Source organism: Oceanobacter mangrovi (genome assembly GCF_019740315.1).
In the GTDB taxonomy this organism is placed as follows: domain Bacteria; phylum Pseudomonadota; class Gammaproteobacteria; order Pseudomonadales; family Oceanobacteraceae; genus Oceanobacter; species Oceanobacter mangrovi.
In genome coordinates, this window is the sequence record NZ_JAHXZR010000016.1 from 1 (window position 1) to 41313 (window position 41313).

Genomic DNA, 41313 nt, shown 5'->3' on the forward strand with positions numbered 1-41313 from the left:
GCAGGATGTCGCGGCTTACATGAAGTACTACAACCTGGATCGACTGCACTCTACGAACGGTGATTTATCACCGGTGGAGTACGAGAAATTAGCAAATTAATGTGTCCGGTTTTGTTGACCAGAACAGAGAATATGAAGCCTGTAACTGAGGCCCTCCAGCCATTATGTAATTCCTATAGGAATTCCCGCCGTCATTACCCACCTAGTATTTGCACCAAGTTGACCTGCTGTAGTCCATTGAGTAACGACTTGTGACTAAGCTGTGAAAGGTCGAAGAAGAACGCCGCCAACGAGAATTGTTGATGTTGTGAGCTGCCCTGCAACTGTAGATAACCCATACTCGGAAGAAGATTTATCCACAACACCGTTTGTCCCCATCCAATCCCTGATACTAATGGCTCTGTCTATTCAGAATCTATTTATGATTTTTTTCATCCTCGAGCTTCAGAAAAAGATTTTTGGCAAAATTGTCAAAATCTAATATCCCTACATAAAAGTTTATCAGAGAATTGCCATTTTTATATCTGATGTGAGCCAGAGTCTGTTGGTTCCATATTATAATGTTTTCTTCGTTTGATAGGAATTCCATTTTACCTGACATGAAAGGCGACCAGATTACCATCTCCCATATAAAATCATACTTCCAGTTCTCTGACGCTATTAAGCATGAAAGATTGTCTCTTTCGCCTCTTTTGATTGCTGTTTCTAGTTCTTTTATAAAGTTTTTTCTGTTTTCCTGAGTGTTTATTAGATAGTGTATTGGTATTTTTGTTATGACGACATGTGTATCATCTTTTATATAAGTGTGTGTGGTTGTGTTAGCTTTAAAATCACCATTTTCCATTCCTTCTGTCAAGTATAGTTCTGAGTTTTCAGGGGTTTTTATTTTGTATATTTATTGAGTTTTCTCTTTTAATGAGAGGTTGTAATTGGTGGCTACGGTTTTGTGTAGGTTTGATGGTGCGGCTTTATATTCTTCGCATGTTATCCAAAGAGTTTTGTTTGATAATGTTGCGAACATTATTATGATTGCTAAATTCATTTTAGAGTGACCGCGTAGTGACGGGGAAATGAAAAAGACTGCCAATAATAAATACCTTCTACAGCGCACCATTGTCGCGTAGCAGCTCGGCGATGCCTTCGGCCAATTTTTGGTATCCTGCTTCGTTAAAGTGTACCGCATCCGATTTCATCGACGGTGATCGGATCAGTCCGGCAACTAGGTCTTCTTCAAGCACCAGTTCATATTGTTCTGCCAGTTCCTTGTAGAATGGGGCCGAGTCCGATAACAGGCGTTTGCGTGGTATGCCAAGCAAGACAACCGGAATGTCGCGCGCCTGAATGATTTCGATCATCTGTGCCAGATTAGCGCGAGTTTCGGAAACCGGGTAATTACGCAGAATATCGTTGCCGCCTTCCATCAAAATCACCAGTTTTGGTTGCCAGCGATCCAGGGTTTCCGGTAGCCGCAGTAAACCTTCTGCGGTGGTTTCTCCGCTGACGCCTTCTCCTGCCACTGGTATATCAATGATGTGTTGCAGCACAGCGGGGTAACTGGATGACGGATGGACGCCTTTGCCTTCCGTGAGGCTGTCACCAAAGGCGAGGATACGATCGGTTGCTGTCAGCTTCGGCAGTGCTGGTTCGCTGCATCCTGTTAACAGTAGAACGGCAGTGAGTAATACGGCGTGCATTAACCGGCCAGGCTGCAGAGTGGGCGCCAGGATCTGGAAAATTCGACGGTTTTTCAAACGAGTGATAGAGAAGAATAGGGGCATTGTGGTTCCGGCGGCAGATTCAGGGTTCAGAGAATAACGGATGCATCGCTGTTAAACAGGATGGGGATCAAAAATTCTGTGTCTCTGCTATCTGACTTGGCTGGCCAGGCCAGTAAACCGGTTTCGCGATGAGATCTATTAACCGCTAAAAGTTCATGCGATCCAGCACGCGCAGATCGGGAATATGAAGCTGCGCGCTGGGCTGTTAAATATGCTGGTAGTGCAACAAACAGGATGCAACAAACAGGACATCCACGTTTAGATCCACGTTTAGATCAGTATACTCATGTAATATACCCGCCGCGGAATTTGCTCGATTGTTAACATTAGTCGGGCCGCTGTGTTTATGCCTAGGTAGAAGGCTGCATGGCGGCTTTGAGCTGATATTGTCGCTGCGGGGGAGGCAGAAAAACAGGACATCCACTTTTGGATCTGGGTGGGTGTCCATGATATCCCAAGTCAGTATATGTTGGGCGGTGTGGACGGAGAGTATTTGACTTGACTTTTGCCGGAGAAGCTATCAATGGGGCTGATGGTTATGTTGCTGGAATTACGGTCTCTGCAGGCCTTGATGTAAGTGGAGCAGGTATAATTTCTTCCTCGGTTGGGTACACTTCTACAAAGACTTTTTCTTGGTTTAACTTTGCAACGGAAGACAGATGATAGTTCTTTTATTTTTTGCTTTGATGTTTGTATTCATCTGTCTTAGATCAAGGAAGGTAGGTTTGAATAAAGAACTGAAACTGACTTCTGTGGTTGGAATTGTTTTTCTTTTTGTACTTTTGATAGATGTTGTAAAATTTGAAGGTGTTAAAAATAAAGAGGTTCTATTGGCTGAGGGTGTGGTAAATAAGTTTTACACATCCAGTACGTATGACGATATAACGTTGGATACTGGGCGGTATTTTTTTTACCGAAGTCGATATGGCTGTGTCAAAGGTCGTGAATCTATCGATACTGGAAATTATGTGAAGCTTGAGTTCGTTGATACTGGAGAGCAATTCGTTACTTTTCATAAGCGTTGGCCTGTGTATTGTTTATTGAGTATTGAATGATTCGGTATTTTCAACATAGTTGTCCGATAAATCATTAATCAGGCCCCATCTCAACGGCCTGTATTTCTTCGTTTGGTAGGTCCTCCTACCATACCCCATCGATTAGAGAGTAAGTTAGGAGTTGTACGAACCGGTGCTCATGATGTAACAGTGACATAGGTAGTTCTATTACTAAGAGTTCAAAAGGCGCTGCTTTCCTAAAAAAGAGATGTCGCTTGAATATCGGGCTACTGAATAAAAAATAGGTATCCAGACGTTTGAATCGACGTCTTTAAACCCAGAATCGGCGATTACTGGAAATAGTCAATCCTGATTTTCAGAGGCTACTTTGTGAGGTCTATACTAATGGCTCTGTCTATTCAGAATCTATTTTTGAATTTTTTCATCCTCAAGTTCCAGGAAAAGATTTTGTGCAAAAGTATCGAAATCTAATGACCCATTGTAGTAGTTTATTAGAATATTTCCAAATTTGTATGTTATATGGTATAGAGTCTGCTTATTCCATAGTATGATGTTTTCTGTGTTGGATAATATGTTTAAGTTTCCAGCTATTAATTGACTCCATATTTGAATCTCCCATATGAAAGAGTATTTCCAGAAGTCTGATTTCTCTGAGCATAGGGCTGTTTTCTGAATGTTTTTTTGTAATGGCTTTTGTTAATTTTTCAATGAAAATTTTACTTTCGACCGGCTTTTCGAAAATGTAATAGGTTGGGGTTTCGGTTATAACTATAGATGCTCCGTTTCTTCTATATATAGATGAGTTTTTGAGTTTTTCAAATTCACCATTTTTCATGTCTGTTGGGATGTAGAAGATTAAACCGTCGGGAGTACTTTGCTTTTCAATTTTTTTTAATTTTCCTGGTGGTGGAAAAAGCTGAGGTATTACTCTGGTTTTATGTGAGTACATCGGCATGGCGTTGTACTCTTCGCATGTTATAGAAAAAGAGTTGCTCGATAAAATCATGAGGAAAATAATAGTTGATAACTTCATATTTTAGTAGCCTTGTAGTGTGGGGAACTATTTTAAAGACGCTGCGAATTCTATCCCTAGTGATTTTATGAAATACCGATGAGATTGCGTTCCGAATAAATGTCCGTGGCAGGTGATCTCAATATCTTTTTGGGGTACTTTTACTGAACATGGTAAAAATACAGCGATCGAATCATTTCCAATGTCAATATAATCTTTTGACTCCTTGATGAATACAAGGTTTGTGTTTAGCCAGTTTCCATTTTTATCCTTGTATAAAAATCTTTTATTCGTCTGTTTTGATACAGGAGTTTTTCTGAATTCCTTTTGATGGCAAGAGTAATTCGACTCTAATGTTATCCAGATCTGTTTTCTTTGAAACTTAAAAATTATCAGATTGAAAGTCAGAATTGATGCTATGGTTCCCATAAGTATAAATGTCATTTGGGTATGCTCCACCTATAGGGATTATTTAGGTGGGTATAATAACAATATAGACTAAGAAAGAAAGCCGAAGACTAATCGTTTTGCTGATAAATGTGGCCTTGACAGACCTCGTCTGCTGAATAGGAAGTTGCCGGCTACTTCAGGAGTAGCTCAACGAATCCTGAGAAAAGTCCCGGGTTTGTAGGTAAATAGTTGTTGATGCAGCAGGCTGGGTCGGCTGGAGGGCAGGCTTGATTTTGTTTTGTCGGGCTAAATTTCAAATCAGGGTGATTATGTTAGCTATAGAAAATACAAAAAATGTTGCATAAAAAGTAATAATGGAGATTCGTAATCTTATGAAGTTTTTTGATTCACGAAGCGGTGCCAGGGAGTCTAGCGTTTGGGGGGATACGAAAGAGTGTTGAACTTTTAGCCAGGTTATATAGAAATTGTTTTTACATTTTTCTTCGTTGGCTAAATTTATTGAAAAATACAGACCTGATAAAATATAGACCAAGCAAATTGTCGTAAGAATTATAGGCATTTTATTACCAGTATTAGAATCCAGTTTCCCTTCAGGGCTTGATAATATGTCCTCAGACTAACATGCAACGCCTCCGAGCACTAACACAGACTAGGTTGCTGAGTTGTCATGATACATGGCACATCGTTTGTACTGAGAGTGCTCTGAATCGGGGATGATCTTGCCATAGTCATCAAATTTCTGCTCTGGATTAGCCAGACCAGCATCCTGACCTATGCTGAAGTAAGCCAATCAAAACAGGGTGAATAACAATGAGCATGGCCACCATTTTTGCGGAATCCCGCCAACTTCCCCATATCCCCAAAGTCGTGCAGGAACTGATCGAAAGCTTCCGCGATGAAGATGTCGACGTTGATGAAATCAGCCGTAAGGTTGCGCTGGATCAGTCGTTGACGGCCAAGGTTTTGCGTATGGCAAACTCAGCCCATTATGGCGTTTCGCGGACCATCTCGAACCCGCATGACGCCATTATGATGCTTGGTTTTAGCAACCTGCGCACTATGGTGTTGGCATCTGGTGTTACCGGTGCCTTCAAGGTGCCGGCGGGTTTTGATCAGAAAAAATTCTGGCGTGATGCCTTTGCCATCGGTGCTCTTGCTGGCTGGGTTGCGAAATATGTACCTGGCTGCGACAAGGAAACTGCCTTTACCTGTGGCATGTTGCATTCGATTGGCAGCTTGCTGATTCGTGTTGTTCTGCCAGACGATACCCGACGGGTTGATGAGGCGGAGAGTATTGGTAGCAAACGTCATCTACTGGAGTACGGTCAGCTTGGGTATTCCTATGCTGATGTTGGTTCTGAACTGGCTAAACGCTGGAAATTCCCCGCGGAGATGCAGCAGGCGATTCTGGAACAAAATAACGCTGGCGACGGTAAGAGCTATTCGAAGCTGGCGGGAGTGCTGTATCTGGCGAAGTATCTAAAACAGGCGGAAGACGAACATCAGGATGAAAAACAGATCAAGGATGGGTTTCCGATTGACGTTGCCAACGCCCTTGGCATGAATCTGATCAAGGCTGCCGACGACCTTAAATCACTCAATCAGCTGCAATCGGGACTTGACGGACTGCTCGAGTAAGCTGCTTTCCGCAGCCTGTTTCACTATGCAGGCTGCGGTACATCTCTTTGTTTATACACATCAATACAGGAGGGTTAACCAGGCTGGCTGCAAGGATGTATGTGCCATTCCTTGATCCCGTTGTACACGATTGGTGTTGGAATTTTCATGCTGGCTGAGTGGAAAGTGACCAAGCCCTAAACTATTGTTTTGGGAGTACCGGTTGTTCTTGTCCCTGTTCAGGTAAGTTCTATGCCCAACCCGCTGTTCTCAAAAAAGTCGGCTCCTCAAGCACCTGCGTCTCATGTGTTTGAAGGTCGCTTGTCGGAAGCTTTGGCACCCTGGAAAGTCGCCCTGATTGATGACGAAGACGATGTTATTTCTATCTCTGAAATGGTGTTGAAACGTGTTCAGGTTGATAGCCGTCCGTTGGTGTTTCTAAAAGCGAAATCGGCTGAGGAGGCAAAAGCGCTGTTTGAAGAGCACTCAGATATCGCGCTGGCGTTGGTCGATGTGGTGATGGAAGACGATCACGCCGGTCTTGATCTGGTGAAGTGGATCCGGGAAAGCCACAAAAACACGGCCACGCGGCTGGTGTTACGCACCGGACAGCCGGGCGAGGCGCCGGAAGAAGATGTGATACGCAACTACGACATCAACGACTACAAGAACAAGGCTGAACTGAATTCTACACGTCTTAAAACCACGATTTATTCGGCTATACGCTCTTATCGCGATATTCGGGAAGTCGAACAAGGGCATAAAGGGCTTGAAGATGTTGTAACGGCAACATCCAGAGTGCTGCAGGCGTCGAATAGTCAATTGTTTTGTACGCAGGTTTTAGCCGAAGTTAAAAGCCTGTTGTTACAGGATACGATTTCATTTTATCTCCATTATCAGACTGTCAATGCGCTTGGAAGTCAGGAGCAGGTGTTGCTTTCAGATGATGGTCATGGTTATTGCAGCAGTAACAGTCTCGAGAGCGATATCTTTCCCGATAATATTCGTCAATTGGTCGACCAGACGTTTAGCGATAAAAAGAATATCGAACAGGAAGGTTTGTTCTGCAATTTTACTCCTCTATCCCAGAGCAGTGAGATTGTTACCATAGTGAGCTATGCGGCACCGGTTTCGCAGCTTGCTCTTCGCCTGTTGAATGTCATGCTGACCAAGATTTCGATTATTTTTGAAAGCCTGACGCGCCGGGAGGATATTGAACGCACTCAGCAAGAGTTGATGTATATCCTGGGAGAGGCGATAGAGAAACGCAGTAAAGAGACAGGCTCTCATGTCCGCCGGGTGTCGTTGATCAGTGAGTTTCTGTCACGGCAACTGGGTCTGGATGAGCATTTTGTACAGCTTATCAAGCACGCAACGCCGATGCATGATATCGGTAAGATTGCGATCCCGGAGAGCATTCTTCACAAGCCCGGAAAACTGGATCCGGACGAATGGACGGAAATGCAAACACACGCACAGATGGGGTACGACCTGCTGTGTAATTCCCGACGAGCATTGCCACAAATAGGAGCGAGAATCGCGCTCTATCACCACGAAAAATGGGATGGTTCCGGTTATCCAGCAGGGTTGAAGGGAGAAGAGATACCGGTCGAAGGTCGCATCATGGCGATTGCCGACGTGATCGATGCGTTGGCAGCACGTCGCTGCTACAAGGAACCGTGGCCGCCAGAACGGATTTTGCAGCTGCTACAAGAGGAGCGTGGCTGCCACTTCGACCCACAAATCTGTGACCTGGCCATCGAGCATTTCGATGTGATTATGGCGCTGAGGGATCAATTCCCGGATTAGAAAATCAGTTGCGGGTGGGCCCCTATTCGCTCGCCCGTGATCTTGACCCGCTTTTACAGCAAGCTTGCCCCAGTTATTCACGAAAGGCGTTCTTTCACTTTGAAAGTGATTACAAATTCAACGCCTTGTCCTTCCTCGCTGTGACAGTAAATTGAACCTCCAAGGGTATTTTGCACGATGTTGTAGGTTACATTCAGCCCTAGCCCCGTGCCGCCATTTGCACGGTTGGTGGTAAAAAACGGGTCAAATATCCTTGGCAAATTGGTTTGGCTGATCCCTTTGCCGTCATCCTTGTAGGTTAACAAAAAGGTATTGGATCCTTGATCTTCAATGCTGATATCAATATTACCGAAGTTACTGTCACAGAAACCGTGATTGATTGAATTCATAATCAAATTGGTGATCACCTGAGAAATGCGCCCGGGGTTTGTCACAACGTTAAAGCCAGGCTGACAATTAATACTGACTTTTGCATTTGCCTTGCGTATCACGGATCCCAGTGAAAATACAATTTCTTCAAGATAGCCCTTAAGATTAATCATTCGGTCTTCTTCACTGGTTTGGTCAACCGCAATTTGTTTGAAGCCCCTGATCAGATGCGCAGTTCGATCCAGATTTTTGTTAATGATTAAAGCAAGTTCATCAGCGCTGTTGAGATATTCCTCAAACAAGGCTTCATCCAGTTCACCGTTCTGGTAACGTTTTCGTATGGCGTTCGTTTCTTCAATAAACTGGGTTATACCGACCAATCCTACGCCAACCGGGGTATTAATTTCGTGAGCGATACCTGCGACCAGGGAGCCGAGACTGGCCATTTTTTCTGACTCGACCAGCTTCTCCTGGGTTTGTTTCAGGTGATCGATCATTTGCTCCAGATTGTTATTGGATTCATCCAGTTTGGTGTTTCGTTCATGCAACTGAAATTCGAATTCTTTTTTCTCTGAAATATCCCGAATCACTGCGTAAATGGAGTCGACTCCATTAAGGGTGACCTTGGCAATAATGACTTCAGTCCAGAACAGGCTGCCATCAACTCTTTTATGTAGCCATTCGAATCGGACACTACCGTCGGTAAACGATTGTTTTATCAGCTGCTGGGCAATTTCTTTTGAAGGACGACCATCTGCCTGAAATTCAGGAGAGATATCTCGGGGATGAATACCAATAACCTGGTCCTTGCTGGTATAGCCGAACATTTTCAGAAAGGCTTTATTGCAATCGATGTATTTTTCACCATCGAATAAAGATAGCCCGTCCATCGATTCGTTGAACAGGGTTTCAAAGGTTTCCTTTTGCTCAGCGAGTTTTATCTCAAGGTCTTTTTTCTCACTAATGTCGCGCCAGTTGGAGTGAACGACCACCTCACCAGACAGAATCATTTTGGTGATAATGACTTCAGCCCAGAACTCTTCCCCGGTTGATGTGACAAAAATCCATTCAAATCGAACACTGCCTTCTTCATAGCATTGATTGATGTATTCCATGCCTTTTTCAGCAGAAGTACTGCCATCAAACTGATATTCGGGAGAGAAATCAAATGGTGTCTGGCCGATAAATTGTTCTTTTCTTTGCAATTTGACCAGATCCAGCATGGATTGGTTGCAGTCAACAAATATACCGTCCTTGAAGATTGCCAGGCCGTCTTTGGAATCCCGGAAAACAGTCTCAAAGCCTTGCTCCAGTTCATTAAATTTAATCATTTTCAACCACGCTTGATCTTGATGCTGATAGCTTGAGCCGGGAGCTTTGCTGTTTCCGAATTTCAGGTTTATGGCTGTCGGAGTAGCGGAATTGGCTCTATGTATCTAACAACTCTAGACTAAATTGGCGGTTCTGCGGCTAGGCCTGGATGTTGGTCACGACATCACTGCAATAGTGACTGAGTGATCCAATCCGGGAGGGGTGGCTGTGGTTAGCATGACAGGGTCAGGCCAAAGCTGGCCATTCAAAGCAAGAGGGGCCGTCGCTCGCTGACAACCCCTATATCCGTATTGATTCTTCAGGCCTCAGCCATTTCTGCCATGGATATTTGTTCAGCAACACTATCCAGACAGCTATCGATCATAGCGAGATAGGGCGCAATTGCTCCAATGCAGGAGTTATATAAATCAAAAGCCGCTTCGGGGTCTTTTTTCTGCAAGTCTTTTACTTCCACTAGTATCTGCGCCAGAAATTTGAAGACAGTATCCATGCTCATGGCCAGCCAGATATCGTTATCAATCCATTTATCGATCAGGTCATGCAGGCGTTCAAACGCTGCCTTGATTGGTGGGTAGCTGGTTTTGGTTTCCTTGCGTTTGCGGAATTGCAGGTATTTTTCAAAGGTAAATTCGGCGTTCACTCGGGATATGCTGTGGGTGGCCTGATAATTTTCTTCGAATTGCTGACTGGCGGCCGCGAACTGTTCATTAAAGGTGGCAAGCTGCAGGCACTGGGTCAGCGGTGTCATCAGGTCGAGGAAGGCCTGGTAGCTGTTGAATATGTCGCCAAGCAAGCTGTCGTATTCCGCCCGGAAATCGGCTGACGGAATTTCGTGACAGATGATGCGGTTGACAGCAACCAGCTCCGCCAGGGTTGAGCTGATGGTTGCTGTTTCCTTGATGACCTTGAATTCCTTGCCCATGACAATTTCCTCGGTAGTGACTGCTAACTGCAATGGTAATTGCAAGAGTCAGTCCAGATTCCCTGAAGGGCCCGGGTTTGGCTGTTATGGGCAAGGAGACGGAAAATCAGTCGTCGAGGTCTTCCTGGCGAGTAATCTGGCCGTCCGGGCTGAACCACAGTTTTTTGATTTCGTCGTCGGCGTTTTTGATTTCGGCGGTGAGCAGATTGTCGTTTTCGTCATATTCATATTGATGTGACAGCTCAATGCTGCCGTATACCAGCTGCTGCACCAGAGTCAGACGGCCCTTATTGTCGAAATTGGCACCAAAATAGGTATTACGATTGTCGATTTCGTCGTTACCTAATGGATTTACCATTTTTAACGGCAGTTTGGGGCTGCTGTAACTCAGAAAATAACGGTCATATGGCGTCATACGGGGTGTTCCTTTGTCTGTGCTCGTTGTTTTTTGGTGTTGTTTCTTCAATGTCGTACAGCCAGTGTCGGCTTGTTTACAAATATTCAGCCCGTTACTTATAAAATCCCCATAGATGGGGGTATTTATTTAATCCTGCACGGCTCTGCGCGAGTGTTGCCGGTGCTCAGAGCAAGGCGGCGAATGCAGCGAAATGACCAGTCCTTTTCAAATTCGCCAACACCGCTCTGGGCAGTGGCAACCCGCGCCCTGCGGGGGCTGCCAGATGGTCCAGACTCGGTGTCGCCGGTTTTTGACGTAACCCCTGTCTTTTTCGGAGAGGGCCCGCAAACCGGCTTCGGGATTCGAGACCACCTAGCAGCCCAGAGCGAGCACCGGATTAGATAGATGCCCCCAACCAGTGGCTTGATGGCTGGCTCAGCCTTTGCAGTTTCCATATCACCACTCATAAAAAGGGGATAGGCATATGGCAGCAGTATTCAAGGTGTCACCGGACGAACAGGGTCTCTTTCAATTTGAATATTTCAATGGCAAGGGCGAACGTCTGATGGTCAGTCAGGTGTTTGCCGATCAGGCTGCAACAGACCAGGCGATTCAGGAAGTCCGTGTTGGTTCCATGATGAGCCAGTTCATTTCCAAGGGCCAAACCCCGGAAGGCAGCTTCTTTTTTACCATCGCCAACCAGAGCGGCCAGACTCTGGTCAAAAGCATTCCGTTCGAGAACGAAATGCAGTTCAACAACGCTTTGCACCAGGTTCGCGACGGTGCCTGTATTGCTTCCATCGCTTACGACTGATCGTAGTGACCGCTGCACTTCAGCCAACAGTCGCCGGCAGGGTTCTGGCCTTGCCGGGCAGGCCGCTGGACAGTTGCCGGTTATTACACTGGTTTCCAGGGTTACTGACGGCCACCGAGGCTGAGCAGTGTTTCCAGCAGTTGTTGCATCAGCACGACTGGCCCGCCAGCGACTACGAAGTCTTTGGCCGATGTTTTCGCTTGCCGCGTCAGCAGACCTGGCATGCTGATCCGGGCATTGTTTACAGCTATCACAACAACCTGTTGGTGACCCGGCCTTGGTCGCCGCTGTTGCTGGGTTTGCGTCACCAGGTTGAAGCGGCAACCGGTCTGGTTTTCAACTCGGTGCTGGTCAACCTCTATCGCACTGGCCAGGAATACGTTGGCTGGCACAGTGATGATGATCCTGAAATGGGCGCGGACCCGGTTATTGCGTCGTTGTCGCTGGGGGCGGCGCGGCCTTTTTCATTTCGTCCTCTGGTTGCCGGGACTACCGGGAGTGTCGACACCGATGCTGAGGTGCCTGCTGACAGCCTGTTGCTGGAAGCCGGTGACCTGTTGTTGATGGCACCGGATTTTCAGCATCACTGGCAGCACGCGGTGTTGCCTTGTGAGCACTCCAGCGAGCGGATCAATCTGACCTTTCGGTATGTCTATCCACCTCAGGTCTAGATCGTTTGCAGCCGCTGATTCAGGCTTCGACGGCCAGTTTTTCCATTAACAGGGGTTTTACCTGAGCGGCCCAGGCGGCAAGACGTTCGTCGGTGTACATGCCCTGGGTGCGCTGGTCGATCACCAGACCAACAAAACGGCCGTCCTGTACAGACGCTGAGTGCTCAAAGGTGTAGCCATCCAGTGGCCAGTCGCCAATCATTTCAGCCCCCAGACCTTCAAAAACCTTGTAGAGCGCAATCAGTGAGCTGGCAAAACGTTCGGAATAGCGCTCCTGGGCACCCAGTCCAAACATGGCGATACGCTTGCCAGACAGATCCGGGGAGCCAAACTGGACCAGAAACTCTTCCCAGTTGCGCTCCAGACAGCCGGCACTGAGGCCTGGTATGTCGCCTTCGCCATAGCTTGGGGTACCGAGCACCAGAGCGTCATATTGCAGCAACTCTTCTGGCTGGATGCGATTGACGTTGACCGGCTTGTCGGCAATATCAGCTCCCAGCAGTTTGTGCAGCTTCTTGGCGACCAGCCGGGTGGTGCCGGTTTCCGTACCGAAAAACATTCCGATCTTGTTCATCTAGTCCCCTTTAAATCGCTGCTCTGTCGCCAGGATCTCTGTCGCCGATACGACAAAGCCTTGCCCGAATAATCGGCTTGTCGTGGTTAATCCGACAAAATCACCGTTTTGAGTGGCTTAAAGCCATGCTCTTAATGCGGTTATTGCAATGGCTGTTCCAGCAACGGATCGGATAGGGAGGGTGGAGGCCAGGGTCTGCAGACTGTGTTGATCTATTGCAAGCAACAGACTGTTTGGCCCGCGATTAAAATTCCGTATGATCAGGCAACAATCGCCGGGTGTGTCTATATTTCCGGCATCAATCCGGGATGCAGGGAAATTATCGAATGCCAGTAAAAAAGCGCCGTTTGTTTTATGTCCATGGTTTTGATCCTCGTGGCGCTGCCCATTACACCTCTTTATTCCGTGGTCAGGCACAAAAGCAGCTGGCAGCGGAGTCTGTGAATTATCAGCTGGAAGCCAGTGATCCGATCGATGGCCAGTTTGATATTCGCTTTACTGAAAATGGCCAGACCACGGAAACCCGTTATCAGTATCTCGACTGGACCGGGGTCGTGAAGGAGTATCTGGGCATTTCGTTGTTTGGCTTTCTGAAGGAAACCCTGCAATCCGCTCGCTGGTACTGGCGGGAGGAATTCCGTAAACCGTGCAAAAAAATTGCTCCAACCACCTATATGGCTTTTTGGTTGGGATACCTGGGCGTATTTATACCGGCGCTGGTGATGCTGTTGACGTTGCTGTTGGGGGCGTTGCAGTTGATCGATTGGCCGGTTGTCGCGGTTGTGGCCGTGTTGGTTGTGTTGGGTTATGGCTATTTGATCAAGCGTTTCAACCTGACCTGGCTGGTACGGTCGTTCAATCTGAATTATGACATTGGCGAGCATCCCGAAAAGTTTATGCCGTATATCCGCAAGATGGCGGATGAGGTTGAAGCTGCGCTGGTTAACGATGATTCTGACGAGGTACTGATCGTCTGCCACTGTTTTGGCACTTCGATGGTCAATATGCTGCTGGCGGAACTGGCTAACCGCGGCCGTCTGCAACGACCTCTATCGGTATTAACGCTGGCGCAGGTTTGCCCGGCACTGGTCTGGACCACTCCCTGGTACCAGCAGTGCGTTAAGGACAGCCAGAAGCTGCAGTTAACCCACCTGGACTTTTCATCACCAGCCGATGGTATGTGTATCCCGTTTTATCAGCTCTACTCTGATGCAGATCATGTGGTCAGCGAAGCTCGTACGCCACGATTCCACAAAATGTTCAGTGATCGCAAATATCGCAGGATTATCAGCAAGAACAAGCTGCGGGTGCATTTCCAGTATTTGCTGGCCAGTGACAACCCGGTGTATTTCGACTTTTTCCGTATTACGGCTGGGCCTAACAGCTTGTTGGAAGTTATTCAGGACAAAAAATAATTATGACTGCCCCTGAGCAAAAGGATAGTTACACGCCGCCATTCCCGGACCCGCGGGTTAATCGACCAAATTTGTTGCAACGTTTCTGGGCCAGCCGCAAGTCCTGGCTGAATGTGTTTTTCACCAAAAGTTATCGTATGAAGAGTGGCCGGTTTCGGGTGCCGGGTAAAACCTATTTTGTGGTGAATGAGGCGCAGGACGTCAGGGCGATTTTGAATGACAAGGCATCGGCCTATCCGAAGGGACGGGTGTTACAACAGATGCTGAAGCTGCTGTTGAATGACGGTTTTTTTGTCAGTAACGGTGACACCTGGAAGCGTCAGCGCAGCATGATGGAACAGGCTCTGACGCAGGCACATATCCGCAAGGCTTTTCCGCAAATGGTGTCGGCGGTTGAGCAGCTGTTACAACGTCTGGATAAGCGATCTGCGGGGAATGCAGCGGTCAATATCAGTGAAGAAATGGCCCATGTGACGGCGGATATCATCTTCCGAACCATTTTCAGCAAACCTTTGACGGCCGAACAATCGTCTGAGGTATTTAATGCCTTTGCCAAATATCAGGGGCGTATTGCCCGTCTGGTGCCACTGTTTTATGTGGGTGCCAAACCGGAGTGGTTCTATTGGTTGGTGGGTAAACCAGCCAATGCCATTCGCTCTGTGATTCAGCAAAGTTGCCAGCAGCGTTTTGACCATTTTCACGCTACGGGTGAAGATCCTTACGACGATATTCTCAATGGCATCATTACCGCCCAGGATGAAAGCGGTACCCATTTCACCATGGAAGAAATTATCGACCAGATCGGCGTGTTGTTTCTGGCAGGCCACGAAACCTCGGCAACAACATTGTCTTGGGTGTTTTTTATTCTTTCCCGCTGTCCGCATTTTCAGCAGCAGATCCGCGCTGAAATGCGCGATGTCATGGCGGAAACGGGTGCAGACAAGCTGGATTTCAGCCATATTCGTAAGCTCAAACAGTGTAGTAATGTCTTCCGGGAAACCCTGAGACTGTATCCGCCGGTGGGTGGATTTATTCGTGAGTCCAAATGCCCGGTGAAATTCCGTGACAAGCAGATCAAACCTGGCGATTCGGTGTTTGTGATTCCCTGGTTGTTGCATCGACGCGAAGACAAGTGGCCGCAAACCCATGAATTTCACCCGGAGCGTTTCTCTTGCCCGGAGCAGCAGGAAGTGATTCGGGATTATTATTATCCTTTCAGTGCCGGTGAGCGAGTCTGCATCGGTGCTGGTTTTGCCAATCAGGAAGCCATTCTGATTCTGGCATCCGTAGTCAGCCGATTCGAAATCCTGCCTGCGGATGGCCCGGAACCACAACCGGTTGGCCATCTCACCATCAAACCGGACCGCAATGTTGTGCTGCACTTGCGTAATCTGACTGAATCCTGACCCCGGCTCGTCTGCTGGTTGTCCTGAACTGGTTGTCCTGAACTGGTTGTCCTGAACTGGTTGTCCTGAACTGGTTGTCCTGAACTGGTTGTCCTGAACTGGTTGTTCTCAACGGGTTGTTCTCAACGGGTTGTTCTCAACGGGTTGCTCTCAACAGGTAGGGCAACCAGCCCTGACCCATCCGGCCACAGATTTGCCATTTGGCGCAGATAAATCGGGCGGATGAACAAAATGTCAGGAACAAATCTGCCATCTTCTGGTTGCCTGGCTGTTTTCGTGAACTTTCAAACAGTTTCATGACCGGGCATGAGGTAAAAGCTCATCCCATTGATAGTTCTCTGCTCGTCGTAGCAGATTTGCCAGAAATCCTTGTCCCCAGAGAGGCCGCCAGCTTATGTCGTTTTTTAGTCACGGCGGTGACGTTGCTACTGCCGCCCAGCTAACAGGAATCCCGCTTGAACAGTGGCTCGACCTGTCGCGTGCAACCAATCCGGAACCTTATCCTTTTGCGATGCCGGAGCTGTCCAGTTTTACGGCGGTCAGTCGACCACAAGCGGAAGTGCTGGCGGTGGCGCGTGAATATTACGGCCAGGCGGATGTGCGTTTGATCACGGGCACCAACTCACTCTATCGGCAGCTGCCCTTGTATCTGCCGGATGGCCCCTTGCTGGTGCCGTCACAAGGCTACGGCTCAGGGGCCCGATTCTGGCAGCAGGGTGGACGCGAGGTGCGTTATTACCCGTCGCTGGAGCCGGGTGCCATGGTGCGTTTTATCGAAGACACGCTGGCCGACAACCCTTGTCAGCATTTGCTGGTGCTGAATCCTAACGACGTAACCGGTGTGCAAATGACGGCTTCAGTGCTAAGGGACTGGGCCGGGCGGCTGGCTGATGGTTATCAGCTGATCGTTGATGAAGTCATGCTGGAGCATGCGCCGGAAACCTCGATTCTGGAGGCCGGGCTGTTGCCAGATAATCTGGTGGTACTGCGTTCATTGAGTGCTTTTTTTGGCTTGCCCGGGCTGCGGGTCGCGGTGGCGCTGTTCGGCCAGCAAAGCGGCAGGATTCTGGCAAATGCCATCGACGAATATGCCGTGAATATTCCGGCCCAGCGCATTGCCTGTGAAGCCTGGGCAGATTCCCATTGGCAAGTCACGACCCGTACGCACTTGTGGCAATTGATCAGCAAGTTACATCGCTGTTTGTCGCCACTGATGCAGGATGGTCGGCTGCTGTCGCGCAATGGCCTGTTTATCAGTTATTTATTGCCTCTGGAACGGGCTGAACAGGTGTATCAGGCGCTGGCTGCCCAAGGCATCATGTTGATGCCCACTCCAATCGATAACAGCCAGGCCATTTTGCGGGCAGGCCTGCTGGCAGCTACCGACGCAGCCAACTGGGAGCGTTTGCAGAAAGCCGTGGATCAGGTGATAGCCATCGCCTGATTCCAATCCCATTAAAAACAGGCTCAAATCGTAATACTGTTCATTTAGCAAATCCACGTCATCCCGGACGCGAAGCAGATCCGGGATCCATAGGGCGGTGAATGATCCCATCGCCGCATGGATTCCAGCCTGCGCGGCCCGGAGTTCGCAAGCTCGTCTGGAAAGACGTTATTTTCAGCGTTTTTTGTTAACGGACTGGCATTACCTCTTTTCTCCTGTTTTTGCCATGTATTAACGGCCTCGAACGCAAAAACCAACAGCCTGTCAGAGCGCGGATATCAGGACATGCCGTTGCCGAATTCGGCTTGAGCGGCAACCAGTTTGCTGCGAATGGGTTTCAGCGCTGTGGCGTAGTCGAGCAGCTGTTCGACGGCAAAACGGGTGCGTTTGCTGAGGTATTCTTCACCACTGGCACTGCCTTCTTCTTTCCACAAATCGCCCACACCACGCAGGATCAGGTGCTCAGGCGTAAATACCAGCCGGGTATTCTTGTAGCCACTGCTGCGGACTTCAGCAATCACAAAAGCACCACCAACAGCGGCCGAAATACCAACCAGGAGTACCGGTTTGTGGGCCATCTGTTGCTGGGCTCCACACCACAGCAGCAGGTTTTTCAGACCGGCCGGAGCCATGCCGTGCCACTCAGGAATCACAAAAATCAGTGCGTCGGCCTGATCGATGGTTTGCAGCGTTTTGCTGACGTTGTCTGTTGCTGCGGTGACGCCATCCCACATCGGCAGGGCGTCGGCGTACAGGTCGATAATATCGGCGTTACCTTGCAGGAACTCGTCTTTCAGCACCTGTGATACTCGCAGGCTTTGGGAGTCAGGGCGGTGAGCGGTAGAAACAATGGCGGTGCGAATATCAGACATGGGCTTTTCCATTTCAGCGAGGGGAGAGCAGCCGCTATTTTAAGCTTCTGGCGCTGGCTGTCTGGATGGCTGGCTGCAACGCAGCGTTCGGATAATCACCGGAACCAGCGGTCGTAACGGTAGTCGGGCAGTGGATCTGCTGGTGCGACAAGCTGGCTGGTTGTACTGGCAGGTCTATGTCTTGCAAAATGCTGCCATTAAATGGCCGTAGTTTGGTCTGCTTGCCTGGCTGTCTGGTTTGCCGCAGTTGAGGTGTTTATTCAATATTTTGTTTTGGGCTGGAGAGTTTATGAACCCGACCATCGAATTGCTGAAGTCCCACCGTTCCATTCGCAAGTTTACTGACCAGCCCATTGATCCGGCTTTGTTGGAAGAGCTGATCGTGGCCGGGCAGGCGGCTTCCAGTGGCAATAACGTTCAGGCCTATACCGTTATCCGTATCGACGACCCTGAACTGCGCGCGCAAATTCAACCATTGGCGGGTAACCAGCCTTATATCACCAGCTGTGCCGAGTTTCTGGTGTTTTGTGCCGATATGAAACGCAATACCGAAGCCACTGCTCGCGCTGGTGCCGAACCTGTGATGGGGATGATGGAACAGCTGCTGGTGGCGTCGATTGATACTGCCTTGATGGCGCAGAATTTTGCGGTGGCGGCAGAGTCCGTTGGTTTAGGCGTGTGTTACATCGGTGGTATCCGTAACAACCCCGCAGCTGTGACTGAGTTGCTGAAACTGCCGCAACATGTCTATCCGGTATTTGGTATGTGCGTGGGTTACCCGGATCAGAATTCGGAAGTGAAGCCACGTCTGCCGGTGGCGGCGGTATTGCAAACCAATGTTTATGATGACTCCCGTGACGTTGAACTGGTTGGCCAGTATGACGATGCCATGCGTGCGTATTATCTGGCGCGCACCGGTGGTAACAAGGAATCCACCTGGTCAGAAGAGCTGAAACCGATGTTTGCGGGCAAGCTGCGTCCGCACATGAAGGACTTCCTGTTCAAGCAGGGCTTTGAGGCCAAATAATCATCAAATCCCGGTCCCGGCATGCCGGGACCTTGCGCCAACTTCGATCCTGTTCCGACGTGCGTAGGGGCAAGGCATGCCTTGCCATTGCGGGCGCAGGTCAGCCCGCAAAGCTTTGCGGCGGCTGACCAAACACCTTGCGAAACGCGGCGATAAAGGCACTGCTGCTGGAATATCCCAGCGACAGCGCAATCGCCGCGCTGCTTTCTCCATCCCCCAGCCGTTGCACGGCTTCCAATAATTTCAGTCGACTTCGCCACTGGCGGAAGCTCATGCCGGTTTCGTTCTGAAACAACCGTTCGAGCGTGCGTGGGCTGGCGCCGACTTCAGACGCCAGTTCGGGCAGGTTGCGCATGTCCGATGGGTCCCGGCTGATCAGTGCCATTACGGCTTGCAATCTTCGGTCTTGCCCGGCGGGCAAGTGCATCGGACTGGTGTCCAGGCTGCCCAGTTCATCCAGTACCACGTCAATCAGACGCCGATCCTTACAGTCGGGTTTTAACAAATCCCGGCTGGTGAGGCGGATAATCATTTCCCGCAGCAAGGGAGTGACGGCCATAACCTGGCACTGGTCCGGTAGCCGGTCGGCGACTGACGGGTCAATAAACAGGTAACGAATGGAAGCCGGGCTGACCACCAGAATTTCATGTTCAACATGGCAGGCGATCCATACCGCATGGCTGGAGGGCACGATCCAGCTACCGGTTTCGGTGATCACTTTCAGCACGCCGCTGGCAGCCCAGGCCAGCTGCCCTCTGGGATGATGGTGGCGGCTGCGTACCGAGCCAGACTCCAGTTGTTCGGCCAGATACAGCAGTGGGCAGTCCGTATCAATACGGTTGCCCATCATGCGTCCCATGCCGCCTTCCGGGCGTAACTCCGGGTGCAGCAGTGAGCCGTCCGGCAAGGTAGTGTGCTGATGCCAGTGCAAACCTGGCGGAATCTCTATATCCATTGTCAGCCTGTCGCGAGATGACCTGCTTCCAGCCTGCCACAATAGCCACTATTACAAAAGTGTTGGTTGTCTCTGAGAAAAAGGGGTGGATCTCTGTGGCCTTGGTTAAAAATCCCAAGTATCTGTTTCTGGTTGTCATGCTGGCTTGCTGTGCATCGGTACTGGCCTTTCCGCTGGCGGACTTATCAGCTTCGCAGAACCATGCGCTGGCGCTGGTGCTGTTGATTGTGCCCTTGTGGTCGACCGGGGCGATCCCGGAGTTTCTGACCGCACTGATCTTTTTCCTGATTGCGATTCTGTCTGGCCTGACCAGTCCGGCGGAAGCCTTTTCGGGGTTCTCCTCCACCGCGTTGTGGCTGATTTTTGCCGGTTCTGTGATGGGCATGGGCATCAAGGGCACTGGTCTGGGAGACCGGCTGGCCGTGGTGCTGCAAAAAGTGCTGGCGGGCAGTTATCAGAGGCTGATTGTGGGCCTGGTGATCGGTGGCCTGTTGTTGGGTTTCCTGATGCCATCGTCGATGGGGCGATTGGTGATGATGTTGCCGATTGTACTGGCACTGGCTGAGCGACTCGGTTTTCAGCCAGGCTCGGCAGGCCGCTCGGGTATCGTGATGGCGATCTCTATTGGCTGTCATATCCCGACGGTTTCAATTCTGCCTGCCAATATCCCGAACATGGTTTTGAGTGGTGCCGCAGATGCCCAGTATGGCATCCAGCTTGGTTTTACTGATTATCTGATTCTGCACTTTCCGGTACTGGGATTGCTGAAAGCCTTGCTGCTGATTGCGATTATCCTGTGGGCTTATCCGGCCCGGGAATCCAACCATATTCTGGCGCAGGCGGTGCGCCCTGAGGGCAAACTGATGCCATCGCTTAGCCGTCCGCAGCTACATATGAGTTTGGTGTTGCTGGTTGCACTGGCACTCTGGTTGACCGACGGCTGGCATGGTGTGAATCCGGCCTGGGTGGGGCTGGCAGCGGCCGTCTTTATGATGATGCCAGGGGTGAATCTGGTGAATCCGCACAAGTTTTCGATGGATGTCACCATGCTGCTGTTTATCGCCGGGATTCTGGGGGTGGGTGCCATGGTCAACAGCTCGGGGCTGGGTTCCTGGCTGGCGCAGCAGTTGGAGCAGGCGTTTCCGATGTCGGAGGGCAACAACTTTGGTAACTATATGTCGTTGTCGGCGATTGCCTTTCTGGCAACCTTGCCAACCACCCAGGCGGGTGCTCCGGCGATGCTGGCCCCCATGGCCCAGCATTTTGCTGAAACGTCAGGCTTTCCCTTGTTAACAGTGTTGATGACCCAGGTGCTGGGCTACTCCAGCATTATGTTTCCGTACCAGTCTGGTCCGCTGCTGATGGCGATGCATCTGAGTGGTGAGTCAGCTGGTCGGGTGCTGAAAGTATTGTTCCCTTTATCATTTATTACCCTGCTGGTGCTGGTGCCGCTGGATTATCTCTGGTGGGACCTGTTAGGAATGTTTGAATGACAGTTGAAGCAGGACTTACATTGCAAAAATATTGCTTTGAAGTTTCACTTTAATGTCATGAATGTTACCTTGCGCGCGCTTGTTGGCCGACGATCAGCGCGCGTTCTTTTGATTATATGTTCCTGAATTCGTGTTGATGGTCTGGCAGCTGATTAATTAATGGCTGCTGACTGGTTCCGGTATGAGCCGGAATGGTGGGCAGTGTTTGGCTCGACCTTTTGACCTGTGGATTCAGCTAATGAACACTTCAATCAAGAAACTGTCTTTTTGCGTCGCTGCTATGGGAATGGCGTACAATGCCCAAGCGTTAAATGCTGACGACGTAACCCTGACTATCTACGGCAAGATGCATGCTTCCGTGAGCTACATGGATTCCGACATCAGCTCTGCTCAGGCAGATAACGACAGCGCCCTGTCTGATGGCGATATCAGCGTTTCTTCCAACTCTTCCCGTCTGGGTTTCAAGGGTGAAGCCAAAACCGGTCGTGATGATCTGGTCGCTATTTACCAGATCGAACAAGCGATCAACCTGGATGGCAACCAGGACGGCGATACCTTTACCAACCGTAACAGCTTCCTGGGTCTGAAAGGTCTGCAAGATGGCAAGACCCTCTGGACTGTGAAACTGGGTTACTACGATACGCTGGGCAAATCTGCCGCCGGTCTGACCATGCTGGGTGACACCGTTGGCGACAAGCGCGCCATCATTGGCTCCGGCGCGCTGTCTGGTAACAAGGCAGACAAGCGTGTTGCCAACATGCTGCTGGGCGAATACTTCATCGCCACTGATGCTGGCAAACTGACACTGGCAGGCCAGTACTCTGCCCAGGCTGGCAACAGCAAGGGTACTGTTGACGACAACGCTGAAGAATTCTCCGCTGTTGGTGTTAATTTCGCTGGTAAAGGCTATGAAGTTCGTGCCGCTCACGATTTCTGGAAAAACGGCTCTGCTGCCAACCTGCACGTGACCCGTGTTTCCGGTCTGGTCAAGCAAGGTGACTGGTCTGGTGTGGTGCTGGCCGAAAACATGCGTGGCAGCGGCGACCTGAACCGCAAGGCATGGGGCGCTCAGCTGGGTTACCAGCTCAACGACGTTAAACTGATTGGTTCCGTATTCCAGGCGGGTGACTACAAAAACAGCAGCAACACTGGCGCGGTACAGACTGCTGTTGGCGCTGAGTACAAGCTGACTGGATCACTGATGGCCTATGCGGTTTACACCCAGACTGATAACGATGCCAATGCCAAATACCAAGGTGTCGATGCTGGCATGGGTGACGAGCTGAAAACTGTCACCGGTGGCTCTCCACGTGCACTGTCGTCCGGTATGGTGCTGAAGTTCTGATTTATTCAGGATTTGTCTGAAAGCAAAAGCCCGGTTTGATACCGGGCTTTTTGTTGCTCGACCATCCACAATGTGTACAGGATGAGCTTGAACGAATGGTATGTATGCTGAGCCGTACTGCCCAGCGATTTCCATTTATGCCAAGGCATGTCTTGCATTACGTGTGTCATGAAAATGAACGAGGCTGGTGGATGGTCCCGACAGGTCGGGACCACAGGCGGACGGGTTATTTGTGCTCGTCTTCCATGCGCCGTAAAAACTCCGCCATCACTTCATGGTACAGCGCCGGGCCAAGGGTCAGGTCTTCCACTTCAGAATCGACGCTGGGGTTGTCGTTTACTTCAATCACCACCACACGATCGCCAATCTGCTTCAGATCGACACCGTAGAAACCGTCACCAATCAGCCGGGTCGCCTTCAGGGCAACTTCCAGTACCGGGCCAGGTACCTGCCAGATTGGCATGGTATCGAAGTCGCCGGAATTCACTTGCTCACCACCATGCTGGTAGATCTGCCAGTGGTCTTTCACCATAAAATAGCGGCAGGCGAACAGCGGTTTGTTGTTCAGTACGCCAATACGCCAGTCGAAGTCGGTTGGCAGAAATTCCTGCACCAGCACCAGCGATGAGGTTTTGCGCAGTTTGCGCAGACCATTCTCCAGTTCACTGCGATTCTTGACCTTGCTGACCCCGCGCGAAAAAGATCCATCCGGCGTTTTTAATACCATCGGGTACCCTAACGCCTGTTCCAGATCATCCATAACTGCTTTGGATGCCTGACTGACAATGCGGGTTTCCGGCGTACCAATCTTGTGGTTCTTCAACAGCTCGGCCAGGTACACCTTGTTGGTGCAGCGCAGGATCGAGGTTGGGTCGTCCATCACGATCAGGCCTTCCGCTTCGGCCTTTTTGGCAAAGCGATAGGTGTGGTGATCAATTGCCGTCGTCGCGCGGATAAACAGGCCGTCGTATTCGGCGATACGGGCGTAGTCGCGTTTGGTCACTCGCTCGGCGTGAATCCCCAGGGTTTCAGCAGCATTGATAAAATAATCAATCGCTACGCTGTCACTCGGTGGCATGTCTTCTTTGGGGTCAACCAGAATCGCCAGCTCGTAACGATAGCGCTTGCGCACCTTGGGTTTACGCCACAGCTGGTTGGAGTAGGCATTGACCGCTTCGGCAAAACGCGACTGCGAGGCTTCGCCTTCAACATCTGCCAGTGACAGCACCTTGATCTTGTCGACCTTCCAGCTGCTGCCGCGATGCAGGCTGACTTCCATAATCGGAGCCGGGAAACGCTCGAACAGCTGGTTGCCGAGGGCCGCCAGTTCATTGATGTCACATTGGCCAAAAAACACCCGAAAACTGACTTCATCGCCACTGTCGGTCAGATCGCTGGCCAGACGGTCGAGCGTCACCTCCAGACCTTCCAGTTGCAGTGCCATTAACGATTTACGACGCACGTCGTTAAACACCGTGATTGATGGAATCACGTGGTGGCCGCGAGCTTCTGCCAGCAGCGAGCAATAATAGCCTCGCCCCAGCGCCGAGCTGTTACGACAACAGTTGATGATACGTACCTTGCTGTCGGCATCGTCATTGCCGAGCTGGAGGTACTGTTCAAACGTGATCACATCCTTACTGGGGTAATAGGGTGCCCAGTCGTTCAGGTCATCAACAACGACGTAAAAAGCAGGCATGAGCTAGGTTCCTTGACGAAGCAGATTCAGAAAAAGTTTAGAGCAAAATCGGGGAAGAAAGATCCGGAACGGATCACGCATCTGAAAGAACATCAGACTGGCGCCAATATGCACTGGTGCCGGAGTTGCTGATAGCAAAATTTTCTTGTCATGAAGGCGAAAAAATTATGCTTTGATGGTGCTGCGGAGCTACTAGAATTGGCAGGATTATCCATAATTACGTCTTGTCTAATCGCCTGCCAAGGCGCTGCCAGGAAAACCTCATTCGTTATGTCACTGTTGCTGAGATCCGCTTGTCGGGCCGATCTGGCGTCCTTGTTGGCGCTGGAAAAACTCTGCTTTGATTCTGATCGCTTATCGCGCCGCAGCTTTATCCATTTTATGGATCATGGTCATGCGGAAGTGCTGGTGGCAGAAGAGGCTGGCGAGTTGCTGGGGTATGCGATTGTGATGTTTCGCCGCGGAACCTGGCTGGCGCGAGTCTATTCGCTGGCCGTCAACCCCAATGCCCGTGGCAAAGGCGTTGCGAAAGCCTTGATGGAGGCATCGGAGCAGGCCGCGCGTGATCAGCAATGCCGCTTTATTCGACTGGAAGTCAGCACTCGTAACGAAGCTGCGCTGGGCTTGTACAAGGCCATGGGCTATCGCCATCGGCTGACACTGCCGGAATATTATGAAAACGGCGACGACGGCTGGCGGATGGAAAAAATTCTTCATCGAAATCTGGCCAGCTTGCCGAAACCGACTGCCTATTATGAGCAGACCACCGATTTTACCTGTGGCCCGGCCTGTTTGATGATGGCGCTGAAAACCCTCAACCCCAACTCGCTGATGAACCAGCGTGAGGAGCTGCAAATCTGGCGCGAAGCGACCACGATTTTCATGACCTCCGGTCATGGTGGCTGTTCGCCGTACGGCCTGGCCTTGAGTGCCTTCGAGCGTGGCGCTCAAGTCGCCTTGTATGCCGAACACAATGGCATTCCGTTTGTTGACAGCGTGCGTGACCAGCGCAAGAAGGTTGTGATCGAACGGGTGCATCAGGATTTTCTCGGCCGGCTGCAAGACTCCGACGTGGTAATGCACCATCAGGCCATATCCCGCGAGCAGATCTTGCAGGCGTTAGGGCAGGGCAAGGTATTGCTGATGTTGATCAGCACCTGGCGACTGAACCGCAACAAGGCACCGCACTGGGTGGTGGTAACGGCGGCTGACGACCGCTACGTTTATTTGACGGACCCGGATTTCGACAAGGAACAGGGCCAAAGCCCGACAGACTACGTTGATGTACCGATTGGTCACGATGATTTTATGGCCATGACCCGTTTTGGCCGCCAGCAATTACGGGCAGCCCTGGTGATCGGCAAGGACAAGTAGGTATCCGCGCGTCTGGCATTACCACGCGGTATTTGTTCGGGTAAAACGAAGCGCAATTCGTAGGTTGGATAAACGAGCGCAGCGAGTGCCATCCAACACGGCGTTGTCAGATGGCAGCCGCTTCGCGTCTTTATCTGACCTACAACGCTGCTATTCAACATACCAGGGTCGGGACATGTCCCGACAGCCGCTGTGATGTCATCAAAGCTGTTGTCCAGGCATGCCTGGACCCTACGAAAGCATGATCAACCAGGCAGTTTGGGCCGTGCCCAACGGAGAGGGATTATCAGGCGCTCTCGCACCAGGCTTTGCCAAATACCAGATCGCTGCGAATCTCACTGATATCTGCTTGTTGGCCGAGCAATTCAAAGTACCAGCCGGAATCCATCACATCGCCGACACACAAGACGCCAACGATGCGGTTGTCGCGAATCACCAGCTTTTTATAAACGCCAATGGCGAGATCTTGCAGGTCGATGACGTCGTCGCCGTCTTCCGCTTCAAAACGTCCCATGCTGTGCATGTCGACGCCGGAAACCTTGAGTTTGGTGAGGTGATCTTGTTCGGCGTAGTGCAGCGGCTGGTGTTCGAGTTTGCTGTTGCCATAACGGCGCAACTCTCGCGCCAGGGTTTTCGCCTGTTCCCAGATCGGCGCCACCAGACCATAAGTCGCGCCTTCAAATTCGCAGCATTCGCCAAGGCTGAAGACATCCGGCGCGGAGGTCTGCATCAGGCTATTGACGCAAATCCCCCGGTTGCTGTGAATGCCCGCGGCTCTGGCCAGTTCGGCGTTGGGAATAATGCCGGTGGCGAACACCACCAGGTCGGTTTTCAGCGTTTCGGTAGTGCCGGTTTTACGGACTTCAAATTCGATGGCATTGGCGATGTTATCTTTCTGGCCATTTTCGCGGCTGTTTTCACTGCTATTGCAGAGCTGGGCGTTGATTTTCAGCGGACTGATGCCTGTTCGAACATCAATGCCACGTTGTTCCAGCTCGCGCTGCAAAATGCCGGACGCCACAGCATCCAGCTGGCGGTTCATCAACACTGGATTGCGGTGCATCAGCGTCACCTTGATGCCCTGGGCTTGCAGGCCAACGGCGGCTTCTACTCCCAGCAGGCCAGCGCCAATCACCGTAGCGTGCTGAATATGATCGACCGAAGCCAGCATTGCATCGACGTCTGTCATGGTGCGGAAGCCAAGCACATTGACGGGCAAGGTATCACCATCTGTCCCCGGCATTGATGGAATTGCCGAACGTGAACCGGTTGCCAGCAGCAGGGCATCATAGTCGAACACCTGTCCGGTCTGGCAAATCACCTGACGGTTTTCCGTGTTGATCGACGCGACGGGTGTACTCAGATGTACCTGGATACGACGCTGTTGATACCACAACGAGTTGTGCGGTGTAATCGCTGCGAGGGTGGTTTCACGGGCGAGTAGTGGTGAGAGCATGATGCGGTTGTAATGAGGGATCGCCTCGTCACTGAGCACATGAATGGTCTCGAACGGGTGATCGATACCCAGTTGTTCGAGTACCCGATTAGATGCCATACCATTTCCAATAACGACCAGTGTGTTGGTTGTCATTTCTCTCACTCGCTTGAAATATGTAAAAAGGGCCACTGCATCCTGGATACGGGGAGTGGCCAGAAACCAATCACGACCTTGCGATTGGGAGCATCTCAGCTATTTCGTTATTCAAATCAGACCTCAGAATTTCTTCTGCGCCCAGAGCCACATCTTATCGGTATCGGTACCTGTATCTCCCTTCGAGTACATGGCGCTTTTGATGCCGACAGCTGCGGTTTTACCGATATTTTTGGAGACCAGCAAATCCAGTTCGGAACCCAGATCGGCACCGCCTTCGTCAGCACCAAATTCATGATACATACCCAGCAGCTTGATGCCCTTGATGGTACCGACCGCTTTCAGATATGTATCGGTGAGGCCAGAGGTCGGAGTGGTCAGGAATTTGTCGGCCCAACCATTAAAGGCGTGTTTGGTCGCCAATGAGGTCTGGAAGCCATAGTTGCCGTCGTCACTACCCAATACTTCATGGCCAACGAACACTTTGGCGGCCCCCATTGTGGTACCCAGCTCCAGCGCCAGGTAGCTGGCATCGAACTTGTCGGTCGATTGTTGGGCGTAGCTGGCAGAATACATCAGGCCGCTGACCTTGCCATTCACACTGGCACCGAGGGTGTCGTCTTTAGCATCGGTATCATCGTTTTTAAGCAGATAGCCAAAGCCTGTGAGGGTGAATGCATCGGAAGCTTTCCAGGCAACGTTCAGCAGGTGATCAGTCACATCAACTTCCTGAAACAGGATGCCGTTTACCTGATCCAGATAGGCGTAGGTCAGGCTGACGTTATTGATGCGGTAGTTGAGTTTGATAGCATCGTAGGTCTGTTCGTTTTGACGCCAGCCAACGTTACCAACAAAGCGGGCGTTATCCAGAATAATGCGCTGACGGCCAACAACGGCATCCAGGTCGTCGCTGTTATAGCTGATCTGGGCGCGGTTGATTTCGTTACCCACCGGATCGGCAACCGGGTCATAGCGATTATCCAGAGCCTGATAATCGTCGATAAAGGCATGCACCATTTCGTTTTCGAGCAGCAGCTTGAAGCCCTGGTAATTATCGCTTTCGTAGCCAATACGGGAACGCAAGGTCAATGCTGTCGCGGCGTCAGTACCACCTTCGGTGTCGTTGGTTTCATAACGCAGACGGACGTCGAGCAGCATCTTGCCGCCTTCAATGGCATCCATAATCGAAGCGCTCACAACACCAGGCTGACTTGAGGCCAGAGCGACAGCAGTGAGTAGTAATGACTTGCGAAACATGTACATCTCCTTCATCGATGGTTGTAAAACAAGCTGGCGGGTCTTTTCAGGCCGCACGAAACCCGTCCTGCGACCTCTGTGGTCGCTGGACTGGCAGGGCAGCTGGCCCGTTTTTTTAGTGGTAGTAGTGTTGGACGACGTGACCGTTCAAGAGAATGAAACGATCAGGCGACTTTGGTTTTGGCGTCGCCTTTTGCTTTTCTGGCGTCGGCGATGTGTTCAACTTTTTTTTGCTTTTCATAGAGGAATTGCAACACCTGGCTGCGGTAGTGGTTGTAGCGTGGATCGTCGGCCAGTTCGAGGCGGTTGCGTGGACGTTCCAGTTCAATATCAAGAATTTCACCGATGGTGGCCGCCGGGCCGTTGGTCATCATAACGATGCGGTCGGACAGCAGTACGGCTTCGTCAACATCGTGAGTAATCATAATGACGGTGTTGTTGAGCTCCTTCTGGATCTCCATCAGCGAGTCCTGCAGGTGCGCACGGGTGAGGGCGTCGAGTGCGCCGAATGGCTCATCCATCAGCAAGACGTCGGGTTCCATTGCCAGCGCACGGGCGATACCAACGCGTTGCTTCATGCCGCCGGAAATTTCATCCGGGCGTTTGTGCATGGCGTGATCCATGTGCACCAGATGCAGGTTGTGCTCGATCCATTCTTTCATTTCGGCTTTCGACTTCTTGCCCTGAAACACGGTTTTGACCGCCAGTTCGACGTTCTGATAGGCCGTCAGCCATGGCAGCAGTGAGTGGTTCTGGAATACCACGGCGCGCTCAGGGCCAGGCTCGTTAACTTCCTTACCGTTCAGCACCACGCCGCCTTCGGTGGCTTGCAGCAAGCCAGCCACAATGTTCAGCACGGTGGATTTGCCGCAGCCGGAGTGGCCGATCAGGGAGATGTATTCGCCTTTCTTGATCTTCAGGTTCACATCGCGGAGGGCGCGGAAAGAGCCTTTGGGAGTCTGGAATTCGATACCGCAGCTGGTGATGTCGAGAATTACGCTCATGTTTTTCTCCATTGAGCGGCTCGGCCGCTCAGCTGATTAATTTATAGTCTGGCGTCTTAGCGGATATCTGCTTTCTTGTCCCAGCTCACCGCCTTCTGGATGCTCAGCATCACGCGGTCGAGCAGGAAGCCGATAAAACCAATGGTCAGTACTGCCACCATGATGCGGCCAAGCGAATCGGAAGAACCGTTCTGGAATTCATCCCAGACGAATTTGCCGAGGCCGGGGTTCTGCGCCAGCATTTCTGCCGCGATCAGCACCATCCAGGCGATGCTCAGTGACAACCGCAGACCGGTGAAGATCATCGGAATGGAGGATGGCAACACGATCTTGATGACGTGAGTCATAAAGCTCAGACGCAGCACTTTGGAAACGTTTTGCAGATCCGGTGAAATCGACGCCACGCCTACTGAGGTGTTGATCAGGGTTGGCCACAGCGAGCACAGCATGACGGTGATCATGGAGTTGATGAATGACTTCGGCACGGTTGGGTCGTCAGACACATACAGGGCAGACACCACCATGGTAACCAGTGGCAGCCAGGCCAGTGGCGATACCGGTTTGAAAATCTGGATGACCGGGTTAAACGCGGCGTTCAGGGTTGGGCTCAGGCCGGTCAGAATGCCCAGTGGAATGGCAATCAGGGAAGCCAGCACAAAGCCGGACAGTACAGTGATCAGGCTGGTGCCGATCTGGTCGAAGTAAGTTGGCTTGCCGGTGTAAGGGCGAATTTTCGCTTCGTAGTTCGGGTCCTGCGCCAGTCGTGCGGCGTTGCGTTCTTCCTGACGCTGGTAGAAGGCGTCGGCCTTGTCGCGTTCTTCGTAGTGTTCGGCGATCAGGCCTTTGGCTTGTTCGTAAACGTCGGATGGGCCAGGAAAGTTGCCCAGTGAGGTTTCAATGTTGCTGGCCGCGGCGTGCCAGATCATCAGGAACACCAGAATTCCAGCCAGCGGTACGCCGATGGCTTTGATGATGACCTGAATGTTGTGGGCAACGTCGTCGCCTTTGGCGATTTTTACCATGGGCTCGATCCAGCTGATGTTGGCCAATGCAATGTTCATATTTCTCTCCTGCAGCGGGAAAGTCCCGCCGGGCAGTGTGGTGGCAGAGCGGTGAGGCCGCTCACATCGCCCGGTTTTGGGGTTAGGGTTTTGGGTTGATCCATTCGCGGGAATGGATCGGTTCAGTCCTGGTGTTTTCTATGCCATATAGATCCCGGGGCAAGCCCGGGATGACCTGCGGATCAAATCTTGTCTGCACCTTTCAGACCGATCTTGAACTTGTTGAGGTACTCGTTGGGCTTGCTGCCGTCGTAGGTTACACCGTCGATAAACTGGGTCTGTGGTGCCTTGAAGCCGGTTTCGGTGGCGAAATCCGGGAAGTCTTTTGCCTGTACCTTGCCTTCAGCAATCAGCTCTTTGGCAGCGCTGGCATAGATGTCCGGGCGATACACTTTTTTGGCGGTGTCCATGTACCAGCTGTCTGGCTTCTGTTCGGCGATCTGGCCCCAGCGACGCATTTGGGTCAGGTACCAGATGGCGTCGGAGTAGTAGGGGTAAGTGGCGTTGTGACGGAAGAAAACGTTGAAGTCAGGTACTTCGCGCTTGTCGCCTTTTTCATACTCGAAGGTGCCGGTCATGGAGTTGGCGATGACGTCGTAATCCGCGCCCACATAAGCTGGCTTGGACAGAATCTTCACGGCTTCCGGGCGGTTGCCGTTGTTGTTGGCATCCAGCCACTGGGCCGCACGAATCAGCGCCTTGACCACTTTCTTGTGGGTGATCGGGTATTTGTCAGCCCAGGCTTTCGATACACCAAAAACTTTTTCCGGGTTGTCTTTCCAGATTTCGTAGTCGGTGATGACGGGCACGCCAATGCCCTTGAATACGGCTTGCTGGTTCCAGGGTTCACCAACGCAATAACCATAAATGGTGCCGGCCTCCAGCGTGGCTGGCATTTGTGGTGGCGGTGTTACTGACAGCAGCGCGTCGGCACTGATCTGGCCGGAGGTGTCGCCTTTGGCTGGGGCGTAATAACCCGGGTTGATGCCACCGGCAGCAAGCCAATAACGCAGCTCATAGTTGTGGGTGGAAACCGGGAACACCATGCCCATGTTGAACGGCTTGCCTTCTTTCTTGTACTTGTCGACCACGGGCTTGAGGTAGTCAGCCTTGATAGGGTGTACTGGTTTGCCGTTGGCGTCTTTCGGAATGTGCGGTTTCATCTGTTCCCAAATGTCGTTGGAAACCGTGATGCCGTTGCCGTTCAGGTCCATGGAGAAGGCAGTAATGATGTGGGCCTGGGTACCAAAACCAATGGTTGCGCCGAGCGGCTGACCTGCCAGCATATGAGCGCCGTCGAGCTGGCCATCGATCACGCGGTCGAGCAGCACTTTCCAGTTGGCCTGGGCTTCCAGGGTGACGTATAGACCTTCGTCCTCGAAGTAGCCTTTTTCATAGGCAATCGCGAGAGGGGCCATGTCGGTCAGTTTGATAAAGCCGAATTTCAGTTCTTCCTTCTCGGCGTATTCCACGGCGCTGGCCAGTGGGGCAGACAGGGTGGCCAGACCGGTTGCTACGACTGCTACGCTTTTCAACAGGCTGCGGCGCAGCTGGTTAATTCCTCGCATGGTGCGTCCTCTCTCGGTAAAAAAATTCAGGCCAAAAAAAAGGCGCCTGCAACGAAAACGTTGCAGGCGCCTTTGCCTGATTCGGATTGTGTGGTGAACGCAATCGACTGTGATGCGCTCTACCGGAAAATTGTGTCGCCCGCCATTGGGCTGTTAATTCCCCTAATACAAGTCATGTGCCAATAATCCGGCTAGCCGCCCTGCTTGTCGGCTGGTGTTGCTGAGCTGGTCGGCCTTTGTGATTCATGATCTGGCTTGGGGTGAATGGGCTTTGAGGCATTAATTTCCTTTAAAAATAATATCTTATAAGCCAGGATGAGCTGTTTTTGGGTTGTTTCTGAGCTGTTGTTTGGTCGGGCTTTGAGTCTTTGTAGCGGCTGACAATTTCGACAAAGATTGCGACCGGGCAGCAAAATTCCGTTTGCTGTTGTTGGTAACTATCTGTGCGTCGGTCGCTTTTGGCATTAGTCCGGCATGGCTTTGGTGCGTGCAAAATGAGCGCTTGCACAGCCAGTGTGCAATTTTTATCGACCAATCTGCGATTGAATGATGGAAATTCCGAGTTTTTTGCTTGGTTATTCTTTAGTCGGACGCCGGTTTTTGGGACAATAGGCCGCTTTCACTGTGGCGATCTGGCCGCAGTCATCTCCGTGATACCAAGAGCCTGTTTTCCATGTCTCCACAATTGCCAATTCAGAAGCCGGTGACTGACGAAGTCCCGCACCTGTTTTCTCATCATCCGTACTGGGCTGAATGCTTTGGTACCGCGCCGTTCCTGCCGATGTCGCGCGAGGAAATGGATCAGCTGGGTTGGGACAGTTGCGATGTGATTCTGGTCAACGGCGATGCCTACGTCGACCATCCGAGCTTCGGCGTAGCGGTGATTGGCCGGTTGCTGGAAAGCCAGGGCTTCCGGGTCGGGGTGATCTGCCAGCCAGACTGGAACAACCCGCAGGAGTTTATGAAGCTCGGCAAGCCGAACCTCTATTTTGGCGTGTCGGCAGGCAACATGGACTCGCTGATCAACAAATACACCGCCGACCTCAAGGTGCGCTCGGAAGATGCCTATACCCCCCACGGCACGCCGGACAAGCGCCCGGACCGCGCGGTGATTGTGTATTCGCAGAAAATTCGTGAAGTCTATAAAGACGTGCCGATTGTGGTGGGCGGTATTGAAGCCAGCCTGCGCCGGATCGCCCAGTACGATTACTGGAGTGATCAGGTGCGTCGTTCGGTTCTGATCGACTCCGGTGCCGACCTGCTGCTGTACGGCAACGCCGAGCGGGCGCTGGTGGACGTGACTCATCAGCTGGCCGAAGGCCGCAAGATCGAAGATATTATCGACGTTCGCGGCACTGCCTTTGTGCGCGACCTGCCGCCAGCAGGCTGGACTGAAATTGACTCCACTCGTATCGATTGGCCCGGCCATATCGACCTGCTGCCAAATCCGTATGAGATGAAAGAAGCCAATACTGATTCTTGTGCGTCTGATCAGCAGTCGAAAGAAGAGGGCGTCGACCCGGACGTGATGCCGGTGAAAATCGTGCCGATGCCGTTGCAACGCAAGGTCGAGCACGACAACGCCACCACCTACATTCGCTTGCCGTCGTTCGAGAAAGTTCGTAATGACAGCGCGTTATACGCTCATGCCTCACGGGTGCTGCACCAGGAATCCAACCCCTATAACGCCCGTCCGTTAATCCAGAAACACGCCAGCAAGGAAGTGTGGATCAATCCACCTCCAATCCCGCTGGAAACCGACGAAATGGATTCCGTCTTTGCGTTGCCATATCAGCGCATTGCGCACCCAAGCTATGGCGAAGCTCGTATTCCGGCCTACGAGATGATCCGCTTCTCGGTCAACATCATGCGTGGCTGCTTTGGTGGCTGTACCTTCTGTTCGATTACCGAACACGAAGGTCGCATTATCCAGAGCCGTTCCGAAGACAGTATTATTCGTGAGATCGAAGAAATCCGCGACAAGGTACCCGGCTTTACCGGCACCATCTCTGACCTGGGCGGCCCAACCGCCAACATGTACATGCTGACCTGCAAGAGTCCGACCATTCTGAAGAACTGTCGGCGCTTGTCGTGCGTGTTCCCGGGTATCTGTAAAAACCTCGAAACCAGCCACAAACACACCACCGCGCTGTATCGCCGCGCCCGTGACCTGCCGGGCGTTAAACGGATTGCCATTGCTTCCGGCCTGCGTTACGACCTGGCGGTGGAAGATCCGGAATACGTCCGTGAACTGGTGACCCACCACGTCGGTGGTTTGCTGAAAATCGCTCCGGAACACACTGAACAAAACGTGCTGAACAAAATGATGAAGCCGGGCATGGGCACCTATGACCGCTTCAAGAAAATGTTCGACAAGTTCTCCAAAGAAGCGGGCAAGGAACAGTATCTGATTCCGTACTTTATCGCCGCCCACCCGGGTAGCGACAGCACCGAAATGATGAACCTGGCGCTGTGGCTGAAGCGCAACAAGATGCGGGTAGACCAGGTGCAAACCTTCTATCCGTCACCGATGTCGCTGGCAACGGCCATGTACCACTCCGAGCGGAACCCGCTCAGCCGCATGAGCTACAAGTCGCCGAAGATGCACATCGCCCGCGACATCAATGAGCGACGGGTGCAAAAAGCCTTCCTGCGTTACCACGACGAACGTAACTGGCCAGTGCTGCGGGAAGAGCTGCGCAAGCTTGGTCGCCACGACCTGATCGGCAAGGGTGCCAACGCCCTGATTCCGGATGAAGATTCTTCGGCGGGTCATAACCCGCGCCCGGGTTTCAAGGCCAAAGGTCGCGGTAACAGCAATGGCAATGGAAACAGCAGCGGAAACAGCAAGAGTCATGGCAGTGGCCAGCAGAAATCTGGCGGCCAGACAAACGGCCTGAAGGGCGGCCGAGGTACACCGGGCAAAACCCACAAGGGCGGCGTCAAGAAAGACACTCCCGTCAACGCCCAGAACCCGGCTGGCCAGAGCAACAAGCCCGCGGCATCCAGACCTGGCACAGCCAAACCCGCCAAGCGCGTACGCAAACTGAAATAAACCAGCGGCAGTGGGGCAGCGATCCTGCTGCCCGCCCATTTGGGCACAGAATCGTTTTAGGTAAAAACATGTCTGTCACTGCAATTCAAACCGGCCACTGGGCCGACATCATGGAAATCCAGCAGCACTGCTACCGTGAAGTTGAGCCCGAATCCTTGCAGGCGCTGCAAAGCAAATGGCATCACTCGCCACACTGTTGTTTTACCTTGCTGCAAAACGACAAGCCGCAAGCCTACTTGTTAGCCCATGAGTGGTCTGGCGAACAACCTCCCAAACTGAACAAGCCGCTGGCCGCCAAGGCTGCTGATCCTGCAGCCAACGCCCAAAAGCGCAAAACCCAGTGGTACTTGCACGACCTGGCGATTTCCCCCAGCGCCGCTGGCAAAGGCATTGGCCGCCGTATGGTCGAACACTTCCTGCAACAAGCCGAAAAGCATCGTTGCGATCAGGTGTTATTGGTTTCAGTGCAGGATTCCGCCGGCTTCTGGCAGAAATTCGGCTTTGAAGAACAGCCCGATAATCCTCCCTGTGACAGTTATGGTGAACAGGCGGTGACGATGAAGCTGGAGATGTGAGTCCAGCTAGCACTGCTAGGATACGCTGATTGCTCGGGAGTGCGGGCGACCCGCCCGCATCCCGGCGGTTATGCAGGTAAATGGGTTAAGTAAGCTATCTCCGTACCCGCAAAATACTGGCCGATCAAATGGGTATAAATCTGCGTGGTCGAAACGTCTGAATCTCTATGGCACTGGCCATGGCGGCTTCAATATTCCCCTGAAGTGAAGGAGAAAGGATCGTTACCCGATCTTTGTCGCCTTTACCGCTGTGTACGGTCAGGGCTCGACGCGAAAAATCGAAATCCTTGATTCTCAGGCGTAAACATTCCGAAATCCGCAAACCTGACCCAAACAGGAGAGAGGATATCAGCCGATCCCGGTTGTTCTTCACTGCCAGAATTCGCCCGACCTCCTGCGATGAAATCACTACCGGCAACTTGGCGGGCTTGTTGGCATGCTGAAACCCCAGATCACCCAGAGGCGACTCCAGATAAGTGTTATAGAGAAAAGCCAGTGCATTTAGAGCCAGCTTCTGGGTATTCACCGAGACATGGCGGTCATTCGCCAGAAATCCCAGAAACTGCACCACCTCAGCAGCGCCCATATCTTTGGGATGCCTGAGTTTCTGGTAGCGAATAAAAAACCGAATCCAGTAAACATAGGTTTTCTCGGTGCTGAGGCTATACCCACGAGTGCGCATGAAGCGACGAATGTCATTGAGAAAGGGGCTGGAAGTCATTGATCGCTCCTTGATCAAAGCTGTATGTATGTACAGCTTTGATCAAGGTGTGAGAAAATCAATGCGCACTTTTCCAACGGGCTTGCGCGCTTTCCCGGGCACTGTTACGGTTAAGGTCTTGATACATGGACGGTTATTGCGCAGGTTTACAGATTAGTGCGCAATGCGAACCGGAGTTAATGCGCAGCCTGCCCGGCCAGACTTGCTTTCTCAGAATGGATTGATCTGGAAATGGACTTTACACCCCGTCTTTCAAAGAGTTACTGCACCTTTCCAGAAACTGGATTACCCAGAAAGCGCGCATGCGCACTAATAAACTGTTATAAGCCATGAAGAGAAAGTGCCAAGAATGCGGTGATCAATCAGTGAAGCTTGATTTAATAGGTTTCAAGAACAGGTTGGTTTGCGAAAGTTGTTTTGCACAGTACGAGATGACGAGTGGCCAAAAATGGCTGGTTTCATTTGGTAGCGCATTTTTTGCGTCTGCTGCAATCTATGCAGGCTTTCTTGCACAAAGCTGGTTTGTATTCTTTTTTATAGGTTTAGGCTTCCCGTTGGCTCTGCATATTTTCGTCGAAAAGTACGCAAAGTTAAAACTAGTGGGTATTAAAGGTATGTTGCGTGCCAAAGGCTTATAACAAGCCGCTCAAATTCGTTCCGGCCACAAAAGGCGTGGCCTCCACCGGACTCTCTAACGCTCGCCGTTTAGCGGGGCGTTACGTTGCAAGGTGAAGTATGAAGCAAGCATCACGGTTTATGCCAAAGTACGAACCTAGAAAGGCAAGCAAGCATGCGTTAATTGCTTTTTTGGCGATAGCGGTAGCAATCGTTATTTATCAGCCTTGGTATCTGCTAGTGATTGCAGGAATAGCGTTGTTAGTAATAGTTTGGAGCGGTATAGATCAGCCTAAAGTAGAGAGACATTTTCAAAGTTTATGCAAAGATCGTAGTGGTTTATCTATCTGTGAATTTGCCAGGGAATTTGATCCAAAGGTTGTAGATACTTGGATTATCCGAGCAGTCTATGAGCAGCTCCAAGCAGCGCTTCCAACAAAGCAAAATGTTCCTATAAAGGCTTCTGATAGTTTGTTCGATACATTGATGCTTGACGAAGATGATCTCGATCTGGAATTAGTTGAGGAAATTGCGCAACGAACTAGCCGGAGCCTTGAAGGCTACGAAAGTAACCCTTACTACGGCAAGGTAACAACGGCACGAAACTTGGTGCTATTTTTTAATCATCAGGCTCGTGCCAATGCAACGTAACAAGCCGCTTAAATTCGTTCCGGCCACAAAAAGCGTGGCCTCCACCGGACTCGCTACCGCTCGCCGTTTAGCGGGGCGTTATACGTAATATGGCATCGAAGAAATCAGCATTAGAACAAGCAGCAGGAAAACTAATTTCAGCCATTCAACGGGAATGGGGTAAGGAGCTTGGTGAATCTGTTGCTGAAGTAAGCGAATGTGTCATGGATAAAGGGCATGATCTACTTCGGGCGTCAAAGGAAAGAGAAGTGCGTTGTATCCTAGGTGGGCTTAGCGTAACCCAATATTTAGGGGAACTCTGGGTTTACAGGCATCCCGAAGTTAAGGAATTAATAGCTCAATTTGAAAGGGAGCTTGAAGCAAGTGAAAGCGTATAACAATGGCCTGATGTTCGCCGCTATCGCGGCTGGGACCTCCACTGCGCTGGCGCTCCGTTCCGGCCCCATAGGCGGGCGTTATATGGACGAAGCATGGAAAATCAATTAACCCGCGGAGAAGGTAAGCGAGTAATGTATGTCGAGAACAAAGAAGGCAGCATTGATGAATTCGCTGCGCACATTGGTTGGGTTACCTTCTCCAAAACTGGTAAAACTGTTTACTATAAAAATAAAGTGCTAAATCGAATCAAAGGTGGCGGTATATCCGGGAACCACATGGACGAAGCTACTGGGAAGGAATATTGGGTTTCTGGTATTAAGAAGCGTGGCTCAAACACACACTGGGCAGAATCTACCGCCGTAAAAATCGACGATGATGCCAGAGAAGAATATGAACGCATCATCAATAGTTAATCCATATAACAAGCGCATGTTATTCAGCCGCTGCGCGGCTTTGGACCTCCTTTCAGTCGGCCCCAAATGCGGGCGTTATATGCCAAATGGAGTGTTCTAATGGATTTCGGTGTTCGTGAAGGTGTGGCTGGATTTTTATTGTTTATTCACTTCTGCATTGCCTTCATGTTGACCATAGAGCTAAATAATATTTTAATTTTTCAAAGCCTAAGAAATTCATGTGGTATTTGTTTGTCTGGTTAGTCCCTTTCATAGGATCTGCCTTAGCACATAAACACTTCAAAATCGGATGGGCAAAGGGAAGTGGAAGTGGCAGTGGAAATGATGGTGGCTTTGGAGGATATGATGGCTGAATTAAAGAAAAAGCATATAACAAAAAATTCAAGTCGCCCGCAAGCGGGCTGGGACCTTCAAAGCTTCGCTTTTTCGGCCCCTTAATTGAGCGTTAGTGCTACCACATCAAGGAGATAAATATGAGTGGAATAGTTGAGTACATGGAAGAACAGGAAACAAGGAAAGCCCTGGTCTCTGTTCTTCAATATTTGCTTGATTCAGACATGATCGAGGATGATCGTGCGCAAGGAATAATTCGCCAAATTATTGGTGAGGGAACCTTAGATAATCTTTCAGATAAGCAGATTTATCGTTATGAGCAAGATGTCCTTCATCTAGTAGAAGTAGGCTGTGACGGGCATTGTGATGGAATGATTGATATCCATGATTTAGAAAATGCTTATTTAAGAGAGATGGAGCTGGGTGGTCTGTATTGCCAACATTGTATGTATGATATCGAAAACCAGCACTAACAAGCCCCTTAAATTCGTTCTGGCCACAAAAGGCGTGGCCTCCACCGGACTCGCTAACGCTCGCCGTTTAGCGGAGCGTTATAAGCTCGATAGGAGGTCATTAATGAGTGCTAGCTGGAAGCTGTTTGTCACGATCTTGTATATTGTGTATTCGTCGGTTGTCTTTTCAGCTGAAATAGAGTCGTTTCCTTCTGGCGCCGAAAAGTTGCTCCCCACCGTGCCGACGAGCTTCAAGACCTATACGCCATACGCTATCAACTACTCCCCTGAGTGGCTTGGTAGTAACATCTTGTTCTTGGCTCCTGAGCTATCCGGCCATGCAAGCGTTTTTAAGAGTTCTCCAGAGCAAGACGGATTTTCAGTCAAGTTTCAACTAGATAGAACGGAATTCGTCGTATCGTTTGATGGAGGTGCCAGCGAAGACCCCGGGTTTCTCGTGGAATCCTCAAAGTTGAGGGAGTCAGCAGTGCTTGGTGGTGAAACTCTTTATATTTCGTCATCGGGTCACTTTTATTCGGTAGCCAGATCAAACGAAGATTTCGAGGTTAGACGGAAATACGTTGTTCGCAATGGAGAGCTAGAGGAGGTTCTGCAGCCGTTTTATTCTGTGAATATGGACTGCACCGCATCAGAAGACATCATACTCTTTCAAATGGAATGTGACGGTGGCGAGGAAGTCGCGCGCATTCCAAAGGATGGAACGGTGCGCGTCTTGGCTCGATCTACGAAAAATGGATGCCAAAGGGAAGGTGGGCAATATCTAGTTTTGACGCCATTTGGTTTGCTTGGCTGGGTCACGTCCACTGCTGGGTACCTGCATTTCTCGGAAGGAAAACCGTTAAGTTGTTTGAATTATCATGGTGACTAGTCGAGAGCGCTCTAACCATCCACTCAACCGGACGCTCCTTTCGTCGCGCCGGTTAGCGGCACGTTATGTTTTTTGAGGGTGGCTGATAAATATGGGAAAGTGGGACACGGCAATAATCAAGAGTGTGTTTTGGCCTGCATTTCTTATCCTTGTCTACGCCGTTTATGAAATAGGTATTCCTGAAGATTTAGATAGCCTAGCGGGGCTAGGAATGTTTTCTTTGTTATTCTTGGGGGTATATCTAGTTTTCTCAATAATTGGTTGGTTGTTATTTGGGCTACCAATTCATTGGCTAATTTGTAGGTACGGCAGCGGTAGCTATTTTCTATATATTGGCGCAGCCATACTGTTCACTTTGGGGGTGTATTGTTTTTCTGGGGTAGCCGAAGCAGCGTTTATCTATGGCTTTGTTGCTTTAATTCAGGCATTAATATTCAAATACTATGTGCACAAACAACCACAAACATAACAAGTAAAGCAAGCGGGACGCCTGCTGCGCAGCAGCCCCTTCTTTGGGCGTTAAGCAATAATTTTGGGGTTATTTATAAGTGAAGGCATCTCAATCAGTAATTATTATTCTACTTGTCGCGAACTTGGTGGCAACGGTGTGGTTTGGTTTAAATGACCGTGTCACAAGTACACTGTCTGTTTCTGAAAAGGCCGCTGAACATGAATTGCCATCTGTTGTTAATTCTGAAGAAAGATCGCGGTTATATGCGCAGTTCGCGAAAGCTTTCAACGCTCAGGATTATAGCGCCCTATATAACATGTTTGGTCCGGCGGCTAGAGCTCAATTTTCTAGAGAGTCAGCAGATGCGGAATTTATAAAGCTTAATAAATATTTTGGGTCAGTAAAGGACGGGGCTTTTACCTGTTCTGGTCAACAAAACCGGACACATTAATTTGCTAATTTCTCGTACTCCACCGGTGATAAATCACCGTTCGTAGAGTGCAGTCGATCCAGGTTGTAGTACTTCATGTAAGCCGCGACATCCTGC

The 41313-nt window shown here is 50.7% G+C and carries 40 protein-coding genes; 23 read left to right on the forward strand and 17 right to left on the reverse strand.

The annotated features are described in order from the left end of the window. Positions 1-100: IS3 family transposase (locus K6123_RS22415; RefSeq protein WP_221799887.1), on the forward strand; the 100-nt coding region annotated here is incomplete at its 5' end. Between the two features lie 315 nt (positions 101-415). On the opposite strand, the gene K6123_RS22420 is transcribed toward K6123_RS22415, so the two are convergent. Beyond that, a complete protein-coding gene (locus K6123_RS22420) occupies positions 416-856 on the reverse strand; it encodes a hypothetical protein (RefSeq protein WP_221801790.1) in 441 nt (146 codons plus the stop codon). 244 nt (positions 857-1100) lie between these two features. Beyond that, on the reverse strand, positions 1101-1778 hold the full coding sequence (locus K6123_RS22425) for an arylesterase (RefSeq protein WP_246624978.1): 678 nt from the start codon (positions 1776-1778) through the stop codon (positions 1101-1103). A gap of 725 nt (positions 1779-2503) precedes the next feature. Between K6123_RS22425 and K6123_RS22430 the strand changes: the two genes are divergently transcribed. Further along, the gene (locus K6123_RS22430; RefSeq protein ID WP_221801791.1) at positions 2504-2833 is read left to right on the forward strand and encodes a hypothetical protein; all 330 of its coding nucleotides are present in this window, start codon (positions 2504-2506) and stop codon (positions 2831-2833) included. A gap of 496 nt (positions 2834-3329) precedes the next feature. Here K6123_RS22430 and K6123_RS22435 read toward each other — a convergent pair whose 3' ends face one another. Continuing rightward, positions 3330-3827, reverse strand: coding sequence for a hypothetical protein (locus K6123_RS22435; protein ID WP_221801793.1), 498 nt, complete (start codon positions 3825-3827; stop codon positions 3330-3332). Positions 3828-5027: 1200 nt separating this feature from the next. On the opposite strand from K6123_RS22435, the gene K6123_RS22440 reads away from it, so the two are divergent. Further along, the gene (locus K6123_RS22440; protein WP_221801795.1) at positions 5028-5855 is read left to right on the forward strand and encodes an HDOD domain-containing protein; all 828 of its coding nucleotides are present in this window, start codon (positions 5028-5030) and stop codon (positions 5853-5855) included. A 231-nt stretch (positions 5856-6086) separates the two neighbouring features. Continuing rightward, positions 6087-7643 (forward strand): HD domain-containing phosphohydrolase, encoded by a 1557-nt coding sequence (locus tag K6123_RS22445; protein ID WP_221801797.1) that lies wholly within the window; start codon positions 6087-6089, stop codon positions 7641-7643. Between the two features lie 77 nt (positions 7644-7720). Here the strand turns inward: K6123_RS22445 and K6123_RS22450 are convergent, their stop codons facing one another. From K6123_RS22450 to K6123_RS22460, 3 genes are all read right to left on the reverse strand, one after another. Next, complete coding sequence (locus K6123_RS22450) at positions 7721-9343, reverse strand: PAS domain-containing sensor histidine kinase (protein WP_246624979.1); 1623 nt, start codon at positions 9341-9343, stop codon at positions 7721-7723. A 299-nt stretch (positions 9344-9642) separates the two neighbouring features. Continuing rightward, positions 9643-10311: a hypothetical protein gene (locus K6123_RS22455; protein WP_221801801.1), complete on the reverse strand. Its 669-nt coding sequence runs from the start codon at positions 10309-10311 to the stop codon at positions 9643-9645. A 61-nt stretch (positions 10312-10372) separates the two neighbouring features. Then, positions 10373-10681, reverse strand: coding sequence for a DUF6156 family protein (locus tag K6123_RS22460; RefSeq protein WP_221801803.1), 309 nt, complete (start codon positions 10679-10681; stop codon positions 10373-10375). Between the two features lie 466 nt (positions 10682-11147). Here K6123_RS22460 and K6123_RS22465 point away from each other — a divergent pair, with 466 nt between their 5' ends. Continuing rightward, the gene (locus K6123_RS22465; protein WP_221801805.1) at positions 11148-11477 is read left to right on the forward strand and encodes a hypothetical protein; all 330 of its coding nucleotides are present in this window, start codon (positions 11148-11150) and stop codon (positions 11475-11477) included. Between the two features lie 5 nt (positions 11478-11482). After that, on the forward strand, positions 11483-12148 hold the full coding sequence (locus K6123_RS22470; RefSeq protein WP_221801807.1) for an alpha-ketoglutarate-dependent dioxygenase AlkB family protein: 666 nt from the start codon (positions 11483-11485) through the stop codon (positions 12146-12148). Positions 12149-12167: 19 nt separating this feature from the next. Here K6123_RS22470 and K6123_RS22475 read toward each other — a convergent pair whose 3' ends face one another. Beyond that, positions 12168-12722 carry a flavodoxin gene (locus K6123_RS22475; protein WP_221801808.1) on the reverse strand — a complete coding sequence of 185 codons (555 nt, stop codon included), beginning with the start codon at positions 12720-12722 and terminating at the stop codon, positions 12168-12170. Between the two features lie 326 nt (positions 12723-13048). On the opposite strand from K6123_RS22475, the gene K6123_RS22480 reads away from it, so the two are divergent. The 3 genes from K6123_RS22480 (at position 13049) to K6123_RS22490 (ending at position 16987) form a co-directional block, all read left to right on the forward strand. After that, entirely contained in the window at positions 13049-14137 is a 1089-nt protein-coding gene (locus K6123_RS22480; protein WP_221801810.1) for a hypothetical protein, read from the forward strand. Between the two features lie 2 nt (positions 14138-14139). After that, complete coding sequence (locus K6123_RS22485) at positions 14140-15543, forward strand: cytochrome P450 (protein ID WP_221801812.1); 1404 nt, start codon at positions 14140-14142, stop codon at positions 15541-15543. Positions 15544-15937: 394 nt separating this feature from the next. Further along, entirely contained in the window at positions 15938-16987 is a 1050-nt protein-coding gene (locus K6123_RS22490) for an aminotransferase class I/II-fold pyridoxal phosphate-dependent enzyme (RefSeq protein ID WP_221801813.1), read from the forward strand. A gap of 278 nt (positions 16988-17265) precedes the next feature. On the opposite strand, the gene K6123_RS22495 is transcribed toward K6123_RS22490, so the two are convergent. Further along, positions 17266-17859, reverse strand: a complete 594-nt coding sequence (locus tag K6123_RS22495; RefSeq protein WP_221801814.1) for an NADPH-dependent FMN reductase — start codon at positions 17857-17859, stop codon at positions 17266-17268. 289 nt (positions 17860-18148) lie between these two features. On the opposite strand from K6123_RS22495, the gene nfsA reads away from it, so the two are divergent. Next, on the forward strand, positions 18149-18886 hold the full coding sequence (gene nfsA, locus K6123_RS22500; protein WP_221801815.1) for an oxygen-insensitive NADPH nitroreductase: 738 nt from the start codon (positions 18149-18151) through the stop codon (positions 18884-18886). Between the two features lie 100 nt (positions 18887-18986). Here nfsA and K6123_RS22505 read toward each other — a convergent pair whose 3' ends face one another. Continuing rightward, positions 18987-19841 (reverse strand): AraC family transcriptional regulator, encoded by an 855-nt coding sequence (locus K6123_RS22505; RefSeq protein ID WP_221801816.1) that lies wholly within the window; start codon positions 19839-19841, stop codon positions 18987-18989. 95 nt (positions 19842-19936) lie between these two features. Between K6123_RS22505 and K6123_RS22510 the strand changes: the two genes are divergently transcribed. Both K6123_RS22510 and K6123_RS22515 read left to right on the forward strand, forming a co-directional pair. Continuing rightward, on the forward strand, positions 19937-21334 hold the full coding sequence (locus K6123_RS22510) for an SLC13 family permease (RefSeq protein WP_221801817.1): 1398 nt from the start codon (positions 19937-19939) through the stop codon (positions 21332-21334). 238 nt (positions 21335-21572) lie between these two features. Further along, entirely contained in the window at positions 21573-22679 is a 1107-nt protein-coding gene (locus tag K6123_RS22515) for a porin (protein ID WP_221801818.1), read from the forward strand. Positions 22680-22905: 226 nt separating this feature from the next. Here the strand turns inward: K6123_RS22515 and K6123_RS22520 are convergent, their stop codons facing one another. After that, positions 22906-24378, reverse strand: a complete 1473-nt coding sequence (locus K6123_RS22520; protein WP_221801819.1) for a RimK family protein — start codon at positions 24376-24378, stop codon at positions 22906-22908. Between the two features lie 270 nt (positions 24379-24648). Here K6123_RS22520 and K6123_RS22525 point away from each other — a divergent pair, with 270 nt between their 5' ends. Further along, positions 24649-25752, forward strand: coding sequence for a GNAT family N-acetyltransferase/peptidase C39 family protein (locus tag K6123_RS22525; protein ID WP_221801820.1), 1104 nt, complete (start codon positions 24649-24651; stop codon positions 25750-25752). A 286-nt stretch (positions 25753-26038) separates the two neighbouring features. Here the strand turns inward: K6123_RS22525 and K6123_RS22530 are convergent, their stop codons facing one another. The 5 genes from K6123_RS22530 to K6123_RS22550 form a co-directional block, all read right to left on the reverse strand. After that, complete coding sequence (locus K6123_RS22530) at positions 26039-27343, reverse strand: NAD(P)/FAD-dependent oxidoreductase (RefSeq protein WP_221801821.1); 1305 nt, start codon at positions 27341-27343, stop codon at positions 26039-26041. A gap of 123 nt (positions 27344-27466) precedes the next feature. Then, complete coding sequence (locus K6123_RS22535; RefSeq protein WP_221801822.1) at positions 27467-28600, reverse strand: alginate export family protein; 1134 nt, start codon at positions 28598-28600, stop codon at positions 27467-27469. Between the two features lie 164 nt (positions 28601-28764). After that, the gene (locus tag K6123_RS22540) at positions 28765-29604 is read right to left on the reverse strand and encodes an ABC transporter ATP-binding protein (protein WP_221801824.1); all 840 of its coding nucleotides are present in this window, start codon (positions 29602-29604) and stop codon (positions 28765-28767) included. A 56-nt stretch (positions 29605-29660) separates the two neighbouring features. After that, a complete protein-coding gene (locus tag K6123_RS22545) occupies positions 29661-30665 on the reverse strand; it encodes an ABC transporter permease (protein ID WP_221801826.1) in 1005 nt (334 codons plus the stop codon). A gap of 182 nt (positions 30666-30847) precedes the next feature. Next, positions 30848-32233, reverse strand: coding sequence for a CmpA/NrtA family ABC transporter substrate-binding protein (locus K6123_RS22550; protein WP_221801827.1), 1386 nt, complete (start codon positions 32231-32233; stop codon positions 30848-30850). A 673-nt stretch (positions 32234-32906) separates the two neighbouring features. Between K6123_RS22550 and K6123_RS22555 the strand changes: the two genes are divergently transcribed. Both K6123_RS22555 and K6123_RS22560 read left to right on the forward strand, forming a co-directional pair. Further along, positions 32907-35288, forward strand: coding sequence for a YgiQ family radical SAM protein (locus tag K6123_RS22555; RefSeq protein ID WP_221801829.1), 2382 nt, complete (start codon positions 32907-32909; stop codon positions 35286-35288). A 68-nt stretch (positions 35289-35356) separates the two neighbouring features. Then, the gene (locus tag K6123_RS22560; RefSeq protein ID WP_221801831.1) at positions 35357-35863 is read left to right on the forward strand and encodes a GNAT family N-acetyltransferase; all 507 of its coding nucleotides are present in this window, start codon (positions 35357-35359) and stop codon (positions 35861-35863) included. Between the two features lie 124 nt (positions 35864-35987). Here the strand turns inward: K6123_RS22560 and K6123_RS22565 are convergent, their stop codons facing one another. Next, complete coding sequence (locus K6123_RS22565) at positions 35988-36584, reverse strand: phage integrase N-terminal SAM-like domain-containing protein (RefSeq protein WP_221801832.1); 597 nt, start codon at positions 36582-36584, stop codon at positions 35988-35990. Positions 36585-36949: 365 nt separating this feature from the next. On the opposite strand from K6123_RS22565, the gene K6123_RS22570 reads away from it, so the two are divergent. From K6123_RS22570 to K6123_RS22605, 8 genes are all read left to right on the forward strand, one after another. Then, positions 36950-37222: a hypothetical protein gene (locus K6123_RS22570; RefSeq protein ID WP_221801834.1), complete on the forward strand. Its 273-nt coding sequence runs from the start codon at positions 36950-36952 to the stop codon at positions 37220-37222. 97 nt (positions 37223-37319) lie between these two features. After that, a complete protein-coding gene (locus tag K6123_RS22575) occupies positions 37320-37850 on the forward strand; it encodes a hypothetical protein (protein WP_221801836.1) in 531 nt (176 codons plus the stop codon). Positions 37851-37939: 89 nt separating this feature from the next. Next, positions 37940-38227 (forward strand): hypothetical protein, encoded by a 288-nt coding sequence (locus K6123_RS22580; RefSeq protein WP_221801838.1) that lies wholly within the window; start codon positions 37940-37942, stop codon positions 38225-38227. A gap of 93 nt (positions 38228-38320) precedes the next feature. Then, entirely contained in the window at positions 38321-38641 is a 321-nt protein-coding gene (locus K6123_RS22585) for a hypothetical protein (RefSeq protein ID WP_221801839.1), read from the forward strand. Positions 38642-39114: 473 nt separating this feature from the next. Then, positions 39115-39447, forward strand: a complete 333-nt coding sequence (locus K6123_RS22590; RefSeq protein ID WP_221801842.1) for a hypothetical protein — start codon at positions 39115-39117, stop codon at positions 39445-39447. Between the two features lie 103 nt (positions 39448-39550). Then, the gene (locus K6123_RS22595) at positions 39551-40315 is read left to right on the forward strand and encodes a hypothetical protein (RefSeq protein ID WP_221801844.1); all 765 of its coding nucleotides are present in this window, start codon (positions 39551-39553) and stop codon (positions 40313-40315) included. Positions 40316-40406: 91 nt separating this feature from the next. Next, positions 40407-40784: a hypothetical protein gene (locus K6123_RS22600; RefSeq protein ID WP_221801845.1), complete on the forward strand. Its 378-nt coding sequence runs from the start codon at positions 40407-40409 to the stop codon at positions 40782-40784. A gap of 79 nt (positions 40785-40863) precedes the next feature. Next, positions 40864-41217, forward strand: a complete 354-nt coding sequence (locus K6123_RS22605; protein WP_221801847.1) for a hypothetical protein — start codon at positions 40864-40866, stop codon at positions 41215-41217. Here K6123_RS22605 and K6123_RS22610 read toward each other — a convergent pair. After that, positions 41214-41313, reverse strand: a 100-nt coding sequence (locus tag K6123_RS22610; protein ID WP_221799887.1) for an IS3 family transposase, incomplete at its 5' end; no start/stop codon positions are given. The two genes, K6123_RS22605 and K6123_RS22610, sit on opposite strands and share 4 nt — an antisense overlap.

What these genes read in the sequence shown, in the direction of transcription:
- K6123_RS22425 (WP_246624978.1), bottom strand. Translation starts at nt 1,778, where the DNA reads ATGCCCCTATTCTTCTCTATCACTCGTTTGAAAAACCGTCGAATTTTC.
- K6123_RS22435 (WP_221801793.1), bottom strand. Translation starts at nt 3,827, where the DNA reads ATGAAGTTATCAACTATTATTTTCCTCATGATTTTATCGAGCAACTCT.
- K6123_RS22440 (WP_221801795.1), top strand. Translation starts at nt 5,028, where the DNA reads ATGAGCATGGCCACCATTTTTGCGGAATCCCGCCAACTTCCCCATATC.
- K6123_RS22445 (WP_221801797.1), top strand. Translation starts at nt 6,087, where the DNA reads ATGCCCAACCCGCTGTTCTCAAAAAAGTCGGCTCCTCAAGCACCTGCG.
- K6123_RS22450 (WP_246624979.1), bottom strand. Translation starts at nt 9,343, where the DNA reads ATGATTAAATTTAATGAACTGGAGCAAGGCTTTGAGACTGTTTTCCGG.
- K6123_RS22460 (WP_221801803.1), bottom strand. Translation starts at nt 10,681, where the DNA reads ATGACGCCATATGACCGTTATTTTCTGAGTTACAGCAGCCCCAAACTG.
- K6123_RS22465 (WP_221801805.1), top strand. Translation starts at nt 11,148, where the DNA reads ATGGCAGCAGTATTCAAGGTGTCACCGGACGAACAGGGTCTCTTTCAA.
- K6123_RS22475 (WP_221801808.1), bottom strand. Translation starts at nt 12,722, where the DNA reads ATGAACAAGATCGGAATGTTTTTCGGTACGGAAACCGGCACCACCCGG.
- K6123_RS22480 (WP_221801810.1), top strand. Translation starts at nt 13,049, where the DNA reads ATGCCAGTAAAAAAGCGCCGTTTGTTTTATGTCCATGGTTTTGATCCT.
- K6123_RS22485 (WP_221801812.1), top strand. Translation starts at nt 14,140, where the DNA reads ATGACTGCCCCTGAGCAAAAGGATAGTTACACGCCGCCATTCCCGGAC.
- K6123_RS22490 (WP_221801813.1), top strand. Translation starts at nt 15,938, where the DNA reads ATGTCGTTTTTTAGTCACGGCGGTGACGTTGCTACTGCCGCCCAGCTA.
- K6123_RS22495 (WP_221801814.1), bottom strand. Translation starts at nt 17,859, where the DNA reads ATGTCTGATATTCGCACCGCCATTGTTTCTACCGCTCACCGCCCTGAC.
- nfsA (WP_221801815.1), top strand. Translation starts at nt 18,149, where the DNA reads ATGAACCCGACCATCGAATTGCTGAAGTCCCACCGTTCCATTCGCAAG.
- K6123_RS22505 (WP_221801816.1), bottom strand. Translation starts at nt 19,841, where the DNA reads ATGGATATAGAGATTCCGCCAGGTTTGCACTGGCATCAGCACACTACC.
- K6123_RS22515 (WP_221801818.1), top strand. Translation starts at nt 21,573, where the DNA reads ATGAACACTTCAATCAAGAAACTGTCTTTTTGCGTCGCTGCTATGGGA.
- K6123_RS22520 (WP_221801819.1), bottom strand. Translation starts at nt 24,378, where the DNA reads ATGCCTGCTTTTTACGTCGTTGTTGATGACCTGAACGACTGGGCACCC.
- K6123_RS22525 (WP_221801820.1), top strand. Translation starts at nt 24,649, where the DNA reads ATGTCACTGTTGCTGAGATCCGCTTGTCGGGCCGATCTGGCGTCCTTG.
- K6123_RS22530 (WP_221801821.1), bottom strand. Translation starts at nt 27,343, where the DNA reads ATGACAACCAACACACTGGTCGTTATTGGAAATGGTATGGCATCTAAT.
- K6123_RS22535 (WP_221801822.1), bottom strand. Translation starts at nt 28,600, where the DNA reads ATGTTTCGCAAGTCATTACTACTCACTGCTGTCGCTCTGGCCTCAAGT.
- K6123_RS22540 (WP_221801824.1), bottom strand. Translation starts at nt 29,604, where the DNA reads ATGAGCGTAATTCTCGACATCACCAGCTGCGGTATCGAATTCCAGACT.
- K6123_RS22545 (WP_221801826.1), bottom strand. Translation starts at nt 30,665, where the DNA reads ATGAACATTGCATTGGCCAACATCAGCTGGATCGAGCCCATGGTAAAA.
- K6123_RS22550 (WP_221801827.1), bottom strand. Translation starts at nt 32,233, where the DNA reads ATGCGAGGAATTAACCAGCTGCGCCGCAGCCTGTTGAAAAGCGTAGCA.
- K6123_RS22555 (WP_221801829.1), top strand. Translation starts at nt 32,907, where the DNA reads ATGTCTCCACAATTGCCAATTCAGAAGCCGGTGACTGACGAAGTCCCG.
- K6123_RS22560 (WP_221801831.1), top strand. Translation starts at nt 35,357, where the DNA reads ATGTCTGTCACTGCAATTCAAACCGGCCACTGGGCCGACATCATGGAA.
- K6123_RS22565 (WP_221801832.1), bottom strand. Translation starts at nt 36,584, where the DNA reads ATGACTTCCAGCCCCTTTCTCAATGACATTCGTCGCTTCATGCGCACT.
- K6123_RS22575 (WP_221801836.1), top strand. Translation starts at nt 37,320, where the DNA reads ATGAAGCAAGCATCACGGTTTATGCCAAAGTACGAACCTAGAAAGGCA.
- K6123_RS22580 (WP_221801838.1), top strand. Translation starts at nt 37,940, where the DNA reads ATGGCATCGAAGAAATCAGCATTAGAACAAGCAGCAGGAAAACTAATT.
- K6123_RS22585 (WP_221801839.1), top strand. Translation starts at nt 38,321, where the DNA reads ATGGAAAATCAATTAACCCGCGGAGAAGGTAAGCGAGTAATGTATGTC.
- K6123_RS22590 (WP_221801842.1), top strand. Translation starts at nt 39,115, where the DNA reads ATGAGTGGAATAGTTGAGTACATGGAAGAACAGGAAACAAGGAAAGCC.
- K6123_RS22595 (WP_221801844.1), top strand. Translation starts at nt 39,551, where the DNA reads ATGAGTGCTAGCTGGAAGCTGTTTGTCACGATCTTGTATATTGTGTAT.
- K6123_RS22600 (WP_221801845.1), top strand. Translation starts at nt 40,407, where the DNA reads ATGGGAAAGTGGGACACGGCAATAATCAAGAGTGTGTTTTGGCCTGCA.